This window comes from Pseudomonas sp. FG43, from assembly GCF_057809175.1.
Map to the genome: position 1 here is coordinate 1 of NZ_JBMDJL010000024.1, position 57,671 is coordinate 57,671.

At 57.7% G+C, this 57,671-nt stretch carries 46 protein-coding genes and 2 tRNA genes (1 of these 48 running past the window's edge); 23 read left to right on the forward strand and 25 right to left on the reverse strand.

Annotation, left to right across the window (positions count from 1 at the left end; genetic code table 11):
- Positions 1-214 precede the first annotated feature (214 nt).
- Positions 215-301: transfer RNA gene (locus tag ACODS3_RS22910), tRNA-Leu, on the reverse strand.
- Between the two features lie 225 nt (positions 302-526).
- Here ACODS3_RS22910 and rnr point away from each other — a divergent pair.
- The 12 genes from rnr to azu all read left to right on the forward strand — a co-directional run bounded on the left by rnr (position 527) and on the right by azu (position 18,014).
- On the forward strand, positions 527-3,145 hold the full coding sequence (rnr, locus tag ACODS3_RS22915; protein ID WP_489036406.1) for a ribonuclease R: 2,619 nt from the start codon (positions 527-529) through the stop codon (positions 3,143-3,145).
- Entirely contained in the window at positions 3,142-3,903 is a 762-nt protein-coding gene (rlmB, locus tag ACODS3_RS22920) for a 23S rRNA (guanosine(2251)-2'-O)-methyltransferase RlmB (protein ID WP_025258304.1), read from the forward strand. Before rnr ends, rlmB begins: the two co-directional genes overlap by 4 nt.
- A 215-nt stretch (positions 3,904-4,118) precedes the next feature.
- Positions 4,119-4,544 carry a 30S ribosomal protein S6 gene (gene rpsF / locus ACODS3_RS22925; protein ID WP_002551828.1) on the forward strand — a complete coding sequence of 142 codons (426 nt, stop codon included), beginning with the start codon at positions 4,119-4,121 and terminating at the stop codon, positions 4,542-4,544.
- 28 nt (positions 4,545-4,572) lie between these two features.
- Positions 4,573-4,803, forward strand: coding sequence for a 30S ribosomal protein S18 (gene rpsR, locus ACODS3_RS22930; RefSeq protein ID WP_002551829.1), 231 nt, complete (start codon positions 4,573-4,575; stop codon positions 4,801-4,803).
- Between the two features lie 37 nt (positions 4,804-4,840).
- Entirely contained in the window at positions 4,841-5,731 is an 891-nt protein-coding gene (locus tag ACODS3_RS22935; protein ID WP_201018186.1) for a YybS family protein, read from the forward strand.
- Positions 5,732-5,750: 19 nt separating this feature from the next.
- Positions 5,751-6,197, forward strand: a complete 447-nt coding sequence (rplI, locus tag ACODS3_RS22940; RefSeq protein ID WP_025258306.1) for a 50S ribosomal protein L9 — start codon at positions 5,751-5,753, stop codon at positions 6,195-6,197.
- A 125-nt stretch (positions 6,198-6,322) separates the two neighbouring features.
- Complete coding sequence (gene dnaB, locus ACODS3_RS22945; RefSeq protein ID WP_201001776.1) at positions 6,323-7,717, forward strand: replicative DNA helicase; 1,395 nt, start codon at positions 6,323-6,325, stop codon at positions 7,715-7,717.
- Positions 7,718-7,857: 140 nt separating this feature from the next.
- Positions 7,858-10,167: a YgiQ family radical SAM protein gene (locus tag ACODS3_RS22950; protein WP_489036431.1), complete on the forward strand. Its 2,310-nt coding sequence runs from the start codon at positions 7,858-7,860 to the stop codon at positions 10,165-10,167.
- A 248-nt stretch (positions 10,168-10,415) separates the two neighbouring features.
- Complete coding sequence (locus ACODS3_RS22955; RefSeq protein WP_489036433.1) at positions 10,416-13,688, forward strand: transglutaminase family protein; 3,273 nt, start codon at positions 10,416-10,418, stop codon at positions 13,686-13,688.
- Between the two features lie 101 nt (positions 13,689-13,789).
- Positions 13,790-16,288 carry a circularly permuted type 2 ATP-grasp protein gene (locus ACODS3_RS22960; RefSeq protein WP_489036435.1) on the forward strand — a complete coding sequence of 833 codons (2,499 nt, stop codon included), beginning with the start codon at positions 13,790-13,792 and terminating at the stop codon, positions 16,286-16,288.
- The gene (locus ACODS3_RS22965; protein WP_201001780.1) at positions 16,288-17,181 is read left to right on the forward strand and encodes a transglutaminase family protein; all 894 of its coding nucleotides are present in this window, start codon (positions 16,288-16,290) and stop codon (positions 17,179-17,181) included. Before ACODS3_RS22960 ends, ACODS3_RS22965 begins: the two co-directional genes overlap by 1 nt.
- Before the next feature lie 386 nt (positions 17,182-17,567).
- Positions 17,568-18,014 carry an azurin gene (gene azu / locus ACODS3_RS22970; RefSeq protein WP_201001781.1) on the forward strand — a complete coding sequence of 149 codons (447 nt, stop codon included), beginning with the start codon at positions 17,568-17,570 and terminating at the stop codon, positions 18,012-18,014.
- A 105-nt stretch (positions 18,015-18,119) separates the two neighbouring features.
- Here azu and nadE read toward each other — a convergent pair whose 3' ends face one another.
- Together nadE and pncB are read right to left on the reverse strand one after the other, a co-directional pair.
- Positions 18,120-18,947 (reverse strand): NAD(+) synthase, encoded by an 828-nt coding sequence (gene nadE, locus ACODS3_RS22975; protein ID WP_489036437.1) that lies wholly within the window; start codon positions 18,945-18,947, stop codon positions 18,120-18,122.
- A gap of 27 nt (positions 18,948-18,974) precedes the next feature.
- Positions 18,975-20,198 (reverse strand): nicotinate phosphoribosyltransferase, encoded by a 1,224-nt coding sequence (gene pncB / locus ACODS3_RS22980; RefSeq protein ID WP_201001783.1) that lies wholly within the window; start codon positions 20,196-20,198, stop codon positions 18,975-18,977.
- A gap of 685 nt (positions 20,199-20,883) precedes the next feature.
- On the opposite strand from pncB, the gene ACODS3_RS22985 reads away from it, so the two are divergent.
- From ACODS3_RS22985 to ACODS3_RS23010, 6 genes are all read left to right on the forward strand, one after another.
- Complete coding sequence (locus ACODS3_RS22985) at positions 20,884-22,020, forward strand: ABC transporter substrate-binding protein (RefSeq protein ID WP_201018159.1); 1,137 nt, start codon at positions 20,884-20,886, stop codon at positions 22,018-22,020.
- Between the two features lie 165 nt (positions 22,021-22,185).
- Entirely contained in the window at positions 22,186-23,100 is a 915-nt protein-coding gene (locus ACODS3_RS22990) for an ABC transporter permease subunit (RefSeq protein ID WP_025258316.1), read from the forward strand.
- 2 nt (positions 23,101-23,102) lie between these two features.
- A complete protein-coding gene (livM, locus tag ACODS3_RS22995; protein WP_201018158.1) occupies positions 23,103-24,404 on the forward strand; it encodes a high-affinity branched-chain amino acid ABC transporter permease LivM in 1,302 nt (433 codons plus the stop codon).
- Entirely contained in the window at positions 24,401-25,276 is an 876-nt protein-coding gene (locus ACODS3_RS23000) for an ABC transporter ATP-binding protein (RefSeq protein ID WP_201018157.1), read from the forward strand. The genes livM and ACODS3_RS23000 overlap by 4 nt, the downstream gene beginning before the upstream one ends.
- Positions 25,273-25,989 carry an ABC transporter ATP-binding protein gene (locus tag ACODS3_RS23005; protein ID WP_304575684.1) on the forward strand — a complete coding sequence of 239 codons (717 nt, stop codon included), beginning with the start codon at positions 25,273-25,275 and terminating at the stop codon, positions 25,987-25,989. The genes ACODS3_RS23000 and ACODS3_RS23005 overlap by 4 nt, the downstream gene beginning before the upstream one ends.
- 741 nt (positions 25,990-26,730) lie before the next feature.
- A complete protein-coding gene (locus ACODS3_RS23010) occupies positions 26,731-27,495 on the forward strand; it encodes an SDR family oxidoreductase (protein WP_201001789.1) in 765 nt (254 codons plus the stop codon).
- Between the two features lie 127 nt (positions 27,496-27,622).
- On the opposite strand, the gene ACODS3_RS23015 is transcribed toward ACODS3_RS23010, so the two are convergent.
- The 6 genes from ACODS3_RS23015 to ACODS3_RS23040 all read right to left on the reverse strand — a co-directional run bounded on the left by ACODS3_RS23015 (position 27,623) and on the right by ACODS3_RS23040 (position 34,447).
- Positions 27,623-28,753 carry an AGE family epimerase/isomerase gene (locus ACODS3_RS23015; protein ID WP_201018155.1) on the reverse strand — a complete coding sequence of 377 codons (1,131 nt, stop codon included), beginning with the start codon at positions 28,751-28,753 and terminating at the stop codon, positions 27,623-27,625.
- A 113-nt stretch (positions 28,754-28,866) separates the two neighbouring features.
- Positions 28,867-29,667, reverse strand: a complete 801-nt coding sequence (locus ACODS3_RS23020; RefSeq protein ID WP_489036442.1) for a carbon-nitrogen hydrolase family protein — start codon at positions 29,665-29,667, stop codon at positions 28,867-28,869.
- An 18-nt stretch (positions 29,668-29,685) separates the two neighbouring features.
- On the reverse strand, positions 29,686-31,365 hold the full coding sequence (locus ACODS3_RS23025) for a flavin monoamine oxidase family protein (protein ID WP_201018153.1): 1,680 nt from the start codon (positions 31,363-31,365) through the stop codon (positions 29,686-29,688).
- Between the two features lie 182 nt (positions 31,366-31,547).
- Positions 31,548-32,591 (reverse strand): cache domain-containing protein, encoded by a 1,044-nt coding sequence (locus tag ACODS3_RS23030; protein ID WP_489036444.1) that lies wholly within the window; start codon positions 32,589-32,591, stop codon positions 31,548-31,550.
- Positions 32,592-32,906: 315 nt separating this feature from the next.
- Positions 32,907-33,368, reverse strand: a complete 462-nt coding sequence (locus ACODS3_RS23035) for an Lrp/AsnC family transcriptional regulator (protein ID WP_095068322.1) — start codon at positions 33,366-33,368, stop codon at positions 32,907-32,909.
- A gap of 11 nt (positions 33,369-33,379) precedes the next feature.
- Positions 33,380-34,447, reverse strand: a complete 1,068-nt coding sequence (locus ACODS3_RS23040) for an FUSC family protein (RefSeq protein WP_201001794.1) — start codon at positions 34,445-34,447, stop codon at positions 33,380-33,382.
- Positions 34,448-34,629: 182 nt separating this feature from the next.
- On the opposite strand from ACODS3_RS23040, the gene ACODS3_RS23045 reads away from it, so the two are divergent.
- Positions 34,630-34,755 carry a hypothetical protein gene (locus ACODS3_RS23045; RefSeq protein WP_489036447.1) on the forward strand — a complete coding sequence of 42 codons (126 nt, stop codon included), beginning with the start codon at positions 34,630-34,632 and terminating at the stop codon, positions 34,753-34,755.
- Between the two features lie 264 nt (positions 34,756-35,019).
- Positions 35,020-35,910 carry a glycosyltransferase family 2 protein gene (locus tag ACODS3_RS23050; protein WP_489036449.1) on the forward strand — a complete coding sequence of 297 codons (891 nt, stop codon included), beginning with the start codon at positions 35,020-35,022 and terminating at the stop codon, positions 35,908-35,910.
- Here the strand turns inward: ACODS3_RS23050 and ACODS3_RS23055 are convergent.
- From ACODS3_RS23055 to rpsU, 6 genes are all read right to left on the reverse strand, one after another.
- Entirely contained in the window at positions 35,900-37,102 is a 1,203-nt protein-coding gene (locus ACODS3_RS23055) for an O-antigen ligase family protein (RefSeq protein ID WP_489036451.1), read from the reverse strand. The genes ACODS3_RS23050 and ACODS3_RS23055 overlap by 11 nt on opposite strands.
- A gap of 688 nt (positions 37,103-37,790) precedes the next feature.
- Positions 37,791-37,867 (reverse strand) — tRNA-Ile (locus ACODS3_RS23060).
- 15 nt (positions 37,868-37,882) lie between these two features.
- Positions 37,883-41,110, reverse strand: coding sequence for an EAL domain-containing protein (locus ACODS3_RS23065; protein WP_489036452.1), 3,228 nt, complete (start codon positions 41,108-41,110; stop codon positions 37,883-37,885).
- A 140-nt stretch (positions 41,111-41,250) separates the two neighbouring features.
- A complete protein-coding gene (gene rpoD, locus ACODS3_RS23070; RefSeq protein WP_304575689.1) occupies positions 41,251-43,101 on the reverse strand; it encodes an RNA polymerase sigma factor RpoD in 1,851 nt (616 codons plus the stop codon).
- A gap of 67 nt (positions 43,102-43,168) precedes the next feature.
- The gene (gene dnaG, locus ACODS3_RS23075) at positions 43,169-45,124 is read right to left on the reverse strand and encodes a DNA primase (protein WP_201001798.1); all 1,956 of its coding nucleotides are present in this window, start codon (positions 45,122-45,124) and stop codon (positions 43,169-43,171) included.
- 469 nt (positions 45,125-45,593) lie between these two features.
- Positions 45,594-45,809 carry a 30S ribosomal protein S21 gene (gene rpsU, locus ACODS3_RS23080; RefSeq protein WP_002551877.1) on the reverse strand — a complete coding sequence of 72 codons (216 nt, stop codon included), beginning with the start codon at positions 45,807-45,809 and terminating at the stop codon, positions 45,594-45,596.
- Positions 45,810-46,007: 198 nt separating this feature from the next.
- Here rpsU and tsaD point away from each other — a divergent pair, with 198 nt between their 5' ends.
- Entirely contained in the window at positions 46,008-47,033 is a 1,026-nt protein-coding gene (gene tsaD / locus ACODS3_RS23085; protein ID WP_201001799.1) for a tRNA (adenosine(37)-N6)-threonylcarbamoyltransferase complex transferase subunit TsaD, read from the forward strand.
- Between the two features lie 49 nt (positions 47,034-47,082).
- Here tsaD and plsY read toward each other — a convergent pair whose 3' ends face one another.
- A complete protein-coding gene (gene plsY, locus ACODS3_RS23090; RefSeq protein WP_489036455.1) occupies positions 47,083-47,652 on the reverse strand; it encodes a glycerol-3-phosphate 1-O-acyltransferase PlsY in 570 nt (189 codons plus the stop codon).
- A 74-nt stretch (positions 47,653-47,726) separates the two neighbouring features.
- On the opposite strand from plsY, the gene folB reads away from it, so the two are divergent.
- Complete coding sequence (gene folB, locus ACODS3_RS23095; RefSeq protein WP_201001801.1) at positions 47,727-48,080, forward strand: dihydroneopterin aldolase; 354 nt, start codon at positions 47,727-47,729, stop codon at positions 48,078-48,080.
- A complete protein-coding gene (gene folK / locus ACODS3_RS23100; RefSeq protein ID WP_304575691.1) occupies positions 48,071-48,586 on the forward strand; it encodes a 2-amino-4-hydroxy-6-hydroxymethyldihydropteridine diphosphokinase in 516 nt (171 codons plus the stop codon). Before folB ends, folK begins: the two co-directional genes overlap by 10 nt.
- A gap of 8 nt (positions 48,587-48,594) precedes the next feature.
- On the opposite strand, the gene ACODS3_RS23105 is transcribed toward folK, so the two are convergent.
- From ACODS3_RS23105 to pdxA, 9 genes are all read right to left on the reverse strand, one after another.
- Positions 48,595-49,833: a multifunctional CCA addition/repair protein gene (locus ACODS3_RS23105; RefSeq protein ID WP_201018145.1), complete on the reverse strand. Its 1,239-nt coding sequence runs from the start codon at positions 49,831-49,833 to the stop codon at positions 48,595-48,597.
- 86 nt (positions 49,834-49,919) lie between these two features.
- Positions 49,920-51,482, reverse strand: a complete 1,563-nt coding sequence (locus ACODS3_RS23110) for a SpoVR family protein (protein ID WP_201001804.1) — start codon at positions 51,480-51,482, stop codon at positions 49,920-49,922.
- Positions 51,479-52,750, reverse strand: a complete 1,272-nt coding sequence (locus ACODS3_RS23115) for a YeaH/YhbH family protein (RefSeq protein WP_198724432.1) — start codon at positions 52,748-52,750, stop codon at positions 51,479-51,481. The genes ACODS3_RS23110 and ACODS3_RS23115 overlap by 4 nt, the downstream gene beginning before the upstream one ends.
- 116 nt (positions 52,751-52,866) lie before the next feature.
- Positions 52,867-54,789 (reverse strand): PrkA family serine protein kinase, encoded by a 1,923-nt coding sequence (locus ACODS3_RS23120; protein WP_201001805.1) that lies wholly within the window; start codon positions 54,787-54,789, stop codon positions 52,867-52,869.
- 336 nt (positions 54,790-55,125) lie between these two features.
- Positions 55,126-55,446, reverse strand: coding sequence for a thiosulfate sulfurtransferase GlpE (glpE, locus tag ACODS3_RS23125; RefSeq protein ID WP_201018144.1), 321 nt, complete (start codon positions 55,444-55,446; stop codon positions 55,126-55,128).
- Between the two features lie 23 nt (positions 55,447-55,469).
- Positions 55,470-56,354, reverse strand: coding sequence for a symmetrical bis(5'-nucleosyl)-tetraphosphatase (locus tag ACODS3_RS23130; RefSeq protein WP_201001807.1), 885 nt, complete (start codon positions 56,352-56,354; stop codon positions 55,470-55,472).
- A complete protein-coding gene (gene apaG / locus ACODS3_RS23135; protein ID WP_201001808.1) occupies positions 56,354-56,734 on the reverse strand; it encodes a Co2+/Mg2+ efflux protein ApaG in 381 nt (126 codons plus the stop codon). The genes ACODS3_RS23130 and apaG overlap by 1 nt, the downstream gene beginning before the upstream one ends.
- A gap of 120 nt (positions 56,735-56,854) precedes the next feature.
- A complete protein-coding gene (gene rsmA / locus ACODS3_RS23140) occupies positions 56,855-57,661 on the reverse strand; it encodes a 16S rRNA (adenine(1518)-N(6)/adenine(1519)-N(6))-dimethyltransferase RsmA (RefSeq protein WP_201018143.1) in 807 nt (268 codons plus the stop codon).
- Positions 57,658-57,671, reverse strand: partial view of a 4-hydroxythreonine-4-phosphate dehydrogenase PdxA gene (pdxA, locus tag ACODS3_RS23145; RefSeq protein WP_489036460.1) — the end only. The gene runs 976 nt beyond the window's last position; the window shows 14 of its 990 coding nt (coding positions 977-990); its start codon lies beyond the right edge, outside the window — the gene reads right to left on this strand; it ends in the stop codon at positions 57,658-57,660. The genes rsmA and pdxA overlap by 4 nt, the downstream gene beginning before the upstream one ends.

Here is a 57,671-nt window from a genome sequence, read left to right on the forward strand (position 1 = left end):
GGTCACCAGCACCTGAAGCTGGCGTGTCTACCAATTTCACCATCTGGGCAGCATCAGCAGCGTTGCACGCCGTTGATGGGGCGCACTATACGGAGAGCGTTTCGATCTGTAAACCCCTGTTTTGGTTTTAATAATCAAAACCCTGAAATGCAAAAACCCGCTTTCGCGGGTTTTTGTGGGAGTCTGAAGATTGCTGTAATCTGCAGCTCTGAATTGGTGCCCAGAAGAAGACTCGAACTTCCACGACCTTGCGGTCACCAGCACCTGAAGCTGGCGTGTCTACCAATTTCACCATCTGGGCAGCATCTAGAGGCGTTTGCCTGTCGATGGCGCGCACTATACGGAGCGTCTTTTGAGCTGTAAACCCCTGTTGCCAAAAATAATTGGAAAATTTCGCAAGCGGTGTCCAGTACGGTTCTGCGCGCTATCCAGAGGTTTTTTTAGTGGGCAGCGTGAGTCTGAAATTTCCCGTTTCAATAGGTGTATGCCAAACTAACCCACATATAGACAAGGTGAAAACTCTCTAATGGCCGATTGGCAGTCCCTCGATCCCGAGGCCGCTCGTGAAGCGGAAAAATACGAAAACCCTATTCCCAGCCGTGAGCTGATTCTGCAGCACCTTGCCGAGCGCGGTTCGCCGGCCAGTCGCGAGCAACTGGTCGAAGAGTTCGGCCTGTCCACAGAGGATCAATTCGAGGCCTTGCGTCGTCGTCTGCGGGCAATGGAGCGTGACGCTCAATTGATCTACACCCGTCGTGGAACCTACGCACCGGTGGACAAGCTGGACCTGATCCTGGGTCGTATCACCGGGCACCGTGACGGTTTCGGTTTCCTGGTCCCTGACGATGGCTCCGACGATCTGTTCATGAGCCCGGCGCAAATGCGTCTGGTGTTCGACGGTGATCGTGCTCTGGCACGTGTTTCGGGGCTTGACCGCCGCGGTCGCCGTGAAGGCGTCATTGTCGAAGTCATCTCCCGTGCCCATGAAACCATCGTGGGTCGCTACTTCGAAGAAAGTGGCATCGGCTTCGTCATTCCGGACAACCCGAAGATCCAGCAGGAAGTGCTGGTGACGCCTGGGCGCAACAACAACGCGAAGATTGGCCAGTTCGTCGAGGTGAAAATCACCCACTGGCCGACGCCGCGCTTCCAGCCGCAGGGCGATGTGGTTGAAGTGGTGGGCAATTACATGGCGCCCGGCATGGAAATCGATGTCGCGCTGCGCACCTACGACATTCCTCATGTCTGGCCTGAGGCCGTGCTAAAGGAAGCGGCGAAGCTCAAGCCGGAAGTCGAAGAAAAGGACAAGGAAAACCGCGTCGATCTGCGTCACCTGCCATTCGTGACCATCGACGGCGAAGATGCTCGTGACTTCGACGATGCCGTTTACTGTGAAGCCAAGCCTGGCAAGCTGCGCCTGTTCTCGGGTGGCTGGAAGCTCTACGTGGCGATTGCCGACGTATCGAGCTACGTGAAGATCGGCTCGGCGCTGGATGCCGAATCCCAGGTGCGCGGCAACTCGGTGTATTTCCCCGAGCGCGTGGTGCCGATGTTGCCTGAGCAGCTTTCCAACGGCTTGTGCTCGCTGAACCCGCTTGTTGATCGTCTGGCCATGGTCTGCGAGATGACCATCTCCAAGACCGGCGAGATGACCGACTACGTGTTCTACGAGGCGGTGATCCACTCCCATGCGCGCCTGACCTACAACAAGGTCAGCACGATACTGGAGCAGCCGAAAACGAGCGATGCCAAGGCCCTGCGTGGCGAATACGCCGACGTGGTTCCGCATCTCAAGCAGCTTTACGCCTTGTACAAGGTGTTGCTGGGCGCGCGTCATGTGCGTGGTGCAATCGATTTCGAGACTCAGGAAACCCGGATCATTTTCGGCTCCGAGCGCAAGATCGCCGAAATTCGTCCGACCACTCGCAACGATGCCCACAAGCTGATCGAAGAGTGCATGCTGGCTGCGAACGTGGCCACGGCCGAGTTCCTGAAAAAACACGAAATACCTGCGCTCTATCGTGTTCACGATGGTCCGCCGCCAGAGCGTCTGGAAAAGCTGCGCGCTTTCCTGGGCGAGCTGGGCCTGTCGCTGCACAAGGGCAAGGAAGGGCCTACGCCGAAGGATTACCAGGCGTTGCTCGAAACCGTGCGTGATCGCCCGGATTACCACCTGATCCAGACCGTGATGCTGCGTTCGTTGAGTCAGGCGGTCTACAGCTCTGACAACAACGGTCACTTCGGTCTGAATTATGAAGCGTATACACACTTCACTTCGCCGATTCGTCGCTATCCCGACCTGCTCACGCACCGCGCTATCCGCAGCGTGATCCGCTCGAAACAGGATACGCCGCACGTCCGTCGTGCAGGTGCTGCCACGATTCCGAAGGCGCGCATCTATCCTTACGACGAAGCCACGCTGGAGCAGTTGGGCGAGCAGTGCTCGATGAGCGAGCGCCGTGCCGACGAGGCCACGCGCGACGTGGTCAACTGGCTCAAGTGCGAGTTCATGAAGGATCGCGTAGGCGAGTCGTTCCCGGGTGTGATTACCGCTGTGACCGGCTTTGGCCTGTTCGTCGAGTTGACCGATATCTACGTCGAAGGTCTGGTACACGTTACGGCCTTGCCGGACGATTACTACCATTTCGATCCTGTGCATCACCGCCTTGCGGGTGAGCGTAGCGGTCGCAGCTTCCGCTTGGGCGATACGGTCGAAGTGCGTGTCATGCGCGTCGATCTGGATGAGCGCAAGATCGACTTCGAGATGTCCGAGAAGACTGCCAGTGCGCCTGTCGGTCGCAAGCGTCGCGGTCAGGAAACGGCACCGGCACCTGCTGCCGAGAAGGACAAGTCCGTTTCGGCCAAGCCGTCCGGGCGTCGTGGTTCTTCGGCCAAGGAAGCGGTATCCGAAGCCTATCGTCCCAGTGATGCCGCAGCGAAAAACGCTGAAGTGCGCAAAAGTCGGGAAATGAAAAAGGCTCTTCTGGAGCAGGCAAAGACCGGTGGCAAGGCCTCGTCGGGTAAATCCGACAAGCCTGGAACTGCTGCGTCGAAACCCAGTAAACATCGTAAGGGCCCGTCCAAGTCGGGTTCTGCTCCAGCCGCGAAAAGTGGCGGGGCGCGTAAACCCAAGGCCAAGTCATGAGTCAGTTGGAAAAAATCTACGGCGTGCATGCCGTAGAAGCGTTGCTGCGTCACCATCCAAAGCGGGTCAAGCATATCTGGCTGGCTGAAGGCCGGAATGATCCGCGTGTGCAGGTTCTTGTCGAGCTGGCTGGTCAGAACCGCGTCACCATCGGGCAGGCCGAGCGTCGTGAAATGGACGCCTGGGTCGAGGGTGTGCATCAGGGTGTGGTTGCCGATGTCAGTCCGAGTCAGGTCTGGGGCGAGGCAATGCTCGATGAGCTTCTGGATCGTACCGAAGGTGCGCCGCTGATTCTGGTGCTGGACGGTGTTACCGATCCGCATAACCTCGGCGCGTGCCTGCGCACCGCCGATGCGGCTGGCGCGCTGGCGGTGATTGTGCCCAAGGACAAGTCGGCGACCCTGACGCCTGCGGTGCGTAAAGTGGCGTGCGGCGCGGCGGAAGTCATTCCGCTGGTTGCCGTGACCAACCTGGCTCGCAGCCTGGAAAAACTACAGCAGCGCGGCCTGTGGGTTGTCGGTACTGCTGGCGAAGCCGAGCAGGAGCTGTATCAGCAGGACCTCACCGGTCCGACCATCCTGATCATGGGTGCCGAAGGCAAGGGCATGCGCCGCCTGACCCGCGAACACTGCGATTATCTGGTGCGCCTGCCGATGGCCGGTAGCGTCAGCAGCCTGAACGTTTCAGTCGCGACCGGCGTCTGTCTGTTCGAAGCGATGCGTCAACGCAGCGTCAAAGCGGCCGCCGCACGGAAGTAGGCGTTAGCTGCAAGCTGTCGGAGTGCGGCTTGCAGCTTATGGCTTGCCGCTTGAAGCTGCTTCTTTCCCTTGCAGCTTCTTTCCCCCTTCTCTACAATTGCGCCCCTTGCTGTCACGGCAGGCGCTTTCGTGTCTGTCCCTGAGCAAGACTAACAGTGTCATTCACTCCTTGTCTGACCGCTTTGGCGGCAGGCTACAACCCGTAAGGAGCATTCATGCGTCATTACGAAATTATCTTTTTGGTCCACCCGGATCAAAGCGAGCAAGTCGGCGGCATGGTTGAGCGTTACACCAAGCTGATCGAAGAAGACGGCGGCAAAATCCACCGTCTGGAAGATTGGGGTCGTCGTCAACTGGCCTACGCAATCAACAATGTTCACAAGGCTCACTACGTGATGCTGAACGTTGAGTGCACTGGCAAGGCCCTGGCCGAGCTGGAAGACAACTTCCGTTACAACGATGCTGTGATCCGTAACCTGGTCATCCGTCGCGACGAAGCCGTAACTGGCCAGTCCGAGATGCTCAAGGCTGAAGAGAACCGCAGTGAGCGCCGTGAGCGTCGTGACCGTCCTGAGCACTCCGACAGCGCCGATGGCGATGACGGTGACAACAGCGACGTTAGCGATAACGCTGACGAGTAATCCACGGACCTTTTGAGGAGCCTATTACATGGCACGTTTCTTCCGTCGTCGTAAATTCTGCCGCTTCACCGCTGAAGACGTGAAAGAGATCGATTACAAAGATCTCAACACTCTGAAAGCTTACGTATCCGAGACCGGCAAAATCGTTCCAAGCCGTATCACCGGTACCAAAGCACGTTATCAGCGTCAGCTGGCCACCGCTATCAAGCGCGCCCGCTTCCTGGCCCTGCTGGCCTACACCGACAGCCACGGCCGCTGAGACCGGGCAGTCGACAAAGTAGTAAGGGATCGAATGTATGCGTGCCTTAGCTGAATTCATCATGCGGGGACGTGTGCAGGCCACGCTGGTTGTGGCCGGATCTGCGGCATTGCCGCTGTTGTTCTGGTTGAGTGCCGCTGCGGCTAGCCTTGTGCTGCTGCGGCGCGGTTCGGACGCCATTGGCGTCGTCGGTGTGGGAGTGCTGTCAGCATTGGTTTGCTGGTACTTCCAGAAAGATCCCACTGCCCTTCTGGTGCTGCTGGGGTCTTGTGGCCTGTCGCTGGTTTTGCGCGCAGGTCATTCCTGGAATCGCGTGCTGCTGGTCAGCGTGGCAGTCGGAGTGTTGTGTGCAGTGAGTCTCGGGACGTTATTCAGTCCCATGGTCGATAGTCTGGCGCGTGAGTTCGAGAGAGTTCTGCCCCAGGCTTTCGGTGAGGTCTACGAGAAGCTCTCGACAGACCAGCGAGCGTCCCTCGCTTCACTGACTACACCCCTCGTTATCGGTTCGATGGCGGTGATGTTTCAGATTTTCAGTGTGTTGTGCCTGATTCTTGGGCGCTATTGGCAAGCGTTGTTGTACAACCCGGGTGGTTTTGGTCGTGAGTTTCGTCAGATCAGAATCCCCAGGGGACTGGCGTTGTCGCTGTTGGTAGTCATGTTTGTAGGGCCGTCCTTCGGCACACAAATGCTGATTCTGTTGCCGTTATGCAGCGTACCGCTGGTCTTCGCCGGGCTGGCCCTGATTCACGGGCTGGTGGCGCAAAAAAGACTGGCCGGTTTCTGGCTGGTGGGGTTGTACGTCACGCTGATGCCATTCATGCAGCTGATAGGTCCGTTGCTCGTGGTTACGGCCATTGTCGACAGCCTGATTGATTTTCGCGGTCGTCTGGGGTCGAAGGACTCTGATAACGCGAACGGTGAAGGTTAAAAGTTAAGAGGATTTTCACATGCAACTGATCCTTCTGGAAAAAGTCGCGAACCTGGGCAACCTGGGCGACAAAGTAAACGTTAAGGCTGGCTACGGTCGTAACTACCTGCTGCCATACGGCAAAGCAACCGCTGCAACCGCTGCCAACCTGGCTGCGTTTGAAGAGCGTCGTGCAGAGCTGGAAAAACTGGCTGCCGAGAAGAAGGCTTCTGCCGAAACTCGCGCTGCCCAACTGGCTGAGCTGGAAGTGACTATCACTGCCACCGCTGGTGACGAAGGCAAGCTGTTCGGTTCGATCGGTACTCACGACATCGCTGATGCACTGACCGCCTCTGGCGTTGAAGTTGCAAAAAGCGAAGTTCGTCTGCCGAACGGCACTATCCGTAACGTCGGTGAATACGATGTTGCCGTGCACCTGCACAGCGACGTTGAAGCAACCGTTCGCGTTGTCGTGGTAGCAGCTTAAGCAGTACGCAATCGTCTGGCGGCTAGTCCGTTAGAGGGTTAACATCGGGCACGATCCTGTTTTACAGGTCGTGCCTTTTGTCTTTCTGCTAGCCCCTATTCTGTAAATCTCGAATTCAAGTGGCCATGAACGATATTTCCGCCCCCGAGCAATACGATCTGCAAACCGCTGCCCTCAAGGTGCCTCCGCATTCCATCGAGGCCGAACAGGCTGTACTCGGTGGCTTGATGCTGGACAACAACGCCTGGGAGCGTGTGCTCGATCAAGTTTCCGATGGCGATTTCTATCGGCATGACCACCGCCTGATCTTTCGCGCCATTGCCCGGCTGGCTGATCAGAACAGCCCGATTGACGTGGTCACCCTGTCTGAGCAACTGGACAAGGAAGGCCAGACATCCCAGGTCGGTGGTCTGGCATATCTCAGTGAGCTGGCGAAAAACACGCCATCGGTCGCCAACATCAAGGCTTATGCCCAGATCGTTCGTCAGCGGGCGACCTTGCGCCAGTTGATCGGCATCAGCAACGAGATTGCCGACAGTGCGTTCAACCCCGAAGGCCGTACCGCCGAGGAGATTCTCGACGAGGCCGAGCGGCAGATCTTCCAGATCGCCGAGGCGCGTCCGAAGACGGGTGGGCCGGTGGGGGTCAATGACCTGCTGACCAAGGCCATCGACCGTATCGACACGCTGTTCAACAGCGATAACGCGATTACCGGCCTGTCTACGGGCTATACCGATCTGGACGACAAGACCAGCGGCCTGCAACCGGCCGACCTGATCATCGTTGCGGGTCGTCCGTCCATGGGTAAGACCACCTTCGCCATGAACCTGGTGGAAAATGCGGTTTTGCGCAGCGACAAGGTCGTACTGGTCTACTCGCTGGAGATGCCAGGCGAATCGCTGATCATGCGTATGCTTTCCTCGCTGGGGCGTATCGATCAGACCAAGGTGCGTGCCGGCCAGCTGGACGACGATGACTGGCCGCGCCTGACGTCGGCTGTGAACCTGCTCAATGACCGCAAGCTGTTCATCGACGATACGGCAGGTATCAGCCCGTCCGAGATGCGTGCCCGTACTCGCCGTGTTGCACGCGAGCACGGCGAGATTGCGATGATCATGATCGACTACTTGCAGTTGATGCAGATTCCGGGCTCGGCCGGTGACAACCGGACCAACGAGATTTCCGAGATTTCCCGCTCGTTGAAAGCTCTGGCCAAGGAATTCAACTGCCCGGTCATCGCGCTCTCGCAGCTCAACCGCTCTCTGGAGCAGCGTCCCAACAAGCGCCCGATCAACTCCGACTTGCGTGAATCCGGAGCGATCGAGCAGGACGCCGACGTCATCATGTTCGTTTACCGTGACGAGGTTTACCACCCGGAAACCGAACACAAGGGTATCGCCGAGATCATTATCGGCAAGCAGCGTAACGGCCCTATCGGTACGTCCCGTCTGGCGTTCATCGGCAAGTACACCCGCTTCGAGAACCTGGCGCCGGGCAGTTACAACTTCGATGACGAGTAGGTGCGAATTCATTCGCGAATGAATTCACCCAAACCTGTACTTTGTGCATGATTAATCCGACCACTATCGTCGGATTTGATCATTTTTTGTGCTATATTCCGCGCCCGCGATTTTTCCAACGTGCAAACGTAGGTCCTGACATGCAAGCAGCCAAGCCGTTATTTGACTATCCCAAGTACTGGGCCGAATGTTTCGGACCAGCTCCTTTCCTGCCGATGAGCCGGGAAGAAATGGATCAGCTTGGCTGGGATTCCTGCGACGTCATCATCGTCACCGGCGATGCGTATGTGGATCACCCGTCTTTTGGCATGGCGATCATTGGCCGCCTGCTCGAATCGCAGGGTTTTCGCGTCGGGATCATCGCGCAGCCTGACTGGCAGTCCAAAGACGACTTCATGAAGCTCGGCGAGCCGAACCTGTTCTTCGGTGTCGCTGCTGGCAACATGGACTCGATGATCAACCGCTACACCGCGGATAAGAAGATCCGTTCCGACGATGCCTATACACCGGGCGGTATGGCCGGCAAGCGTCCTGACCGTGCGAGTCTGGTCTACAGCCAGCGCTGCAAGGAAGCCTACAAGCATGTTCCGATCGTGCTGGGCGGTATCGAGGCCTCGCTGCGCCGCATCGCGCATTACGATTACTGGCAGGACAAGGTCCGCAACTCGATCCTGATCGACGCCAGCGCCGACATCCTGCTCTACGGCAATGCCGAGCGTGCGATTGTCGAGGTCGCTCAGCGTCTGTCCTACGGCCACAAGATCGAAGACATCACCGATGTTCGCGGCACGGCTTTCATTCGCCGTGATACTCCGGCGGGCTGGTACGAAGTCGACTCCACGCGCATCGACCGTCCGGGCAAGATCGACAAGATCATCAACCCGTACGTGAACACTCAAGACACCCAGGCCTGCGCCATCGAACAGGAAAAAGGCCCGGTAGAAGATCCGAACGAAGCCAAGGTCGTGCAGATCCTGGCAAGCCCGCGCATGACCCGTGACAAGACGGTCATTCGCCTGCCTTCGGTCGAAAAAGTCCGCAACGACGCAGTGCTCTACGCCCACGCCAACCGCGTCCTGCACCTGGAAACCAACCCCGGCAACGCCCGTGCGCTGGTGCAGAAACATGGTGATGTGGATGTCTGGTTCAACCCGCCGCCCATTCCGATGACTACCGAAGAAATGGACTACGTGTTCGGCATGCCTTACGCGCGTGTTCCGCACCCGGCGTACGGCAAGGAGAAAATTCCGGCCTACGACATGATCCGTTTTTCGGTCAACATCATGCGGGGCTGTTTCGGTGGCTGTACTTTCTGCTCGATCACCGAGCACGAAGGGCGGATCATCCAGAACCGCTCCGAAGATTCGATCATTCGTGAAATCGAAGAAATTCGCGACAAGGTTCCAGGTTTTACCGGCGTTATTTCCGATATGGGCGGCCCGACCGCGAACATGTATCGCATTGCCTGCAAAAGCCCGGAAATCGAGTCGGCCTGCCGCAAGCCGTCCTGCGTCTTCCCCGGTATCTGTCCTAACCTGAACACCGACCATTCGGCGCTGATCCAGCTGTATCGCAGTGCCCGTGCCTTACCGGGTGTGAAGAAGATCCTCATCGCTTCCGGCCTGCGTTACGACCTCGCGGTCGAGTCGCCGGAGTACGTCAAGGAGCTGGTGACCCACCACGTAGGTGGTTACCTGAAGATCGCCCCGGAACACACCGAGGAAGGTCCGCTCAACCAGATGATGAAACCGGGCATCGGCAGCTATGAAAAATTCAAGCGCATGTTCGAGAAGTACTCAAAGGAAGCAGGCAAGGAGCAGTACCTGATCCCTTACTTCATCGCCGCCCACCCGGGCACCACCGATGAAGACATGATGAACCTGGCGTTGTGGCTCAAGAGCAATGGTTTCCGTGCCGATCAGGTGCAGGCGTTCTATCCGTCGCCAATGGCTTCGGCGACTGCCATGTATCACTCGGGCAAGAACCCGCTGCGCAAGGTCACGTACAAGAGCGATGGTGTGACCATCGTCAAGAGCGAGGCCCAGCGTCGTCTGCACAAGGCATTCCTGCGCTATCACGATCCCAAGGGCTGGCCGATGCTGCGCGAAGCCCTGGAACGCATGGGCCGTGCCGACCTGATCGGCCCTGGCAAGCATCAGTTGATCCCGCTGCATCAACCGGCGACCGACAGCTACCAGAGCGCCCGTCGCAAGAACTCGACGCCTGCTGGCAGTCACAAGGTCGGCAAGGCTGCCAAGACCAACCTGATCCAGACCCAGCACACTGGCCTGCCGCCACGTGGCAGTGATGGCAGCAAGCCTTGGGACAAGCGTGAGGAAGCCAAGGCTGCCGCGCTGGCCCGCAACAAGCAGGCCGCCAAGGAGCGTATGGAAGCGGCCAAGGGCGGGAAGGGCAAGAAGCCAGCCCGCAAGCCAGTGGTTCCCCGCTAACGGCTCATCCCTCTCCCTTGTAGGAGCGAATTCATTCGCGAAAGGCTTCGCGAATAAATTCGCTCCTACGCAGTTGTACCCCTACCGCCTCATTTCCGTGCGACCCTTGCACCGCTAATCTGAATTGGCGCGATTTTGGTGCTGTGCTTAGCTGATCCAGTCACTTCAATATCGCTGGCGCTGGCTTTGCCCCGCATGGCATAAGTCTTGCGCGGTTCAATTACCGTCCAGGCCGCAGGAGGCACGCCGTGTCGATTCATATTGCCTTGCACCATGTCACGCATTACCGCTACGAACGTGCGGTTGAACTGGGTCCCCAGATTGTTCGCCTGCGTCCGGCCGCTCATAGCCGAACCCGCGTGTTGTCGTACTCCCTGAAAGTATTGCCCGAAAACCATTTCATCAACTGGCAGCAGGACCCGCAGGGCAATTACCTGGCGCGTCTGGTATTCCCCGAGAAAACCAAAGAGCTGCGGGTTGAAGTCGATCTGGTTGCCGAGATGGCCGTGTTCAATCCTTTCGACTTTTTTCTTGAGCCCTACGCGGAAAAGATTCCGTTTTCTTATGCCAGCGAAGAACAGCGCGAACTGGCGCCGTATCTGGAAAAACTGCCGCTCACACCGCGATTTACGGCTTATCTGGAAAGCATCAGCCGTGAACCTGTGCCGGCCATCGACTTTCTGGTGGGGCTCAACCAGCGTCTGAGCCAGGACATCGATTACCTGATCCGTATGGAGCCTGGGGTTCAGACGCCTGAGTTCACTCTGGAAAACGCTTCCGGCTCCTGCCGCGATTCGGCTTGGTTGCTGGTGCAGTTGCTGCGCCACCTGGGCATGGCGGCGCGTTTTGTGTCGGGGTATCTGATTCAGCTCAAGGCCGATGTCGAGGCGCTGGACGGGCCGTCCGGTACGGATGTGGATTTCACTGACCTGCACGCCTGGTGTGAGGTCTATCTGCCGGGCGCTGGCTGGGTCGGGCTGGATGCGACGTCCGGGCTGTTTGCCGGGGAAGGCCATATTCCTCTGGCCTGTAGCCCGGAGCCGTCTTCTGCTGCGCCGATCAGTGGGCTTGTCGAGCCTTGTGAAACCGATTTCAGCCATGAAATGTCCGTGGAACGGATCTGGGAGGCGCCTCGCGTCACCAAGCCCTATACCGAAGAGCAGTGGCAGGAGATTCAGGCCCTAGGCCATCAGATCGACGCTGATCTGGTCCGCGATGACGTGCGCCTGACCATGGGCGGTGAGCCCACGTTCGTTTCCATCGATGATCGTGATGGCAGTGAGTGGAACACCGCCGCCCTCGGGCCGAACAAGCGGGCGCTGTCGGCCGAATTGTTTCAGCGCATGCGCGGGCATTACTCCCCCAAGGGCATCGTTCATTTCGGGCAGGGCAAGTGGTACCCCGGCGAGCAACTGCCGCGCTGGTCGCTCAACAGTTTCTGGCGCAAGGACGGCAAGCCGGTCTGGAACAACGATGCGTTGATTGCCGATGAAACCCGGGATTACGGCGCGACCGGTGAGCTGGCTGGACGTTTTTTGAGCAGCGTTGCCGAGCGCCTGAAACTGCCGACCCGCTTCGTCTTCCCGGCTTACGAAGACAATCTCTATTACCTCTGGCGCGAAGGCGCTTTGCCTGTGAACGTCACGGCTGAGGATTCCCGGCTGAGCGACGAGCTTGAGCGGGCACGACTGCGCAAGGTGTTCGAGCAAGGTCTGGATAAAGTCATAGGCCAGGTGCTGCCCCTGGCGCGCACGGCTGCGGGTGATCGCTGGCAGAGCGGGCGCTGGTATCTGCGCGGTACCCACTGCCGTCTGGTGCCGGGTGATTCTGCGCTCGGCTATCGACTGCCTCTGGCTTCGCAGCCATGGGTCAAGGCGGCGGAATATCCGTTCATTCATCCGACCGATCACAACCAGGATTTCCCCGAGCTGCCTGAGCGCGAAGAACTGCACTCCGACGACCCGGTCGACACCGATCGGCCGCAACCGGTCATTGATCAGTCCGCCGACTGGCTGACTCGTACGGCCTTGTGTGCCGAGGCGCGTGGTGGGCGCTTGTATCTGTTCATGCCGCCACTGCAGAAGCTGGAGGAATATCTTGAGTTGGTTGCGGTGATCGAGGCCACTGCCGAAGAACTGCAATGCCCGGTCCTGCTGGAGGGCTATGAGCCGCCGAGCGACCCGCGCCTGAGCAACTTCCGGATTACGCCTGATCCGGGCGTGATTGAAGTCAACGTGCAGCCTTCTTCTTCCTGGGATCAACTGGTGGAGCGCACCGAGTTCTTATACGAGCAGGCGCGCCTGACGCGCCTGACCACCGAGAAGTTCATGATCGATGGTCGCCATACCGGCACGGGCGGTGGTAACCACTTCGTTCTCGGTGGTGCGACTCCGGCGGACTCGCCATTCCTGCGTCGCCCCGATCTGCTGCGCAGCCTGATCAGCTATTGGCACAACCATCCGTCGCTGTCGTATCTGTTTTCCGGCCTGTTCGTCGGCCCGACGTCTCAGGCGCCGCGGATTGACGAGGCGCGCAACGATTCGCTCTATGAAATGGAAGTCGCCTTCGCACAAATGCCCAAGCCGGGCGAGGAGGTTGCTCCGTGGTTGATCGACCGCCTGTTGCGCAACCTGCTGATCGATGTGACCGGCAACACCCATCGCGCTGAATTCTGTATCGACAAGCTGTATTCGCCGGATGGTGCGACAGGGCGTCTCGGGTTGCTGGAACTGCGAGCCTTTGAAATGCCACCCCATGCGCGTATGAGCCTTGCCCAGCAATTGCTGTTGCGTGCGCTGGTTGCCCGTTTCTGGCGCGAGCCCTATGCACCCGCGAAGCTGGCGCGTTGGGGGACAGAGCTGCACGACCGTTTCATGCTGCCGTATTTCATCGAGCAGGACTTCGCGGACGTCATTGCCGAGCTCAATGACGCCGGTTATCCAGTGCGGGCCGAATGGTTTGCCGCGCATCTGGAATTCCGTTTCCCGAAAGTGGGCGATTACGCGGTCAACGGCATTGAGCTGGAGCTGCGTCAGGCGCTGGAGCCCTGGCATGTGCTGGGCGAAGAAGGTTCGGGCGGCGGTGCCGTGCGTTATGTGGACTCTTCTCTGGAGCGCCTGCAGGTGCGGATCAATGGTTTGCCGCCTCAGCGCTACATGCTGACCTGCAACGGCATTGCCGTGCCTTTGCAGCCCACCGGTCGTGTGGGGGAGTTCGTCGCAGGCGTGCGTTATCGAGCCTGGCAGCCTGCCAATTGCCTGCAACCGACCATCGGCGTTCATGCGCCTCTGGTCTTCGACCTGGTGGACACCTGGATGCAGCGCTCGCTGGGCGGCTGCGAGTATCATGTCGCCCATCCGGGCGGCCGCAACTATGAAACATTGCCGGTCAACGCCAACGAAGCGGAAAGCCGGCGCCTCTCACGGTTCTTCCGTGTGGGGCATACCGCAGGCAAATTGGAGATTCCATCGCTCAACATTAGCGATGAATTGCCGATGACGCTGGATATGCGCCTGCATTAATAAAAACGGCTCAGTCAGTTGGATGCACACGGACGTGTCCACATCGGTGTGACATCTGACTGCGCTAACCTGAAGCCCTTATGCTGTTTGCCGAGCCTTCCATGCCTGACCTGCTTGACCGTTACCCGCTTTCCGAGGGGACCTATCACGAGATGCTCGATGCCAGTGGGGCCGTTCGGCCGCACTGGCAACGCCTGTACGAATACATGCAGCGCAGCACCTCTGCACAGATGATCCAGCGTCAGGCCTTGTTGACCCGGCAGATCCAGGAAAACGGCGTGACCTATAACGTCTATGCCGACCCCAAAGGAGCTGACCGCCCGTGGGAGCTGGATCTGCTGCCGCACATCATCCCGGCGGACGAATGGCAGCATGTCTCTGCCGGTATCGCCCAGCGCGCTCGCCTGCTCAATGCCGTACTCGCGGACCTGTATGGTCCGCAGACCTTGATTGCCAATGGCTTGCTGCCTGCCGAACTGGTGTTCGGGCATAACAACTTTTTGTGGCCATGCCAGGGCGTCAAACCGCCTGAAGATATTTTCCTGCACATGTACGCCGTCGATCTGGCGCGTACGCCGGACGGGCGCTGGTGGGTGACTGCTGACCGGACCCAGGCGCCTTCGGGGGCCGGTTATGCTCTGGAGAACCGGCAGATCGTCGCTCGGGCGCTGCCGGAGGCTTACCGGGACCTGCAAGTCAGGCACTTGTCGGGGTTCTTTGGTGCCTTGCAACAGACTCTGGCCCGTCAGGCACCCACCAGCAACGAAGCGCCGCTGGTGGTGCTCCTGACGCCAGGTCGCTTCAATGAAAGCTATTTCGAGCATTTGTATCTGGCTCGCCAACTGGGTTATCCACTGGTCGAGGGCAGCGACCTGACCGTGCGTGATGCCACGGTCTATCTGAAGACCCTCAGCGGCCTGCGCCGGGTTCACGCGATCATGCGTCGCCTGGACGATGACTTCTGCGATCCGCTGGAGTTGCGCACAGATTCCGCGCTCGGTGTGCCTGGTCTGCTGGAAGCGGTACGCCAGGGCAATGTGCTGGTGGCCAATGCGTTGGGCAGCGGGGTTCTGGAATCACCGGGCTTGCTGGGCTTCTTGCCTAAAATCAGTCAGTACCTGTTTGGCGAGGACCTGATCCTGCCATCGGTGGCTACATGGTGGTGCGGTGAGCCTCCGGTGCTGGCTCAGGCGCTGGAGAAACTTCCGGAACTGTTGATCAAGCCTGCGTTCCCCTCGCAACGATTCGCTCCGGTCTTCGGTCGCGATCTGAACGAAGAGCAGCGTCAGGCACTGGCTGCACGCATGCAGGCCCGGCCTTACGCTTATGTCGCACAGGAACTGGCGCAACTGTCCCATGCGCCGGTCCTGCAATCCGATGGTCAGGGCCTGCAACCGCGTGCCATTGGCATGCGGGTGTATGCGGTGGCGGGGATGGATGGTTATCGCGTGCTGCCGGGTGGTTTGACCCGCGTTGCCGCCGAGGCCGATGCGGATGTGATTGCCATGCAGCGCGGTGGCGCGAGCAAGGACACCTGGGTGTTGGGCGAGCACTATTCTCATCTGGGAGAGCCGTGGAAGGGGCAGCGACCGCTGGGTGTCTATGACCTGATTCGTCGCGACCCGTATCTGCCGTCGCGAGTTGTGGAAAACCTGTTCTGGTTCGGTCGTTATTGCGAGCGCTGCGATGACAGCGCCCGTTTATTGCGGATCATGCTGACACGCTATATCGACGGCGATGATCCATTGGCCTTGCAGGCCTCCGTCGAGCTTGCCGAAAGCCTGAACCTGTTGCCTGAAGCCGAGGAGGACGAAGAGTTGCCTGAGCGGCTGCTCACGGCCTTGCTGGGGGATGACTGGGTGTTCAGCCTGCGCTCCAACCTGCAACGCATGCAGTGGGCCGCGTCCCAGGTGCGGGGCAAGCTTTCCCGTGAAAACTGGCAGGCGCTGGTGGAGTTGCAGCGCGAAGCCGCGAGCCTGGAAACCAAGGAGCCGGATTTCGGTGAGCTTCTGGATTTCCTCAATCGTCTGGTGATGTCTCTGGCTGCCTTGTCCGGGTTTGCGCTGGATGACATGACCCGTGACGAAGGCTGGAGCTTCCTGATGATCGGGCGACGCATCGAGCGTCTGAAGTTTCTCAGTTCCAGCCTGGCCGCTTTCCTGCGTGCGGCGGCGGTTTCCGATCACTCGGGGCTGGACTGGTTGCTGGAGCTGGGTAACAGCAGCATTACCTACCGTTCACGTTACATGGCCGTGCCGCATCTGATTCCTGTGCTGGACCTGTTGCTGCTCGACGAGCAGAACCCTCATGCCGTGCTGTTCCAGCTGAAACAGGTGGAGCGTTCGTTACGGCGCTTGAATGACGATTTCGGTGCGCCGTGCGACAGAAGCCTCGCAGTCCTGATTCAGCGTCTGTCCAACTTCGATCTTGGCAGCCTGGAAAATCCATTGTTTGGTGAAAGCAGCCTCAAGGCTGTGCTGGAAGGGCTGGCTGATCTGCTGCAAAACATTGGCGATACCAGCGGGCAGGTTTCCGACCGCCTTGCTCTGCGCCACTTCGCCCATGTCGATGATGTCAGCCAACGTACGGTATCCGTTTGATGAGTGCCCATTACCAGATTCTCCACGACACCCATTACAAGTACGACAGCCCGGTTTCCCTGGCGCAGCAGCTGGCGCATCTGTGGCCGCGCAGCAGCCCTTGGCAGCGTTGCACCGAGCAGCATCTGGAGATTCTGCCGACGCCCACGACGCGCCGCGATGAGCTGGATGTCTTCGGCAATCCATTGACCCGTCTGGCTTTCGAGCGCCCCCATGACGAATTGCAGGTCAATGCCCGGTTGCGGGTGGAAGTGCTGGAGCGGCCACAACTGGACTTCAATCTTTCACCTGAGTGGGAAGTGACGCGCAGTGCTCTGACCTACAGCGCACAATCGATGACTGCCGATATTCTTGACGCCTGTCGGTATCGTTTCGAGTCGCCCTATGTGCATCTCAAGCGTTCGTTTGCCGAGTTCTCGCAGGAGTGCTTTGCGCCGGGGCGCCCGTTGCTGTTGTGCGTGCAGGCCTTGATGGAGAAGATCTTCGAGGAGTTCACCTTCGATGGCGAAGCCACGCAAGTGGCGACACCGCTGGTGGAGGTGCTGGAAAGGCGTCGCGGGGTTTGTCAGGACTTTGCCCATCTGATGCTGGCGTGCCTGCGTTCTCGCGGTCTGGCGGCACGTTATGTCAGCGGTTACCTGCTGACCCAGCCGCCGCCCGGCCAGCCACGGCTTATCGGGGCTGACGCTTCCCATGCCTGGGTTTCAGTGTTTTGCCCGGCATCGGGCTGGGTCGATTTCGATCCGACCAACAACATTCAACCGGCGCTGGAGCACATCAGCCTGGCATGGGGGCGTGATTTCTCCGATGTCTCTCCTTTGCGCGGCGTGATTCTGGGCGGCGGCAGTCATGATCCCGAAGTACGGGTGACGGTGATGCCCCTCGGCGAATAGCTCATTCGAGCGTGATCATTAATTCCTCAAGCCCATGAATCGTTCATTAAGCGGCGCACTCGATTATCGGGCAGTGCGCCGCGCCTGATCGCAGGCATCGTGTGGGCAACTGGCGCTGGCGCCGCAGGCATAAGCAGCAAGCAAACTGCGAAACAGACTATTGAGCTGCATGATGAACACTCCGTGGGTAACAATGTGCCGATGGTAGAGTGGCCTGCGCTGACTGGCTGTTTGATTGTTTCGATGATGGCGATAGTCGGCATCATTCTGCACCGTTGATCGATAAGCCTTCCTTGAGAGTCACGTTGACGCAGGTCATTGGAACCTGGCCCTGAATGGGGCAGTCTCTCATCACATTAATGAAGCACCCTGCCTTGGAGATTCATATGATCCGCAAGCTTGTAGCTATCTCTCTGTTGACGTTGGCCAGTGGTCAGTTGTTGGCTGCCGAATGCTCCACCACCGTCGATTCGACCGATCAGATGATGTTCAACACCAAAGCCATCGAGATCGACAAGAGCTGCAAGACGTTCACCGTCAACCTCACTCACTCCGGCAGTCTGCCGAAGAACGTGATGGGCCATAACTGGGTATTGAGCAAAACGGCTGATTCGCAGGCTATCGCCACTGATGGCCTGAGCGTTGGTATCGACAAGGGATACCTGAAGGAAGGCGACCCTCGTGTGATCGCTCACACCAAGTTGATTGGTGCCGGGGAAACCGATTCTGTGACCTTTGATGTGTCGAAGCTGGATCCGGCTGGCCAGTACCAGTTCTTCTGCACCTTCCCGGGCCACATCAGCATGATGAAAGGCACGGTTACGCTGAAGTAAGTTGATGCTTTCGCGAATGAATTCCCCGTAGGAGCGAATTCATTCGCGAAGTGCAGGTGCCCATATCGTCAGTTCCACCGCCTTCCCGGATAAATCCGGTCCTACTTAAGGCGCGTAAGGCAATTCACGCTTGTGCTGGGTCTTGGCATAGGTGTCGCAAATGATCCTGAACGCTTCTTCGCGTACCGGCTGGCCATGCAGGAAGGCGTCGATTTCTGCATAGGTCACGCCATGGGACGCTTCGTCCGGTTTACCGGGAACCAGGTCTTCCAGATCCGCTGTCGGTACTTTCTCGACCAATGATTCCGGCGCGCCGAAATGGCGGGCGATGGCGCGCACCTGATTCTTTACCAGGCCGCTGAGAGGAGCCAGGTCGCAGGCACCGTCACCGAACTTGGTGAAGAAGCCCATGACTGCTTCTGCCGCATGATCGGTCCCCACTACCAGCCCTTGATAAGCACCGGCGATGGTGTATTGCGCCACCATGCGGATGCGCGCCTTGGTGTTGCCGAGCACGAAGTCCACAGTGCTGGCCGCCTTGCCGTCGAAGGCTTTTACTTCAGCGGCCAGAGCCTTGACGCTTTCGCCGATATTCACGGTATGACGTTCGTCTGGCTCGATGAAGTCCACCGACGCCTGGGCTTCGTGTTCGTCGTGTTGCACCACATACGGCAGGCGTACGGCGACGAAGCGATAGCCGTCGTCGCCTGTGCTGCTGCGCAGTTCCTTTACAGCGCGCTGACACAGCAGGCCTGCGGTCAGTGAGTCGACGCCGCCGCTGATCCCCAGTACCAGCGTCTTGAGCCGTGCATTGAGCAGGCACTCCTTGATGAAGTCCACGCGACGGGCCACTTCGGCCTGCAGAGCGTTGTGGTCGGCGAAGGGCGGTTGGACATTGAGCTGTTCAGCAATCTGCAGTTGTACGGCGTGCATGAGTCACTCCTTGTAAGTGGGGACAATTCAAACGGGTTTTTCAGGGGCAGTCAAAGCGGGCACCTTGAACACGTGTCGCAGGTACGAGACGAAGTTCGGGTCCTTGCATTGCGCCTTGCCTGGCTCATCGGAAATCTTTGCCACGGGTTGCCCGGCGCATGCGGTCATTTTCAGCACCATGTTCATCGGCGCTATGCCTGGAATATCGGCTGTCAGGTTAGTGCCGATGCCAAAGCTGACATTGATGCGGCCACGCAAGGCCCGAAAGATTTCCAGCGCCTTGGGCAGGCTCAGGCCGTCGGAGAAGACCAGGGTCTTGCTCGTTGGATCAATGCCCAGCCTCTGATAGTGCGTGATGCATTTTTCAGCCCACTTCACCGGATCTCCCGAGTCATGGCGCAAGCCATCGAACAGCTTGGCGAAATACAGATCGAAGTCGCTCAGGAAGGCATCGGTGGTGATGCAGTCGGTCAGGGCGATACCCAGTAGCCCGCGATACTCTCGAACCCAGCAGTCCAGCGCTGCGATCTGGCTGTCGATCAGGCGCGGGCCGAGTTGCTGGTGCGCCATGATCCATTCGTGAGCCATGGTGCCCAGCGGCTTCAGATCAAGCTCGCGGGCCAGATGCACATTACTGGTACCGACAAACTGGCCGGGGAAGTCACGCTTGAGCACTTGCAGGATCGCTTCCTGTACGCCGTAGGAAAAGCGACGGCGGGTGCCGAAGTCGGCGACTTTCAGCTCTGCCAGCTCGTCCGGGCTGGCGTTGCTGGTCAGCCACTCGAACTTGTCGTAGAGACGTTCCCGAGCCTGGCTGAGCATGATGTCCGGGTAACGATGGCGGTTACGAACTTCGCTGACGATGGCCAGCAAGGGGACTTCAAACAGGATTACATGCAGCCACGGACCGTTCAGGCGAATGCACAGCTCATCGTTTTCGATGCTGGTTTTCACATAGCGGGTATTGAAGCGGAACAGCCCCAGGAACCTGAGAAAGTCCGGTTTCAGAAAGGTGATGCGCTCCAGGAATGCCAGGTGCTCGTTGCTCAGCGACAACTCGCAAAGCAACTCGATCTGATGCCTGATCTCGGCCAGATAGGGCCGCAGGTCTTCGCCGTTACGGCAGCGGAACTCCCATTCCACATCGGTGTTGGGATAGTTATGCAGAACCGCCTGCATCATGGTGAGCTTGTAAAAATCGGTATCGAGCAGATTTTGCACGATGCGATTCGAGAAGGCGCTCCCACTCATTGATTCGGGTCTCCAGAGCAGCCGATAACGTTTGGCTCGCGAACTTCGTGTTCTGAGTGCTCGCGGCCTGCCGGGTTCGCATTGTCACCCTTAACTTGCCGGATGATCCAACGGTTCCCGCATTCAATGCAGAAAATCCTTGGGGCGGCGTGTTTCAGGCATCAGGAATAAATGGAATGACGTTTGGCCGAATGGTCGTTTGATCGCTGGTCCCAAGCCGGTTATTAGTAGATGCCCGTTCATCTGTTACGTCCGTTTGAACCTGCACCAGTAACAGACCCGTGGATGCGCATCGCCAGACCGGCATTGCACAGGCCGGGCCTTGCGGGCTGAGTTTGCTCATCATCGACAGCGTTTTCCTGTGCTTCCACTAACCTCAAATGGTGCGTCTCGTAGCGCATGCGCACCGGGGGTGTGCACTTCGGTGACGTGCCCGGTTACAGCCGGGTTGCACGTTGGGGAGTGTGTCGGTTGCTGTTTCTGATTTTTAAGGTTGCGCCTGTTTTGTGTCTGGTTGCACCTTTCGCGCGGTAGACGGTTGCACGGCCTTTTTGCAAGGGCTGGCGACTGGTGGTGCGCCTCCCTGAGCATCACGTGTTCCCGAATGAAAAGTGATGGCACGCCCCTTGCTCTAAGCAACTCTTGTAGTTGCAGTGCTAATTAAAAAATCTCAGGAGCACCACTCATGTCGCATACGTTTTACAGGAAAGGTTTTCTGGCAATCGCAGTGGCAACTGCATTGGGCGTGTCTTCGTTTGCTCAAGCCGACGTGAAGATTGGCGTCGCAGGCCCCATGACTGGCGCCAACGCATCGTTTGGCGAGCAGTATATGAAGGGCGCTCAGGCGGCAGCGGATGCAATCAACGCGGCAGGTGGGGTCAATGGCGAGAAAATTGTTCTGGTTCGTGGCGATGATGCCTGCGAGCCGAAGCAGGCTGTGGCTGTCGCCAACCGTCTGGTCGATCAGGACAAGGTTGTCGGCGTCGTGGGGCACTTCTGTTCTTCTTCCACCATTCCGGCTTCTGAGGTTTACAGTGAGGCAGGTGTGATTGCCATCACCCCGGGCTCCACCAACCCGACGGTTACCGAGCGCGGTCTGGGAGAAATGTTCCGCATGTGCGGTCGTGACGATCAGCAAGGCGTGGTCGCCGGCGATTACATCGTCGATGTGCTCAAAGGCAAGAAGATCGCTGTTATCCACGACAAGGACACCTACGGTCAGGGGTTGGCCGATGCGACCCGTGCCCAGTTGGCCAAACGCGGCGTGAAAGAGGTCCTCTACGAAGGCCTGACCCGTGGCGAGAAAGACTTCAGTGCTCTGGTTACCAAGATCCGTTCGGTGGGTGCCGATGTCGTCTACTTCGGTGGTCTGCACCCGGAAGCCGGCCCGCTGGTTCGTCAACTGCGCGAGCAGGGCCTCAAGGACGTCAAGTTCATGTCCGATGATGGCGTCGTGACTGATGAACTGGTGACGACCGCAGGCGGCCCACAGTACGTGGATGGCGTGTACATGACCTTCGGTGCCGACCCGCGCCTGCTGCCGGAAAGCAAGGCGGTGGTCGATGAGTTCCGCAAGTCCGGCTACGAGCCTGAAGGCTACACCCTGTATGCCTACGCTTCCGTACAGGCGCTGGCTGCCGGCTTCAACGGTGCCAAATCCAACAAGGGCGATGCTGCGGCTGTATGGCTGAAAGCCAACCCGGTCAAGACTGTCATGGGCGAGAAAACCTGGGATGCCAAAGGCGACCTGAAAGTCTCCGACTATGTGGTTTATCAGTGGGATGCCACTGGCAAATACAAACAGCTCGAAAAACAGAAGTGAAATAGACGCATCGTCAGGCCTGCCTCTTGAGGCGGCCTGGCATGGTAACGGGCTCACACCTCAGCGGGCCTGGACTCTTCTGTAGCCGTACGGCCTGCTCGTTATGCCTGATGAGGGTATGGCGAGCAGGACCCTGAGCGGCCTTCAAGTTTGTGAGCGTGCGTGATGGACGGTATTTTCCTGCAGCAAATGGTCAACGGACTGACTCTCGGGTCTGTCTACGGCCTCATTGCCATCGGCTACACGATGGTCTACGGCATTATCGGCATGATCAACTTCGCCCATGGCGACGTTTACATGATCTCCGCCTACCTGGCCGCAATCGGCCTGGCGGTTCTGTCTTTCTTCGGTCTGGAGTCGTTTCCATTCCTGATTCTCGGGACGCTGATCTTCACTGTCGTGGTGACAGGTGTCTACGGCTTCGTCATTGAGCGGGTGGCTTACAAGCCGCTGCGCAACTCGACCCGGCTGGCACCGCTGATCAGCGCCATCGGCATTTCCCTGATCCTGCAGAACTACGCGCAGATCAGTCAGGGCGCACGGCAGCAGGGCGTTCCAACGCTTCTCGAAGGTGCCTGGCGCTTTGAAGTCGGTACCGGCTTCGTGCAGATCACCTACACCAAGATCTTCATCCTCATCGCCGCTTTTGCCGGCATGGCGTTGCTGACGTACATCATCAAGTACACCAAGCTCGGTCGCATGTGCCGCGCCACGCAACAGGATCGCAAGATGGCGTCGATTCTGGGGATCAACACTGACCGGGTCATTTCCTACGTGTTCATCATCGGTGCTGCAATGGCTGCGCTGGCGGGTGTGCTGATCACGATGAACTACGGCACATTCGATTTCTATGCAGGCTTTGTCATCGGTATCAAGGCGTTCACTGCTGCGGTACTGGGCGGGATCGGTTCGCTGCCGGGCGCGATGCTGGGTGGTTTGATCCTGGGGGTTGCCGAGTCGCAGTTCTCCGGCTTGATCAATTCCGATTACAAAGACGTGTTCAGTTTCGGCCTGTTGGTACTGATCCTGATTTTCCGTCCCCAAGGCCTGCTGGGTCGCCCACTCGTGGCGAAGGTATAAGTATGTCTGCTCCTATCGCTAAACCTATCGATATCAAGAAAAGCCTGATCGACGCCGTGGTTGCCGGCTTGCTGGCGCTGATCGTCTTTGGCCCGATTGTCGGCATTGTGCTCGACGGCTACAGCTTCAACCTGCAACCGACCCGTGTCGCCCTGCTGGTGGCGGTGGTCATGGCGGGGCGTTTCCTCATGAGCCTGTTCCTGCAAACGCCCAAGGGCATCCGCATTGGCCAGAGTTTCGAGAGTTCCGCTTCGGGTGTGCATGTGCTCAAGCCCGATCACAAATCGAGCCTCTACTGGATCATTCCGCTGTTGATCGTGATTGCCATCGTGTTCCCGATCTTTGCCAACAAGTACCTGCTGACCGTGGTTATCCTCGGGCTGATCTACGTTCTGCTCGGGCTGGGCCTGAATATCGTGGTCGGTCTGGCCGGGTTGCTCGACCTGGGTTATGTTGCGTTCTATGCCATCGGTGCCTACGGTCTGGCGCTGGGTTATCAGTATCTGGGCCTGGGCTTCTGGTCGGCGCTGCCTCTGGCGGCGATTGCTGCCGCGCTGGCCGGGTGCATTCTGGGTTTTCCGGTATTGCGCATGCACGGTGACTATCTGGCCATCGTGACCCTTGGGTTCGGTGAAATCATTCGTCTGGTGCTCAACAACTGGCTGTCCTTCACCGGCGGCCCGAATGGTGTTCCCGTGCCTTCGCCAACTTTCTTTGGCCTGGAGTTCGGGCGTCGCGCCAAAGAGGGCGGCATTCCGATTCACGAATATTTCGGCTTCGATTACAACCCGGATCTGAAATTCCTGTTCATCTACACCGTGCTGTTCATCGTGGTGCTGGCCGTGCTGTTCATCAAGCATCGCCTGACTCGCATGCCCATCGGCCGTGCCTGGGAAGCGCTTCGTGAAGACGAGATCGCCTGTCGTTCGATGGGGCTCAATCATGTGCTCGTCAAGCTGTCGGCGTTCACCATCGGGGCTTCGACGGCCGGTCTGGCTGGTGTGTTTTTCGCCAGCTATCAGGGCTTCGTCAACCCGACTTCCTTTACCTTCTTCGAGTCGGCACTGATCCTGGCTATTGTGGTTCTGGGTGGCATGGGCTCGACGGTGGGGGTCGTGATCGCGGCTTTCGTGCTGACGGTTGCGCCCGAACTGCTGCGCAGTTTCTCCGAGTACCGGGTACTGCTGTTCGGAATCCTGATGGTATTGATGATGATCTGGCGGCCACGCGGCCTGATTCGTATCAGCCGCACTGGCGTGGTCCCGCGCAAAGGCTCACTGGTTAAAGAAGGAGTGGCGTCATGAGCAATGAAGTCATTCTCTCGGTCGAGCATCTGATGATGCATTTTGGCGGCATCAAGGCGTTGAGCGATGTCAGCCTGCAAGTTCGTCGCAACTCGATCTTTGCTCTGATCGGCCCAAACGGCGCGGGCAAGACCACGGTCTTCAACTGCCTGACCGGTTTCTACAAGGCCACGGGTGGACGTATCGAGCTGCATACCCGTGGCAAGACCACCAATGTGATCAAGCTGCTGGGTGAGTCGTTTGCCGCAACAGACTTCGTATCCCCCAAAAGCTTTTTCAGCCGCGTGTACTACAAGATGTTCGGCGGCACCCACCTGGTCAACCGGGCCGGACTGGCGCGCACCTTCCAGAACATTCGGCTGTTCAAGGAAATGTCGGTGGTGGAAAACCTGCTGGTGGCTCAGCACATGTGGGTCAATCGCAGCCTGATCAGCGGCATTCTCAATACCAGGGGTTATCGCAAGGCTGAGGAGGATGCACTCAATACGGCGTTCTACTGGCTGGAAGTGGTGGACCTGGTGGACTGCGCCAACCGCCTTGCGGGTGAATTGTCCTACGGTCAGCAACGCCGTCTGGAGATCGCCCGGGCCATGTGTACACGGCCTCAGGTGATCTGCCTCGATGAGCCGGCCGCAGGTCTCAACCCGCAGGAAACCGAAGCCCTGAGCGGCATGATCCGCCTGTTGAGGGACGAACACGACATGACCATCGTGCTGATCGAGCACGACATGGGCATGGTCATGAACATTTCCGACGATATTGTGGTGCTCGACCACGGCAACGTGATTGCCGCAGGCGGGCCGGAGCAGATCCGCAACGATCCGAAAGTGATCGCCGCGTATCTGGGCGCTGATGAAGAGGAATTGGTATGAGCAAACCGATCCTCGAAATGAAAGAGATCGATGTGTTTTACGGGCCGATCCAGGCCCTCAAGAAGGTCTCGCTGCATATCAATGAAGGTGAAACGGTGAGCCTGATCGGCTCCAACGGCGCGGGCAAATCCACGCTGCTGATGTCGATCTTCGGCCAGCCGCGAGCTGCCAGCGGGCAGATCATCTACCAGGGCATCGACATCACGCAGAAGTCGTCGCACTACATTGCTTCCAACGGCATCGCGCAATCGCCGGAAGGGCGCAGGGTGTTCCCCGACATGTCAGTCGAGGAAAACCTGCTGATGGGCACTATCCCTATCGGTGACAAGCATTCGGCTGAAGACATGCAGCGCATGTTCGATCTGTTTCCCAGGCTCAAGGAGCGCCGTAACCAGCGCGCCATGACCATGTCCGGTGGCGAACAACAGATGCTGGCCATCGCTCGTGCCCTGATGAGTCGTCCGAAACTGCTGCTGCTCGATGAGCCGAGCCTTGGTCTCGCGCCGATCATCGTCAAGCAGATCTTCTCGACCCTGCGCGAGCTGGCGGCCACCGGCATGACGATCTTCCTGGTCGAGCAGAATGCCAACCATGCACTCAAGCTGTCTGACCGGGCGTACGTGATGGTCAACGGTGAGATCCGTCTGTCGGGCTCTGGCCAGGAATTGCTGGTAAATGAAGAGGTCAGGAACGCTTATCTGGGTGGGCACTGATTCAGTCAGAAAAACAGCGTTTATCCACGCGCCCCGGGTGTTTTTCACTCGGGGCGCTGTTTTTTCCCGATTGTGGAAAACAATTTTGACATGCCCTTGAAACGCGACATAAAGCCGCTGCAAACGGTTGTTTTGTCACGGTTTTGACTTGTTCAGGTTTACTGTGGAACTGGCTGTTAATAACTTGGGAGTATTTGGCTGGAGGCCTTTAGATATAAGGGCTATAGCGTGGTGGTTGTTTTTTGATCAGCTGTTTTTGGATGTTCTTTACAGGCTTTTGTCAACGTCCAGATACCTGTTTGTTCATACAGTTGGTTTGTGCGCGCAGCCTGTGGATAAGTCTGTGGGCAAGCGTTGGAAATAGTCGGGTAGGCGGCATCTTCATTGGGCTGGCGGGCAGCACAGGGTTTTACCTGCTATTACAGGGCCTGGGTGTTGGTTACAAAGTCAAGGGGAAAACTTCTCTCGATGGGCTACAGCCCTTTAAATGCAAGCCATGCGGGGTTTTACACTTGCCCCCAGAGATTGTGGGCCTGACTGTGGATAAGGTGGGCAAAACCGCGTGTAGCCCTTGTAGAACGTGGCTTCGCTGGTGTTGTTCGTTTTTTGTACAGTTATGGTTTTCTGTGAGCAGCTTTGTCCACATGCTTGATCCAGATGGCTCCGGGCGGGCATCCTGCCGGTCTTGCTGTGAACTTATTAACAGGCTGCGCTTTTATTGCGCCATGTCAGGAGAACGAAATGACTTCCACCGTATTCATCACGGGCGCTACTTCCGGGTTTGGCGAAGCCTGTGCCCGTCGCTTTGCAGAGGCCGGTTGGTCGCTGGTGCTGACCGGTCGCCGCCAGGAGCGTCTGGACGCCTTGAGCGCCGAACTGTCGAAGAAAACCAGGGTTCACACGCTGACGCTCGATGTACGTGACCGCGCCGCCATGGAAAGCGCCATCGCCGATCTGCCGGAAGAGTTCTCGACCATTCGTGGACTTATCAACAACGCTGGCCTGGCGCTGGGGATCGACCCGGCACCCAAGTGTGATCTGGATGACTGGGACACCATGATCGACACCAATGTCAAAGGTCTGGTCTACACGACGCGCCTGCTGCTGCCGCGTCTGATCGGCCACGGTCGTGGTGCCAGTATCGTCAACCTGGGCTCTGTGGCGGGCAACTACCCGTATCCGGGCGGTAACGTCTATGGCGGCACCAAGGCATTCGTGGGCCAGTTCTCGCTGAACCTGCGCAACGACCTGATCGGCACTGGCGTGCGTGTGACCAACCTGGAGCCGGGCCTGTGTGAAAGCGAATTCTCGCTGGTGCGTTTCGGTGGTGATCAGGCCAAGTACGATGCGACCTATGCCGGTGCCGAGCCTATCCAGCCGCAGGATATTGCGGAGACGATCTTCTGGATCATGAACACCCCGGCACACGTCAACATCAACAGCCTTGAGCTGATGCCCGTCAGCCAGACCTGGGCCGGCTTCGCGATCGACCGCAACCGCGGCTGAGCGAAACCTCTTCGCGAATGAATTCGCTCCTACCCACGGCTGCGTAGGAGCGGATTTATCCGCGAGACGTCATTGAAGTCGATACATGCTTTTCGGATGTACGGCCCTCTCGCGAATGAATTCGTTCCTACAAGTGTTCAGCCAGGCCGATGTAGCAGGTTGCCAGATGGTAGGGGGTCGTTGACGGCATATCGCTGCGGCTGACCTCGCCATCGGTGTCCAGGCATTCATGCCAGCCACCGGCATGCAGGAATCGCTGTTGCAGCGCTATCAGTTGGTCATTCAGGCGGCTCAGGCCGTCAGGACGCAACGCCAGCGCCCGCAGGTATTCGGCCTGTGCCCAGATTCTCTGGGTGCCATCACGTACAACACCGTCACATGTCAGCATCGCGGTCACAGCACCGGTTTGCTGATCGACACCCTGAGTCTCTGCAAGAGTGAACGCCCGGTTCAACGAGGCATACAACGGAGTGCTGCGCAGTTCGGCAGAGGTGTGCAGCAAGAAAAACCACTCGAACTGGTGCCCCGGTTCATACCAGTTATCCACAGCCCCCAGCGGTTTCTCCAGCATCACACTTGTCGCCGGGTCGATGAAACGGCGCTGCATGTGAGTGACCAGCCCATTCAAGGCCGATTGGGTCCTGGGATCCGGGCGTACCGACAGCGTTGCCAGAAACGCCTCCGCCAGATGCATCAACGGGTTCTGCAAAGGGCCGCTACCCAGCGTGGACCAGTCTTCGTCCAGGCTCGCTTCGTAAAGACCTGCGCCATCGTCGAAACGCTCGGCGACGACATTGAGCGCGGCATTGAGTGCCGACTCGGCCAGAGGCTCTTTTACCCTGGCCCAGTAATGGGCGAAGGCAAAAATGATAAAGGCGTGGGTGTAGAGATCCTTGCGGCGGTCCAGCGGTTGGCCTTGTGGATCGATGCTGTAAAACCAGCCGCCGTGTTCGGCGTCATGAAAGTGTTGCTGCATTGAGCGAAACAGCGCGCCGGCGCGAGTCGCGGCGTCCGGAAACTCCGGATGACCGATCAGGCTGGAAAACAGGAACAACTGCCGGGCGCAGGCCATGGCTCTGTAGCGCTGTGGCGGCAGAGGATGGTGCTGTGCATCGAGCGCTTCATAAGGCAACGCCAGTTGCGCGTTCCAGCCAGGACCTTGCCAGAGCGGCACGACGACTTTGAAGAAGTGTTCCTGAAGGCGGGTGAGGCTGGAGGTCAACTCAGACCTCGAGGCAGAACTGGAAGCATGGGGCATCGGCTGGCGTCACGGCAGTGTCGAGATGCGCCACATGTTAGCAGGAGGCGCTCGGGATTTTGCGCTCAGGCCGCTACAGGAGCGAATTTATTCGCGAACAACGCCATGAAAACTCAGGTCTTGGTCAGATCTCGGTACAACTCCGGCCGCCGATCCGTGAAATAGGTAGTGATCGCCCGCGAGCCTTCCATCAATGGCCTGTCCAGCTCTACAACCATCAGCGTCTCATTTTGCGCCGCCAAGGCCGGGCGGCTGCCATCCGGTGCGCAAAGGCTGCTTTGCCCGCAGTAATGAATATCGCCCTCGCTGCCACAGTAATTGGCATACACCACATAACATTGGTTCTCGAACGCTCGTGCGCGCACGGTAATGTCACAGACGAAATCGTAAGGAACCATGTTCGCCGTGGGCACCACAATCAGTTCGGCACCGGCCAGTGCCAGACGCCGGGTGTTTTCGGGGAATTCCACGTCGTAGCAGATCAGCAGCCCCAGACGCCAGCCATCGAGCTCTACCACCGGGAAGTCATCACTGCCCGCCGTAAACATCGACTTGTCCAGCTCGCCGTACAGATGGGTCTTGCGGTAGTTGGTCAGGCTTTGTCCGTGGCTGTCGATCAGTTGCGCCGCATTGTAAATGCGCCCGTCACTGTCCAGTTCGGGATAGCCATATACAATCGCGATGCCGTGCTCTTGAGCAATAGCCGCAACCCGAGAGGCTGCACGGCCATTGACCGGCTGTGCCAGCTTGCGAGCGGCTTCTGCGCCGATGTTGTAGCCGGTCAGGAACATCTCCGGACAGACCAGCAGGTCGGCTTTTTGCTCTGCCGCGGCCTTGGCCTGCTGCTCCAGTCGCAGCAGGTTGGCACCGATATCCAGTGGCAGAGGAGGGCATTGATACTGCGCGATGCGCATGGCTGTTTTCCTTCTGAATCAGTCGGCAAGCGCGATGGGGCCGATCTCGTGGAACACATCGCCGGGGCCTGGGTTTTGCGGGAGCGTCTTGCCGCCAAAGTGAGTCATGATGCCCCATACGGCATTCAATGACGTCTGCACCGCGCCCTCGACCCATGCCGGTGTCCAGGAGATATCGTCGCCGGCCAGAAACATGCCGCGATGTTCGGCGGGCATGTCCTGTTGCATGAAGTGCGAGTACATCCGCTGGTTATAGCGGTAATGACCCGGTAGCGCACCTTTGAAAGCACCGAGGAAATGCGGGTCGGCTTCCCATGAAATGGTGATCGGGTCACCGATGATGCGCGCTGCGATATCCACTTTCGGATAGATCTTCTTCAGGGCATCCAGAGCCAGTTTTACGCGCTTGTCGATAGGCTGCGGCAGCATCTTCAGGGCATCGCTCATCCACGAGTAGGACAGGCAGATCACGCCCGGCTTGTCGTCGCCGTTATCGAACAGATAGGTGCCTCGGGTCAGCCTGTCGGTGAGGGTCATACTCATGAGGTCGCGACCGGTTTGCGGGTCTTTGTCTTTCCAGAACGGGCGATCCACCATGACGAAGGTTTTCGAGGATTGCATGTAGCGGGTGCGATCCAGAGCCATCCACATCTTTTGTGAGAACAGCGACTCTTCACACTCGATCTGTGTCGTCAGCAACCAGCTCTGGCATGTGGTCAGCACCGCCGAGTAGTGCCGCGTATCGCCCCAGTTGTCGGTGACGGCCAGGTTTCCGTCCTCGGTCCGCGCAATGCGTTTGACCCCGGTCCGCGGCGCGCCATGATGCAGCGACGACAGGCTGGTGCCTTGCGGCCAGTGGGCGCAACGATCCGGTACGTGACGCCAGATACCCAGCGGGACCTGCTCAACGCCACCGACAATCAGGTGTTGGTGATCGTCGCAGTTGGTCATCACCACGCGAAAGATTTCCAGCATCGAGTTGGGGAAATCCGAGTCCCAGCCGCCCGTGCCGAAACCGACCTGACCGAATACTTCGCGGTGATAGAACGACAGTTTGGCGAAGGCTTTGGAGGTGGCGACGAAATCGTAGAAGGTTCGGTCGTCCCAGAGCGGAACCAGCTTGTTCCACAGCTCCTTGAGGCGCGGTACGTCGCGGTCGCGGATGGCCTGCTGGATATCGGAGAACTGCGAGCCGCACTCCAGCGCATCTGCCCAGGCGTCGGCCACCTCCTGAAATATCGTAGGTAAATCCGACAGCTTTTGTGCGTAGTAGGTTGTGCCTTCCAGATCGATGACGGTGCTGCCGGAAGCTGCGGTCAGTGGGTTGGGAAAGGGTCTGGACTCAAGGCCCAGTTTGTCGACGTAGTGATAGAACGCGGTGGATGAGACGGGAAAGCGCATCCCGCCCAATTCCGCGATGATCCCTTCGGCACCCTCAAAAGCCTGGGAGCGCAAGCGACCGCCCATTTTCGAGGCTTCGTAAACGACGGGTTTGAGGCCCAGCTTCATCAGCTCATAGGCCGCCACAAGCCCCGCGATCCCGGCGCCAATGATCGCCACTTCCTTGCCATGGTTTTCTGCCGGAATGCTGCCCAGGCCTGCCGGATGCTCGATCCAGTCATCAAAGGCAAAAGGAAAGTCAGGGCCAAAAATGGTGATCGGCTTTTTGCCGTCTTGAGGATGACGATTGTTTTTCATGACAGACCTTGATTCGGCTACAGCGAAAACAACAGTCTAGATAAGCGTGAGTACGTTAATAAGACGCAAAGTGTCGTCGTTATGATGTGTTTTTATTCAATATGACGAATATGTAGGTCATTTTGTAGTGGTGGCTGACCCCGCGAGCGAGTCAGAAGGTCCGGCTCGCGGGTTGGGCTGCGTCAGGCTTCTATGGCAGGGAGTTGTTGCTCGATGACGCCAAGCCATCCCATACCGGGCCAGGTTTCAAAGCCGGGCGTCAGTGCATAGCCTTGAATGGCTTGAGCCTGCTGGGTGCTGTAACCGCTGTTCTGCCCGGCCTTGGTTTGTAACTGGACAGGCTCGCCGAGCAGGCTTTCTGCATCGGAGCTGGCGATTATCCGGTGGTTGGCGTCGACCATCATTACCCGGCTGCGCGCGCGTTCTTCGTCACTCAGTCGAACGCCATCAATGACCGATCGGGCCTGACTTTGCCAGTCGAAGAGAATACCGATGACACCGATCACTGGGCTTTGCGAACCAGCATTGCTGCGCACCGCTGCACTGAACGCGCATGTCTGCGAGTTGTTCAGTAAAGGTTCTACAGCCACTTGCCCTGCGTAGTACTGATCGCTTGAGGTGTGACGCAAGGCGTTCTTGAACCACGGCTCTTCGGCGACATTGGCTCCCATGACTTTTTCGTACGTGCCAGAGCGGCCAGAGGCAACCACTCGACCGTTTTTATCAGCCACCCATATGTCCAGATAGACGGTGTAACTGTCCAGAATGATTCCCAGGCGTTTGCTGGCATGCGCGCAGGTTTGCGGTGTCTGGGTGGTAAGCATATCGACCAGCGAGGCATCCGTTGCCCACCAGCGAACGTCACAGGTCCGTTCGTACAAGTTACGGTCGATGATTTCGATCATGTTCAGTGACAGGTCGGCCAGGCGCTGGCCGCGCATATCGAAACACATGCCTTGGCCCAGTTCGATCAATTGATTGACCGAGGCTTGCAAATCATGAGTCAGGGCTGCAGCGATCTTTGAAACACGCTCGGAGATGTTCTTGACCTCTTCGGCCACTACTGAAAAACCTTTGCCTGCGCTACCGGCATGGGCGGCTTCGATCAGTGCATTGATTGCCAGCAAGCGTGTCTGTCGGGTGATGACTTGAATATCACTGACGCCCCGATTGGCTAACGCTTCTACTTCTTTGGACAGGATGACAGTCCGCTCTGGCTCAATCATTTTCGTTCTACTTGAAAAAATGTGGAGTGGCGGCAGAGTTCTCGAACGTCGAGAAAGTAAAACGGAAAAAAGGGCTTTTTAGCCCTGAATTTATTGTCCCTGAATTTTTATGTGCTCATCGGAATGGATGGCGTCCCTGATTTTCGCAACTTAGCTGAAAAGTTCAGTGATGTCATCCTGCCTGCGTGTTGTTTTGATTATTATTTAACCATGTCGTAAATAGATAAATGCAGGTCGTTAGTGGATGCCTGAACTCAATAAAAACGGGTTTTTAAATTACGTGTAAGCGCAATTATTCCGCTCGCAAAAACATGATCAAACAGCGTGTCCGCGATCAATCTTGCTGCTGAGAATAATTGAGGTCGTGGTCTTTTCCACGCCATCGATGCTGCCGATCAGGTCCAGCAACTGGTCCAGTTGCTCCGGTGAGTCGGTGCGCAGCCAGGCGACGTAATCGAACTCGCCACTGACGGCGCATAACTGCTGAACCTGTGCCAGGGTACTGAGCCGGCGCAGCACCTCTTTGCCCGAACGTGGCTGGACGGTAATGCCGACATACGCCTGCAAGCCGCCATCCACGACACGCTGACTCAGGCGCACGCCATAACCTGTGATCACCTTGGTGCTTTCCAGGCGGGCAAGTCGTGAAGTGACGGTGGTACGGGCAATCCCCAGTTGCCGCGCCAGCATGGCCACGCTTTCCCGTGCATTGAGTTGCAGGGCCGCAATCAACTGGCGGTCGATATCGTCGAGGGCGAGAGGGCGGCTATCGGACAAAATGCTCTCCTTCAAAATTTCCAGCGCTTGGCGGTCTTGGACAGGCGCTCCTGCAGGCGATCCAGATTGTGCGCCAACTGTTGAGTCATCAAGTGGTAGCCGGTCAGTTCGGCAGGTATTGCCGATTCGGTGGCCGCCGTTTCGGATTGCCGTGCCAGACGCTCGGTAGCACCGGTTTGCAGGGCTCGAGCCATGCCGATCAGTTGCCTGCGAATCTGGCGGTAGTCGGCGTCCATGGACGTTTTCAACGCAGCACCTGCGGCTTGGTCGAGATTGGCAGGACGAATGTTGGAAAGGATCTCCAGCGTGCTCAGGCACATCCGGAAATGACCCTGTATGGCATCCAGTTCGACCATGGAAATCTTCACTTCCTTGGACACCGATGGCAGCAGTGAGCGCAGTTGCAGCATCGTGGCGTTGAGCCTTGCAGTCAGTTTCAAGTGCTCGTCGGCGCTGATCGGCTCGCCTTGATGGATGCGCCCGTAAACCTTCGCGCAATCGCGCAGGCCGCTGGCCAGGTTGTACCGCCAGGAAAAGACCGCATACAGCGGCAAGGCAAAGGAGAAGGCCAGCGCCAGTGCGATACCGATCATGATATCCAGCGTCCGCCACAGACCATCACTGATCGGGTTGACCCCGTGGCCCGCCACGATAAACAGGGTAATCGCCGACAGCAGCGCGGTATAACCGCCCTTGCCGATCGCGTGATAAGCGAAGAAACCGCACATCACGGACATCATGACGTAGGTCAGCAACGGAATTTCCAGATACCCCTGCTGCACCACCACAAACAGCCCAAGGCCCGCGCCAATCAGCGTCCCGTATGCGCGCTCGACGGACTTCTTGCCGATGTTGCCATGGTGCTGCAAACCGCCGATCACGATCAGCATCGTTACCGACGCCCATTCACCATGGGGCATGTTCAAGCCGGAAGTCAGCAGGATCGATACCAGCAGCCCGACCACGATACGTGCGGCATGAATCAGCCGCGCATGCCGATAGCGGCGATATGGGTCAAGCACAGGACGCAGAACAGGGCGAAGCCAGGAAGGGATAAAAACAGAGCGCGAATTCGTCATGCGTTAAATGGCCGCGAGGGTGGGGAAGGTGTCCATGCTTTGATGATGGCGATGTCCAGTAAGCCACAAGTGGAGGGGGAATTGTTTATTGCTTTCCTCCTTTGAGTCATTGTCATTGGCGCTACAGACTCACGCGAAAAACGAATGCCAGCCCCGCTTGATGCACTGACACGCTGCTGCGGTTGGCCCTGCTGGTCAGGCAGGCACGCCTGCAAGAGGACATCCGCCAGGTCGACATCGCCGACCTTCTCGGCGCCATGAGTCACAAGCATGTGCGTCTGGCCCAGAGCAAGCCGGAGAATTTCTGATGCGGCATGTGTATATCTACATGGAATGCCCGGTACGCGGTAAGACGTTTACGCCGGGCAAGCTGGCTGTCGAGAAGGGGGGAAGTGGTGGTCTGGATTTCAGCAAGGGCAGTCCTTACAGGCTGAGATACCTACGAAAACATGGGTGATTCAAGTAATATTGCGCAAAATTTATTCACCAGGGCCTACGAGCCTTGAGCCCGGCATTCACAGTTTTCAACTGAAAATACTGAATACCGTACAGATTCGATCCAGGGGATTTTTATGTGCGCTCAACGTCACGATGTCACCGATACACCATTGGTGACAGTGATCATCGCTTCCTACAATCACGCACGTTACATCGAAGACAGTATCAATAGTGTCATCAATCAAACCTACCCGAATATCGAGCTTCTGGTCGTCGACGATGGCTCTAAAGACGAAAGCCCGGAAGTCCTGAAGCGGCTCCAGGAGGCGCATGGCTTTGATCTGCGCTTTCAGGCCAACCAGGGCCTGGCCCGCACCCTCAATGAAGCGATCGAGCGTGCGCGAGGCGAGTTGATCGTTCCCTTTGGCTCCGATGACATCATGTTTCCCCACCGTATCGCCACGCAAGTGGAGTACATGAAAGACAAGCCTGAAGTGGGAATCTGCGCGGCCAACATAGAAACGATCGACCAGAATGGCCAGGTGATGGGTGAGCGTGAGCAGCGCAACAGAAACCTTCCATTCCGCCGTCTGGATTTCGACGATCTATTTCTCAATCGCAAGCCAGGGCCTGCGTCTGCCACATTGATGTTTAGACGAGAAGCTCTGGATAAGGTCGGCGGCTTTAACGCCAATATTCGGCTTGAGGATATCTATATCGAGCTGGCAATTGCTCGCGCCGGTTACTTCATCGACATTCTCGGTGAAGTGCTGGCGCAATACCGTGACCACCCTAGCAACACCTTCAAGAACGGTCGGTTCATGGTGGATAACGTGCTCAAAACGTACGAGGTGTTTCGTGATCATCCTCAGTACGAGAAGGTGTGCATGAACTTCCGCAACTCCATGGTGCTCAAGTACGCCAACCGCGACAAGGCGTTGACTCGGGAAATCCTGGCAGATATCCCGGTCAGGTTCTGGAACAGGAAAACCCTGCGCGGCATGTGGCGGCTGGTTATTTCTTGATCGTTTGGCTGCGCGTCCGGTAAATCAATGACTGGGCGTAGACCAGGGCCAGGGGCATCCAGATCAGGAACCAGTGTTCCTTGGGACGTGACATGAAGGCATTGCCTTCAGTCAGCCCTGAAGCAAAGCCGAACACAAGCCAGGTCGCCGCGATGGTGACGGCTGGATACTGGCGGTGTGTCCAGCAGAAATGGATCGCCAGGCCATACATCGTCATCCACAGTACCAGCCCTATGATGCCGCCCGAATAGAGCACGCCGAGCTCTATATTGTGTGGATCGGCAAGATTGAAGGGCAGGCCTGGAATCACTACTGTCATCGTTGTGCCGAAACCATAGCCCAGCCACGGGTGTTCGCTGATCTGGCGCAGTGATTCCATCCATATCGCGGGCCGGTAGGACAAACCGCGCTGCGTGATTGCGTCGGGATGAATCAGCAGAACAGCAATCAGGGCAATAACGGCTATCCCGATGGCAAACAAGCTGCGTCGCCGGTCACCAACGAGTAACAGCCACCCCAGGGCGGCCGCCAACCCAATCAATGGCGTCCGTGACCCGGTTGCCATGATTGCTGCTCCCAGAAATGCCAGACAGATAATCGGCACCGGGTTCCATGCCTTGCGTGCCTGGAACCATGAGGCTAGCCAGAACGCAGCGAATGCGCCCAAGACATGAGAGGTAAGCAACGGATTTTCGAGCACGCCGTAACCATTCAGGCGGCTTTCACCGGCAGGTATATCGAAAAGTACGAAATAGGCCAGTGACAGGCAAGCCACCACTGCGGCAATGATGGCTGACAGGCGTGTGGACTGCTCCAGCCGTGCGGGGTAATTCAAGGCAATGATGCCTGTAGAAAACAACAACAACGCGATGTAGAGAGGGCGTTTGAGCAGGCCTGGCAGATCATCCTCCGTCACGGCCCAGGCAATGCTGATCAGGATGTATGCACTGAAGACACCGAATGCAATGAATAATGGATTGCAGGTCAGGGGCTTCAGCAAACGAGGCCGCATGACCAATACGAGAAAGGTAGGGAAGGCCAGAAATATATAAAAAAGCTTGTGGTAGAGCGCTCTATCCCAGATCCAGAATATCCCTGTCAGGGTAACGAGCCAGCCTAGCGGTAACAGGTACTTGTTGATCAGATTACCCAAGCGTTGATTTTTGCTCTCTGCTGATACATCAGCTGACATTTTTCGTGCCCATCTAAATAAACCCTGTAATTGTACGGGATGCGCCTGTGATTTATCAGAGGCATCTTGCGGGCTGTTTTTGTTTGGTATTCCTGAAAACGGAGGGCCGTAGTCTTGCTTCAAAAAAATCAGGCATCTACCCGATGTGTCCGGCCAATCTCGGTATGAGCCCCTCAGCGGCATATTCCCCGCTTCGAGCGCTACCGTCTGTATAGCAGCAATTCCTGTACGAGCCAGCCATCCTCAACGTGACCGGCGCCGGTAGCTTACACGTCAGTGGGAAAAAAGGGCGTGTAGCTTTTATTCGGGAGCGTTGCAAAACTCATCATCAGCACGGAAAACCCACCATTCAGGGCGGCTGCTTCCATGAGGTGATTCGAGCGTCTGCGGGAGCTGGAGGTTCCCGGAGGGCTCGGTGAAATCCTCTTACGGTGATTGTGCTGGCGCTGACGTGAGCCTCTCTTGTTTTGATTTCTCCCAAAAGTCAGGCATACGTTACATTCAAGGTCACTTGTCACGTAAACCGAGCATGGATTACGCCTGAACGGCTTGAGGTAGTCGATTTGAACTCTTTGGCAAAGTGTGGTGGACACTTTGTGGACTCAGCCAGCATCGAGCAAGGCGAATCAGCCTGAAATTCCCGGGATTTAAAACGACAAAAGCCGCGCAATGCGCGGCTTTTGAAAAATGGTGGGCCCACACGGACTCGAACCGTGGACCAAAGGATTATGAGTCCTCTGCTCTAACCAACTGAGCTATGGGCCCTCAGTAGGCCGCGGATTATAACGGCGGTTTCGCGGCTGTGCTATCCGAAAAATCCGAAAGATTCATAAGAAGAAATCTGGAGCAGAATTCCTCGGGAGGTAAGGGGAGGCTGACGATGTAGCCCTGAATCTGTTCGCAGCCGTGTTCGGTGAGGAATTTCTGTTGTTCGGGGTTCTCGACGCCCTCGGCGATGATGGTCAGTTGCATGCTGCGGCCCAGGGCGATGATGGCGCGAACGATGGCTGCGTCGTGGGTGTCTTCGGGGAGGCCGCGGACGAAGGACTGATCGATTTTCAGGATGTCCAGTGGCAGTCGTTTGAGATAACTCAAGGACGAGTAGCCGGTGCCGAAGTCGTCTATGGCCAGTTGAACGCCAAGCTTTTTCAGTTTGTGCAGCACCGAGAGGGCTTCTTCTGTCTGGCTCATGATGAAGTTTTCAGTGATTTCCAGTTGCAGGCAGCCGGGCTCCAGGTCGTTGTCCAGAAGCAGTTGCTCGATGCGTTTGAGCAGGTTGGGCTGGCGCAGTTGAGCGCCGGCCAGGTTTACCGAGAGTGGTCCGAAGGGTTCGTAGGTCTTGCGCCATTTGCGCATCTGGATGCAGGCGTGTTCCAGGACCCAGTCGCCTATCTGGAGGATCATGCCGTTTTCTTCCGCCAGCGGGATGAAGTGTTCAGGCGGCACTTCACCGAAGGTCGGGTGACTCCAGCGAATCAGGGCTTCGGCACCCACCAGTTTGTTGGTCAGCAGGCTGGTTTTTGGCTGATAGGACAGGCTCAGTTCGTTGCGTTCGATGGCTCTGCGCAGTTCCTGTTCCAGGGCGATCCGTTCGCTGGCCTGAGAGGTCAGGTCGCGGGTGTAGCTTTCGATCCGGTTGCGCCCCTTGGCCTTGGAGCGGTACATCGCTGCATCAGCGTTCTTGACCAGTGTGGCGACGTCGGTGCCATCAGTCGGGAAGAGGCTGCTGCCGATGCTCGCACTCATGAAAAACTCATGTTCGCCTGCCTGGAACGGTGCGGTAAAGCAGGCCAGGAGCTTGTTGCCGATGGTTTGTGCATCGCCGGGTTGCAGCAGGCCGGGTAGCAGGACGATGAATTCATCGCCGCCGAGGCGTGCCACGGTGTCTATGTCGCGCAGCGTCTCCTTGAGGCGCTGTGCGATGCCTTTGAGAAGCAGGTCGCCCACGGGATGCCCGAGGCTGTCGTTGATGTGCTTGAAGCGATCCAGATCGAGAAACAGCACGGCGCCAAGGCTGCCCGACTCTTCGCTGTGTAGCAGGGCGGATTGCAGGCGGCTTTCAAACAGGGTGCGGTTGGGCAGGCCGGTCAATGGATCGTGATGGGCCTGATAGTCCAGACGGGCCTGGGCGTGTTTGAGGCTGGAGATGTCGGCAAACACGGCGACGAAGTGGGTGATGAACCGATCCTTGTTGCGCACGGCACTGATCGTCAGCCAACTGGGGTAAAGCTCGCCATTCTTGCGACGGTTGCAGATTTCGCCTTGCCAGTGCCCTTCGGCGCCCAGTTGGTGCCACATGGAGGCGTAGAAAGCGCTGTCATGCTGCCCGGAGGCGAGCAGGCGTGGTGTCTGGCCCAAGGCTTCCTGTTCGCCGTATCCTGTTATTTCGCTGAATGCACGGTTGACGGCGTTGATGCGCTGGCGGGTATCGGTGATCAGCACGCCTTCGGCGGTGCTCTCGAAGACGGTCGCGGCCAGGTGTAGTTTTTCCTGCATCTGTTGGCGCTCGGTAATATCACGGGCCAGGGTCATGATGCATTCTTCCCCGGCGATGAGCAGCGGATGCGAGGACATTTCGCAAAGCCGGACCTGGCCATCCAGGCGACGGATCTGGCCACGGAAATCCCGTACGACGCCATGCTGCTGTAGCTGCTTGACCAATTGCTGGCGCTCGCTCGGATCGACCCAGATCTGTAGATCAAGGCCTGAGCGTTCCAGGCACTGGTCTTCGCTGTAGCCGGTCAAGCGGCAGAAGCCCTCATTGACTTCCATCAGCATGCCGTCGCTGGTCCGGGCGATAACCAGGCCGTCTGGCGATGAGTGGAAGGCTTTGGCGAATTTCTCTTCGGACAGTTGCAGTTGCTGCTGGGCCTGCTTGAGAGGCGTGATATCGCTCACGGTGAGCAAGACGGCTGGTGTAGCGCTCATCTCGAAAGGGTCGGCTGACATCAGGCAGGAAAATGTACGGCCATCCTTGCGGCGCAGGGGCATTTCCAGATTGCGGATACGGCCTTGTTGCAGGCGCTCCAGCAGGCCCGGCCCAACGCCGGGAATGGCCCACAGGTTGATTTGTGTGGCGGTTTTGCCGATGGTTTCTTCGCTGGTCATGCCGGTCTGGGCCACGAAGGCTTTGTTGACCTCAAGAATGATGCCGTCGCAAAGGCGGGCGATGATCAGAATGTCCGGGCATTGGGCAAAGACCGAGGAGAACTTTCCTTCTGACAGGCGCAGGGCTTCTTCGGTTTGTTTGCTGGCGCTGATGTCGATCATCAGGCCGCGGATGATGGGTTCTGGGCCGCGCTTGATCAGGCTGACGATGTCGCGGATCCAGAGTATCCGGCCTTCGGCGTTACGGACTCTGTAGTCGAGGCTGTGATCGTTGCCGCTCAGTGCCTGTTGCTTGCAGAAGGTCTCGGCTGCGTCGATGTCTTCCGGATGCACAATGCTGCGCCAGAAGCCGGGTTGCAGCCATTTTGCCAGCGGGTAGCCCAACAGGCTTTCGGCCTGCGGCGAGACATAGTTGTAGGTCATTTTTTCCGGGTTGGCTTCCCAGGCAACCGCTGAGAGGCTTTCAACCAGCCCGCGATAATGGTATTCGCTGCCTCTGAGTTTCTGTTCCAGTTCGACTCCGCGAGAAATCTCCAGGTTGAGTTTCCGGTTATTGCGGATAACGACTGCCAGAACCGCCGAAAGAAGTAATAGGCCCGGAAGGCCATAAAGCAGAAAGTTTTCCCAATGCACCGGCTCGCTGCTTTCCCATCTATCGATGTCGGGCTGTTGCAGGCTCGTCAGCGTGCTGTCCGAGGCGAGCAGCAAGGCTTTTGAGTCTTGCTGGGCGAGCCAGAGTCTTGGGCTTTCTGTGTCTTGAAACGGGTATTCATGAGTGCCGTTACGAAGTTCTTCGCTGGCGGTCAGAGCGTCTTGTCTAGTGTCCGGCAAGCCCGGAGTGTTGGCATGTGCTATGGAGCCGATCAGACAAAAGAGTGTGATGGCCGACAGTCGTAACATGGCAGCCTCATAGCGGCGGATAGTAATGAGACGAGTGTAGACGGCGTTGGGAAAGGGGTGAAAAAACTACTAATCGGAAAGTGTTATTCCAGAAAAGCAAAACCCCCGGCGGGCCGGGGGTTTTTGACTTGCTTGTGCTATTACTCGTCAAGGAACGAGCGCAGGTGCTCGCTTCTTGTCGGGTGACGCAGCTTGCGCAGTGCCTTGGCTTCGATCTGACGAATCCGCTCGCGGGTTACGTCAAACTGCTTACCAACCTCTTCCAGCGTGTGGTCGGTATTCATGTCGATGCCGAAACGCATGCGCAGAACCTTGGCTTCACGAGCGGTCAGGCCCGACAGCACTTCGCGTGTCGCTTCTTTCAAGCTTTCTACCGTGGCGACATCGATTGGCGACTGCATGGTCGAGTCTTCGATGAAGTCACCCAGATGCGAATCTTCGTCGTCGCCGATCGGGGTTTCCATGGAGATCGGCTCTTTGGCGATCTTCAGTACCTTGCGGATCTTGTCCTCAGGCATTTCCATGCGTTCGCCCAGCTCTTCCGGAGTCGGTTCGCGACCCATTTCCTGCAGCATCTGGCGGGAAATACGGTTGAGCTTGTTGATCGTCTCGATCATGTGTACCGGAATGCGGATGGTGCGTGCCTGGTCGGCAATCGAGCGAGTGATCGCCTGACGGATCCACCAGGTTGCATAGGTCGAGAACTTGTAGCCGCGACGGTATTCAAACTTGTCCACCGCTTTCATCAGGCCGATGTTGCCTTCCTGGATCAGATCGAGGAATTGCAGGCCGCGGTTGGTGTACTTCTTGGCGATGGAGATCACCAGACGCAAGTTCGCTTCGACCATCTCTTTCTTCGCGCGGCGGGCCTTGGCCTCACCGATCGACATGCGACGGTTGATGTCCTTGATCTCGGCAATCTTCAGGCCGGTTTCTTCTTCGAGCGCGGTCAGCTTCTGCTGGCAGCGCTGGATGTCCGGCTGCAGACGAGCAATGGCTTCGGCATATTTGCTTTTGCCTTTGGCCAGTGCGTCGGTCCAGCTTTCGTCAACTTCGTTGCCTGGGAACTGGCGAAGGAAGTCTGCACGTGGCATGCGGGCATCACGAACACACAGTTGCATGATCGCGCGCTCTTGGGCGCGGAGGCGATCAAGGGCGCTGCGAACGCGCTCTACCAGGCCTTCAAACTGTTTTGGAACCAGTTTGATCGGCATGAACAGTTCGGCCAGGGCAACCAGCTCGGCGATGGCATTCTTGTCTTCACGACCGAATTTCTTCAACGCCTTGCGGGTGATTTCCATCTGCTCGGAAACGGCACCGAAGCGCTGTTGAGCCACGACGGGGTCTGGACCGCTTTCGGCTTCTTCTTCGTCGTCCGAAGATTCGCCCGATTCTTCTTCGTCATCGTCGCTGTCGTCAGCCTTGGCTGCTTTCGCGTCGAGTGGCGGAGGTACTTCGGCAGGCGGCGCAATGCCGTCGTCCGGGTCGATATAACCGCTCAGAACATCAGACAGGCGGCCGCCTTCGCTCGTGACACGTTCGTATTCGGAGAGAATATGGTCAACCGTGCCAGGGAAGTGCGCGATTGCGCTCATCACTTCACGGATGCCTTCTTCAATACGCTTGGCGATTTCGATCTCGCCTTCACGGGTCAGAAGTTCAACGGTACCCATTTCGCGCATGTACATACGCACGGGATCGGTAGTACGACCGATGTCGGTTTCAACCGCTGCCAATGCTGCGGCCGCTTCTTCTGCGGCTGCTTCATCGGTATCGGCATCGGCCAGCATCAAGGCGTCTGCGTCCGGAGCACTCTCGTGTACCGGGATCCCCATGTCGTTGATCATGCGGATGATGTCTTCCACCTGCTCAGGATCTGAAATATCCTCAGGCAAATGGTCGTTGACCTCTGCGTAAGTCAGATACTTCTGCTCACGACCCAGGGTGATCAACTCTTTGATACGAGATTGCTGTTGCGCTTTTCCGGACATAACACCCTATCCACTGAAGGTCTTGGCGGGCAAAAAACAAGCCGAGGATTATACCCGAGCTATGACCTCACGCGCCAGTTGAGGTCGGGTTTTGTGCAGAAACATTGCGACTAAGCAGCTGGAGCAGTAGAGTTTTCTCTTCTGCCGTCAGGCCGACTTGGCGATCCTTGATGATCAATTGATCAATGTTCCGCTCACGTTGGTTTGCCGATAGCCTAGTTATAGTGTCGAAAAACTGTTGTTCAAGGTTGTCGGCCTCGATCAACCATTCCTTTTCTGCCAGTGCGCGCAGCAATCGGCCTTGTTCCGTGCCGTGCCAACGCGCTATCAATTGTAACGACCGAAGATTCGGATTCTTTTGTCGGGCCTCGATCAGGGCGACCAGTAGCTGTGCCTGTGCGTGGTCTTCTGCGGCGAAGTGGCTCGCATTTTCGACCTTTTCGGCCAGTTCCGGGTGGTGCAGCAGGGTTCTCAGTGCTGCCTGCAACGGCGGTTCGACTGCCGTTGGTACGCGCGGGGCGCGAGGCTCGAACTCCTGACGCTTGCCTTTTTTGTCCCAGGGCTTCTTGTCCCATTTTTTCTGATTCTGACCGCCGGTTTTCTTGGGCGTCCATTGCGGCTGCTCTTCGTAGCCGCCGTGCTGCTGGTAATCCGCGAAATCCGGCATTGCGTCGTAATCGACGTACGGATCGTAGCTGGGAGGCACATCTGCGGGCGCACTTTGTACCAACTGACTGACGGCTTCGTTATTGAGGCCGGTGATTTCGCTCAGGCGCTGGCGCATGAGCGTGCGCAGATTCGCGCCGGGAACCTTGTCGATCAGCGGTGCCGCAAGGGTGGCCATGTGGGCTTTGCCTTCGAGCGAGCGCGGGTCGGATTCCTTGGTCAGTTGCTCGAAGAAGTAGTCGGCCAGCGGTTGAGCATGCTGATTGATGCGCGCCTTGAAGGCGTCAGTACCTTCGGAGCGCACCAGGGTGTCCGGGTCTTCGCCTTCGGGCAGAAACAGGAAGCGTGCGCGCCGTCCGTCCTGAAGGCTCGACAGGGTGGCCTCCAGTGCGCGCCATGCGGCATTTCGGCCGGCCTGGTCGCCGTCAAAACAGAACAGCACGTTGGGCACGACCCTGAACAGTCGCTTCAGGTGCTCTTCGCTGGTCGCGGTGCCCAGGGTGGCGACGGCATTGCGCAGGCCTTGCTGGGCCAGGGCAATGACATCCATGTAGCCTTCGACAACGATGATTTCGTCGAGATTGCGGTTGTACTTGCGCGCTTCGAACAGGCCGTACAGTTCCTGTCCCTTGTGAAACACCGGGGTTTCAGGGGAGTTCAGGTATTTGGGCTTGTCGTCGCCCAGTACCCGGCCACCAAAGGCGATGACGCGGCCTCGTGAGTCGCGGATCGGGAACATGACCCGGTCACGAAAGCGGTCGTAGCGTTTGCCGGTTTCCGCGTTCTCGATCAGCAGGCCGGCATCGATCATGACCTTTTGCTGAAGTGTGTCGCTGCTCAGGTGCTTGTAGAGATTGTCCCAGCCCGGCGGGGCGAACCCCATGCCGAAGTCTCGTGCGATCTCGCCCGACAGGCCGCGGCCCTTGAGGTAGTCCACGGCGGCCTTGCGCATCGGGTGGCTTTTCAGGGCCTGGCGATAAAACTCGGCGGCGGCTGTCAGCAGCGGATACAGCGGAGAGTCGGTCGGCTGGCGTGGCTTCTGGCCTTTGACGCTCTGCTCGCGCGGCACTTCCATGCCTGCCGCTTTGGCTAGTTCCTCGACAGCCTGGGGAAAGTCCAGGTTGTCGTGGTCCATGATGAAGCCCAGTGCGTTGCCGCCGGCACCGCAACCGAAGCAGTAATAGAACTGTTTGTCAGGGCTGACACTGAAAGAGGGGGTTTTCTCTTTGTGGAACGGGCAGCAGGCGCTGAAGTTTTTCCCGGTTTTCTTCAATTGCACGCGCGAGCTGACAACATCGACGATGTCGGTGCGGTTCAGAAGGTCGTCAATGAAGCTTTGGGGGATTAGCCCTGCCATGGCGTTCTCGTCATCAGGCTTGTTACGAAAGTATCGTGGCGAATCTGTAAGCGTGCGCCAACCTGTCGGCCGCCTTTGTCAGCAATGGTAGCGACATACGGATGGGTATCGGCATCCGATAATCGGGCCTGCAGCTTTGAAAGGAAATAAGTGCGCAGCGATTTCATGTGAATTCGACTTCAGCCTGTAGCTTTGGTGTTCACTGAGTGATCGCAAGAGACGCTGCCTTGGCTGAGCTTCTTGCGAAGTCATCAAGGCATGCTCGTCATGCTCATTGATCAAGCCTGCCCGAAGGGCAGATCAATCAATGTTGCCTGAAGCAGGCTGGACGTGCTTTGACGGATTTGTCTGGGTCGCATGTGCGGCTTCGACGGCCTCTGTCAATGAAGCGTGAGGCTAGTGCTCCAACTGCCGACAGCCCGGCGTTGATGGCCGGGCAAGGCAGAAGCTTGCGACGTACGGCTGTAAATTAATACAGACGAACGGCGCGGCGCTGTTCGCGCTGGACTTTCTTGGCGTGACGCTTGACAGCAGCAGCTGCCTTACGCTTACGCTCGGAAGTCGGCTTCTCGTAAAATTCGCGGCTACGAACTTCAGCCAGAACACCGGCTTTTTCGCAGGAGCGCTTGAAACGACGCAGAGCTACGTCGAAGGGTTCGTTCTCTTTAACTTTGACGGCTGGCATCCAGAGCTACCTTCATTCATTACCGGGGTCAACGCCTCGTGCAAACACTGCACAAAAGTACGTCGGTTTTTAAGGGTTGCGGATGTTAACCCCTCATTGAGAGGAATGCAAAGCCTCTGATCGAAAACCGCTGGTCGGAGCCTTGAGCGACGACTATCATGCGCGCCTTCAAATCTGCCCCCTACAAGGCGCAAACCCATGTTAGTACTGGGATTAGAAACTTCTTGTGATGAAACCGGCGTCGCACTTTACGACAGCGAGCGCGGTTTACTGGCTGACGCATTGTTCAGTCAGATCGACCTGCATCGCGCCTATGGTGGCGTGGTGCCGGAGCTGGCGTCACGCGATCATGTAAAGCGCATGTTGCCGCTGATTCGCCAGACTCTGGCCGAAGCGGACTGTGTCGCGACCGATATCGATGCCATTGCCTACACGGCCGGGCCGGGTCTGGTCGGTGCCTTGCTGGTGGGCGCTTCCTGTGCCCAGGCTCTGGCATTTGCCTGGGATATTCCGGCTCTTGGCGTCCATCACATGGAAGGCCATCTGCTGGCTCCGATGCTTGAAGAGCAACCCCCACAGTTTCCGTTCGTCGCCTTGCTGGTGTCCGGTGGGCATACGCAACTGGTTAGGGTCGACGGCATTGGTCGTTACGAGCTGCTGGGCGAAACCCTGGATGACGCTGCAGGCGAAGCTTTCGACAAGACGGCCAAGATGATGGGCCTGCAATATCCCGGTGGTCCTGAAATCTCGCGGCTGGCGACTCGCGGTGTCGCGGGGCGCTTTGTATTCCCGCGCCCGATGACCGACCGCCCGGGCCTGGTATTCAGCTTCAGCGGCCTGAAAACCTCTGCGCTCAATACCTGGCAGCAGTGCCAGAGCGCTGGAGACGACAGCGAGCAAACCCGTTGCGACATCTCTCTGGCCTTCCAGCAGGCGGTAGTGGAGACTTTGACCATCAAGTGCAAGCGTGCGCTCAAGCAGACCGGCCTCAAGAGCCTGGTCATCGCGGGTGGCGTCAGTGCCAACAAGGCGTTGCGACTGTCGCTTGAGAGCATGCTGAGTGATCTGCGCGGTAATGTTTACTACGCTCGTCCCGAGTTCTGCACCGATAATGGTGCGATGATCGCGTTCGCGGGCTGTCAGCGTCTGCTGGCAGGTCAGAAGGAAGACTTGAGCATCACCGTGCAGGCGCGTTGGCCGATGGAGCAGTTGCCGGGTATCTGATTGTTTTTCAGCGGTGTGGCGTGAAGTTGAGCTGTTTTCATGCCGCGCCTCAGAAATGCCGTTCGCGCCCGGCGAGCAGGTCGCGTAGATTGCCTCGGTGACGCCAGACGATCAGCAAGGTCAGGACACTCATGGGCAACAGTGCCCGGGGTTCCTGCCAGGCCAGCAGTGGCAGGGTCAATGGTGTGGCGATCAACGCAGCAAGCGAGCTGGTACGTGTCAGGTAGAACGTCAGCAGCCAGGTCGTAATGGCCAGGGCGGCGGCAGGAGGGTAGAGCCCCAGCAGCATTCCGGCTGCGGTTGCAACGCCTTTGCCGCCCTTGAAACGGAAGTACAACGGGAACAAATGGCCCAATACGGCGCAAACGCCGATCCAGGCTTGTTCTCCGGGGCCAAGGCCGCCAAGGCTGGCGAGGAGTACCGGTATCAGACCTTTGCAGAGGTCACCGATCAAGGTCAGGACGGCCAGCTTTTTGCCGGCCAGACGCAGCATGTTGGTTGCGCCTGCATTGCCTGAGCCGCTGGCGCGCGGGTCCGGGCTGCCATTGAGGCGGCTGAGCAGGATGGCGAAGGACAGTGAGCCGAGCAGGTAGGCGAAAATAGCCAGTAACCAAAACATGCTAACCATTCCGGGCGAGGATGCCCTGATTCTAACGGCGCATCGCGCCCTTGTCGTGCAGTGGAGAGTAGTGCTTGGACAGAGTTTTCATCGACGGTCTTGAGGTCGATACGGTGATCGGCGCTTATGACTGGGAGCGTGGCATTCGCCAGTGCTTGCGGCTGGACCTGAGTTTTGCCTGGGATAACCGGCCTGCCGCCGCGGGTGACGACCTGAGCAAGGCGCTGGACTATGCGAGTGTTTCAACCCGTATTCAGGCCTTTGCCGAGCAGGCGCAGTTCCAGTTGGTGGAGACTTTTGCCGAGCGTCTGGCCGAAGTGTTGATGAGCGAGTTTCATATTCCCTGGCTGCGTCTGAGGCTGACCAAGCCGGGCGCTGTCGCTGCTGCTGCGGGTGTGGGCGTGGAGATTGAGCGCGGATGTCCCTGACTCGGGTTTTTCTGGGGCTCGGCAGTAATATCGAGCGCGAAAGGCACCTGCATGCCGGGCTGGATGCACTGGATTCATTCCTGAGCGAGCTGACCTGCTCGCCGGTATTCGAGAGCCAGCCGGTGGGGATCAAGAGCGGTCCGTTCTTCAATCTGGTGGTTTCGGCGCTGACTGATCTGCCATTGCTGGAGCTGGACCGCCGTTTGAAGATGATCGAAGCCGATAACGGCCGTTACGCGCCTGATCGCAAGGGTCTGCCGCTGGATATCGACGTGCTCCTGTATGGCGAGCAGGTCGGTAATTTCGACGGATTGATCCTGCCGCGTGCAGAAATTCTCAAGAATGCCTTTGTGCTGTGGCCCTTGTCGCTGATCGCGGCGGATCGCCTGCATCCAGGTGTTGGCGTGCCTTTCGGCACGCTCTGGGCTGATGCGCAGATCGATCAACAGCTCTGGCCTGTAGCGTTCGAGTGGCGCGGCAAGCAATTAACGCCGGATGCCGTGTAGGCGCGAATTCATTCGCGAAGCGCAGCGCACTCAGCCTTGTACACCTTGAGCGCATCCAGCCGTTCGCTTTTCAGCGCATTTCCCAAATCCTGCCCTTTCAAGCCCTTTTCAACCAGGGGCTGGACCGCAACGGTCCGGGCTGCATGGGCCGCGCCGCGCAGATAGTCAGCCTGTGGATAACTGCGCTCCTCGAAACCGTCGCGCCCACGGGCGTCCATCTCGCAGGCGGCGATGAACTCTTCGAATCGCTGCGGGCGGCGATAGACGTCGAAGCTTTGCAGCAGCTCCAGCAACGTCGAAGGCTTGAGTTCCAGCGCACGATGTCCATGGGTGTGATATTGGCCTGTCAGCAGCGCCAGTTCCTGACATTCCTTCGGTACCCGGAAGCGCTCGTTGACGGCTTTTATCAGGCGCAGGCCCGTATGCTCGTGTGCGATGTGCCGTGGCCATTCGGATTCGGGCGTCAGTCCTTTGCCCAGGTCATGCAGCAGGCAGGCCCAGCGCACGCTCAGCGGATGTTTATGGATGGCGGATTGCTCTAGTACGCTGAGTACATGCTTGCCCGTGTCGATTTCCGGGTGATGGGCGGCAGGCTGCGGCACGCCGAACAATGCCTCGACTTCAGGAAGCAACTCCTTGAGGGCGTCGCAATCATGTAGCACCTGAATGAAAACCTGAGGCTGATCTTCCATCAGTGCCCTGGAGATCTCCTTCCAGCTGCGCTCGGGTGTCAGGGCCTTGAGTTCGCCGGATTCGCTGAGCTGACGCATCAGTTCCAGCGTCTCTGGCGCGATGCTGAAGCCCAGTGAGGCATAACGTGCGGCAAAGCGGGCTACCCGCAATACCCTGAGGGGATCTTCGGCGAAAGCAGGGGAAACATGACGCAATACCCGTGCTTCAAGATCGCGCTGACCACCATAGGGGTCGGTCAGATTACCGTCCTTGTCTTCGGCAATGGCGTTGATGGTCAGGTCGCGGCGGATCAGGTCTTGTTCAAGGGTAACTTCGGGGCTGGCATGAAAGACAAAGCCGCCGTAGCCGACGCCGCTTTTGCGCTCGGTACGGGCCAGAGCGTATTCCTCACCCGTGAGCGGGTGAAGAAAGACCGGAAAGTCAGTGCCAACCGGGCGATAGCCTTTGATCAGCATTTCTTCGGCGCTGGCGCCTACGACTACCCAGTCACTGTCGGTAACGGGTTGACCCAGAAGGCGGTCGCGTACAGCGCCACCCACTTTATAAATCTGCATAAAAAACCTCCGTAAGCGCGACAGGATAAACCTGAGTCGCCCTCGCGGAGGTTAAAACTTAAAAACATTCTTCCTGGCTCTGCTCCTCAGAGGTGAACAACTGCCAGGTCGAGCCTCGGATAGTCGCCCTCGGCATGTTCGCCGCGTGGCGGGACATGGTGAGTTTTCATCACCTGATCGCCTTGCAGGGTTTCCAGGTGGATATCGAAGCCCCACAGACGGTGCAGGTGTTTGAGCACTTCGTCCGTGGAGTCGCCCAGTGGTTTGCGGTTGTGTTGTTGATGGCGCAGTGTCAGCGAACGGTCGCCACGGCGGTCGATGCTGTAGATCTGCACGTTGGGTTCGCGATTGCCCAGGTTGTATTGGGCTGCCAGGGTTTCCCGAATGGTCCGATAGCCGGCTTCATCGTGAATCGCGGGCACCAGCAGGTCATCTTTCTGATCGTCATCCATGATGCTGAACAGTTTGAGGTCACGAATGACCTTGGGTGACAGGTACTGGAGAATGAAGCTCTCGTCCTTGAAGCTGGACATGGCGAACTTGATTGCCGTCAGCCAGTCTGTGCCTGCAATCTCCGGGAACCAGTGGCGATCCTCATCGGTCGGGTGTTCGCACATGCGCCGAATGTCCTGATACATGGCAAAGCCCAGGGTGTACGGGTTGATGCCGCTGTAATAGGGGCTGTCGAAGCCAGGCTGGTAGACCACGCTGGTGTGCGACTGCAGGAACTCCAGCATGAAACCGTCGGTGACCAGGCCTTCGTCGTACAGATCGTTCATCAGCGTGTAGTGCCAGAACGTCGCCCAGCCTTCGTTCATCACCTGGGTCTGGCGCTGCGGATAGAAGTACTGGGCAATCTTGCGCACGATGCGCACCACTTCGCGCTGCCATGGCTCCAGCAGCGGTGCATGTTTTTCGATGAAGTACAGGATGTTTTCCTGGGGTTCGGCAGGGAAGCGGGCATTGTCTTCCTTGTTGCCCTTGTCGGCGCTTTTCGGAATGGTGCGCCACAGGTCGTTGATCTGCCGTTGCAGGTGTTCTTCACGATCCTTTTGTCGGCGTCGTTCTTCCTCTGCTGAAATCGGATAGGGCCGCTTGTAGCGGTCAACACCATAGTTCATCAGGGCATGGCAGGAGTCGAGCAGGTCCTCCACTGCATCGATGCCATGGCGCTCTTCGCATTGCATGATGTACTGCTTGGCGAAGACCAGATAATCGATGATCGAACTGGCATCGGTCCAGGTCCGGAACAGGTAATTGCCCTTGAAGAAGCTGTTATGCCCGTAGCAGGCGTGGGCGACGACCAGAGCCTGCATGCAGATGGTGTTTTCTTCCATCAGATAGGCAATGCACGGATCCGAGTTGATCACGATCTCGTAGGCCAGCCCCATCTGCCCGCGAGTGTAGGATTTCTCGGTACTCAGGAAGTGTTTGCCGTATGACCAGTGATGATAGCCCAGCGGCATGCCCACCGAGGCATAGGCATCCATCATCTGCTCGGCCGTGATGACCTCGATCTGGTTCGGATAGGTATCCAGAGCGTAGCGATCAGCGATACGGCTGATTTCGCGGTCGTAGGCCTGGATCAGTTCAAATGTCCACTCGGACCCTGTGGAGAGGGGTTGGCGCTTCTGCTCTCTAGCGGTCATGTCACTAACCTGCGCTGGAAGAGTTCACGGAATACCGGATAGATATCACCGGCAGAGACCAGCTGCTGCTGGGCAAACGTATCGGCAAACTCTTCACCGATGCGTTCGTATTCAAACCATAAGGCCTGATGCTCGCGTGGGGTGATCTCCACGTAGGTGTAGTACTGCACGAAAGGCATGATCTGCTTGGTCAGGATTTCGCGGCAGATCGGTGAGTCATCGTTCCAGTTATCGCCATCGGAAGCCTGGGCTGCATAGATGTTCCATTCGTTGCTCGGGTAGCGTTCGGCCATGATTTCCTGCATCAGCTTCAGAGCGCTGGAAACGATGGTGCCGCCGGTTTCCCGTGAATAGAAGAACTCTTCTTCGTCAACTTCGCGGGCGCTGGTGTGGTGGCGGATGAACACGACTTCGATCTTGTCGTAGTTACGCTTGAGAAACAGGTACAGCAGGATGAAAAAGCGCTTGGCGACATCCTTGGTCGCCTGGGTCATGGAGCCAGAGACGTCCATCAGGCAGAACATCACCGCTTTCGAGCTTGGGTTGGGTTGCTTGACCAGCAGGTTGTACTTGAGGTCGAAGGTGTCCAGGTAGGGCACGCGACGAATCCGCGCTTTCAAACGGTCTATTTCTACTTCCAGTTCCTGGATGTCGCCGAAGTTGTCTGGTTCTTCGCGCTTGAGACGCTCCAGCTCGTTCACCGTTTCCTTGAGCTTGGCGCGGCTGCTGCCGGACAGCGCGATGCGGCGTGCATGGGCCGAGCGCAGGGTACGAATGATATTGATGCGCGAGGGGTTGCCCTCGTTACTGATCCCGGCGCGTACAGTCTTGAACGTGTCGGTGCCGGTCAGGTTTCGCTTGACCAGGTTGGGCAGCTCGAGGTCCTCGAACATGAATTCGAGAAACTCTTCCTGGGTGATCTGGAAGACGAACTCGTCCATGCCTTCGCCGGAGTTGCTTGCCTTGCCAGGCCCCTTGCCACCGCCACCACCTTGCGGGCGGGCGATATGCTCGCCGCTGGAGAATTCCTTGTTGCCGGGATGGACAACCGTCTGTTTGCCACCGCGACCATGATGAAGCACCGGCTCGTCGATATCGCGACCGGGAATGCTTATTTGCTCGCCATGCTCCATATCGGTAATGGAGCGACGACTGACCGCTTCTTCCACTGCTTTTTTGATGTGGTCACGATAACGCCGCAGAAACCGCTGGCGATTTACCGTGCTCTTGTTCTTGCCATTGAGGCGTCGGTCGATCACATAGCTCATAGGCCCTCCGGGCAGCCGCAAGTAGAAAGCAGCTTCAAGCTACAAGCTGGTTGCGGTCGTATCTGTGAACCCGACCGTCCCAGCTTGTTGCCTGAGGCTTGTAGCTTACCGCTGCATCACTGTGACTTGCGCACGCGCAGATACCACTCGGAGAGTAGACGCACCTGTTTGTCGGTATAGCCCCGCTCGACCATTCGGGTGACGAAGTCGTTGTGTTTTTGTTGATCCTCTTTGCTGGCCTTGGCGTTGAAACTGATGACTGGCAGCAGGTCCTCGGTGTTGGAGAACATTTTCTTCTCGATCACCACACGCAGTTTTTCGTAACTGAGCCAGGTTGGATTCTTGCCGTTGTTGTTGGCGCGGGCACGCAGCACGAAGTTGACGATCTCGTTGCGGAAATCTTTCGGGTTGCTGATGCCGGCAGGTTTTTCGATCTTTTCCAGCTCTTCGTTCAGGGCGACACGGTTGAGAATTTCACCGGTTTCCGGATCACGATATTCCTGGTCCTGAATCCAGAAGTCTGCATACAGCACGTAGCGGTCGAAGATGTTCTGACCGTATTCGCTGTAGGACTCAAGGTACGCGGTCTGGATTTCCTTGCCGATGAACTCGATGTAGCGCGGTGCCAGATACTCCTTGATGAAACGCAGATAGCGCTCACGGGTTTCAGCCGGGAATTGCTCCTGTTCGATCTGCTGCTCCAGCACGTACAACAGGTGTACCGGGTTGGCGGCGATTTCGTGTGGATCGAAGTTGAAGACCTTGGACAGGATCTTGAATGCGAAGCGGGTTGAAAGGCCGTTCATGCCTTCGTCGACGCCCGCACTGTCGCGGTACTCCTGGATCGACTTGGCCTTGGGGTCTGTATCTTTGAGATTCTCGCCGTCATACACACGCATCTTGGAGTAGATGTTGGAGTTTTCCGGCTCTTTGAGGCGCGACAGAGTCGTGAACTGCGCCAGCATTTTCAGTGTGTCGGGCGCGCAATGCGCCTTGGCCAGCGAGCTGTTGAACAGCAGCTTGTCGTAGATCTTGATCTCGTCGCTGACACGCAGGCAGTACGGCACTTTCACGATGTAGATACGGTCGATGAAGGCTTCGTTGTTCTTGTTGTTACGGAAGCTGTGCCATTCCGATTCGTTGGAGTGAGCCAGCAGGATGCCCGTAAACGGAATCGCCCCCAGGCCTTCGGTACTGTTGTAGTTGCCTTCCTGAGTCGCAGTCAGCAACGGGTGCAGGACCTTGATAGGTGCCTTGAACATCTCGACGAATTCCATCAGGCCCTGGTTGGCCCGGCACAGAGCGCCTGAATAGCTGTAGGCGTCTGCGTCGTTTTGCGGGAATTCCTCAAGCTTGCGGATATCGACCTTACCCACCAGAGCGGAAATGTCCTGGTTGTTCTCGTCACCCGGCTCGGTTTTCGCCACGCCGATCTGGTTGAGAACCGATGGATAAAGTTTCACCACCTTGAACTGGCTGATGTCGCCCCCGAACTCAGCCAGACGTTTGGTCGCCCATGGCGACATGATGGTGTTGAGGTAGCGCCGAGGGATGCCGAAGTCCTCTTCGAGAATGGCACCGTCTTCGGTTGCATTGAACAACCCCAGTGGCGACTCGAAGACCGGCGAACCCTTGATTGCGTAGAAGGGGACTTTTTCGATCAGTTGTTTGAGCTTTTCAGCCAGAGACGACTTGCCGCCACCCACCGGACCCAGCAGATAGAGGATTTGTTTCTTTTCCTCAAGGCCTTGGGCTGCGTGGCGGAAATACGACACGATCTGGTCGATGCATTCTTCCATTCCATGGAAGTCCGCAAAGGCCGGATAACGCCGGATCACCTTGTTGGAAAAGATCCGCGACAACCGTGAGTTGGTGGAGGTATCCACCAGTTCGGGCTCGCCAATGGCCAGCAGAAGACGTTCTGCGGCAGAGGCGTAGGCGCTGCGATCCTGTTTGCAGAGCTCCAGATACTCCTGTAACGAGAGCTCTTCCTGACGTGTGGTTTCAAAGCGTTGTTGGAAGTGGCTAAAAATACTCATGACGTCACCTCGCTCGATACGTTGAGCCGGCGGCGGATCGTCAGTCGATGCTGGCAGCAGCTGAGTATCCAGATGCCGTTTACCCCCCAGAACACCATAAAAGTAACTACCGATGACCCACGCGCCGGTGTACCGGCTCTCCCCTGATTACGGATGGCCTGAGGCTAAGGATAGTTCGGATTCAGAAAGATAAAGAAGGGATGAACAAGAAGTCGGGCTGACCGTTCGTCAGTTTGGGCGCGAACCCGCGCAGGACGCGGGATCAGCCGGATAAAAATATTTTTTCAGAGTCGTGCTGGCCGTTTATACATATCTGCACCAGCATCCGTTCTGTCGTTAACCTTGCGCTGTTTCGCCCGGGAACGTGGTGCGCCACAACTCGAAACCACCGTCCAGGCTGTACACGTCGGAGAAGCCCTGGCCTACGAGATAGGCTGCAGCACTCTGGCTGGAGTTTCCGTGGTAACAGACCACCACCAGCGGCTTGTCCAGATCGGCCTTGGCGATGAAGTCAGCGATCGAGTGATTGTCCAGATGCTGCGAATCGGGAATGTGGTTGCTGGCGAAAGCCTGAGGGTCGCGAACGTCCACCAGTACGGCGCCCTGTTCGCGCAGGGCGTGGGCCTGTTCAGGGGGAATGCGTTTGAATTCGGTCATGATTGGGCTCCTGAGCTGATCTTTTAACGCCGGGCCTCGCTGGCCTCTGGCTGGGAAATGAGGGATGTTGCCGGGCGTGGGGCGGCATTGCCGACAGCATCGCAATCGCAGCGATGACGTTCAAGGGTGTCGACGTTCATAAGGGTCATGGCGCCGCCCCACACGCACCCGCTGTCCAGCGCATAAATGCCGGGCTCGTCGCACTTGCCTTCAAGGGCTGCCCAGTGGCCGAAGATGATCTTCAGGTCCCGGGTCTTGCGATTCTCGTGCTGGAACCATGGTTTGTAGCCTGGCAGGGCGGTCTCGATGCCTTCCTTGCTCTTGAGGTCGAGCTTGCCTTCGCGGGTACAGAAGCGCATGCGGGTGAAATAGTTGGTGATGACGCGCAGCCTTGTCACGCCTTGCAGGTCATTGTCCCACTTGACGGGTTCATTGCCGTACATGCCATCCAGAAAGGGCTCGTACAGATTGTCGTCCTGTAAGGCCTGTTCGACTTCGCTGGCGCACTTGAGGGCTTTTTTCAGCGACCACTGCGGGGCTATGCCTGCGTGGGCCATGGCGATATTGCGCTGGGCGTCGTAGTGCATCAGTTTTTGCCGACGCACCCAATCCAGTAGTTCATTGCTGTCCGGCGCTTCAAGAATCTCGCGCAGGGTGTCGGATTTCTTGAGGCGTTCTATCTTGCGTGAGGCGGCCAGCAGGTGCAGGTCATGATTGCCCAGTACACAGACGATGGACTCGCGGATGCTGTAGAGAAAACGCAGCGTTTCCAGCGATTGCGGGCCACGGTTGACCAGGTCGCCCACTAGCCATAGCTGATCCCTGGCCGGATCGAACCGGACATCGTCGAGCAGGCATTTCAACGGTTCAAGGCAACCTTGCAGGTCGCCAACGGCATATACCGCCATCAGTGAAGGGCACCTGGTACGGCAAGGCGGAAGGGCGCAATCACTGCATCGAAGCGTTTGCCGTCTTCGGCGAGCATCTGATACGAGCCTTGCATGTTGCCGACTTTCGTCGTCATCACTGTGCCGCTGCTGTAAGTGTGGCTCTGGCCAGCCTGGATCAATGGCTGTTGGCCTACGACGCCTTCACCACGCACTTCTTCGACATGGCCGTCACCGTCAGTGATGACCCAGTGCCGTGAAAGCAGCCTGGCAGGCAGTTCGCCGTTATTGTGGACGGTGATGGTGTAAGCGAAGGCGAAGCGATTCTGCTCGGGTTGCGATTGTTCTGCGAGGAAGCGCGTGACGACGCTGACGTCGACCTGATAACGGGAATCGGGCATGCGGTAGACCTTGAAAGCTATAGCAGCGGAAAAAACTGGAGCATTCGATAGATAGGTCAGTCTAGGACAAGTAAACGGAAAATGACTAACGGCACATAGCCATTTACTTGCCCCTTCAGATTATTCCACCCCTGCCTTTTCACTGAGTTTGTCCGCCAGACGGACAAATGCAGCAAGATCCAGTTGCTCGGGACGCAGGCTGCCATCGACACCGGCAGCCGCAATGTCATCTGCGCTCAGCAGTAGTTTGAGTGTGTTGCGCAGGGTCTTGCGGCGCTGGTTGAAGGCTTCGCGCACAAGGCGCTCCAGCAGGCGGTGATCCTTGGCCGGGTGTGGCAGTGTTTCATGGGGCACAAGGCGGACAATGGCAGAGTCCACTTTCGGTGGCGGGTTGAATGCTCCCGGCCCGACGTTGAACAGGTGTTCCACACGGCAGTGGTACTGAACCATGATCGACAGGCGGCCCCAGTCTCCGCCGCCCGGTCCGGCGGCGAGCCGCTCGACCACTTCCTTTTGCAGCATGAAGTGCATGTCGCGAATCAGGCCGGCGTTTTGCAGCAGATGAAAAATCAGCGGCGTGGAAATGTTGTAGGGCAGGTTGCCCACGACACGCAGGCTGTTGGGCGCAGCGCCCAGGCTGTTGAAGTCGAACTTCAGGGCATCGCCTTGATGCAGGTTGAAGTTCGGCTTGCCTGCGAACTGGCTGTTGAGGATCGGGATCAGGTCCTTGTCCAGTTCAACCACATCGAGGTGCGCGCCGCTGTTGAGCAGCCCTTCTGTCAGGGCACCCTGGCCCGGGCCGATTTCCAGCAGGCGGTCTTCAGGCTTGGCCCGGATGGCGCGCAGGATCTTGTCGATAACGCCCGCGTCATGCAGGAAGTTCTGCCCGAAGCGCTTGCGCGCCCGGTGTTGGTATTGCTCGGTCATGAATGAGTCT

Excerpts from the sequence above, each read along its gene's own strand:
- ACODS3_RS22985 (WP_201018159.1), top strand. The coding sequence starts at position 20,884 with ATGTCGCATACGTTTTACAGGAAAGGTTTTCTGGCAATCGCAGTGGCA.
- tsaD (WP_201001799.1), top strand. The coding sequence starts at position 46,008 with ATGTTAGTACTGGGATTAGAAACTTCTTGTGATGAAACCGGCGTCGCA.
- livM (WP_201018158.1), top strand. The coding sequence starts at position 23,103 with ATGTCTGCTCCTATCGCTAAACCTATCGATATCAAGAAAAGCCTGATC.
- ACODS3_RS23030 (WP_489036444.1), bottom strand. The coding sequence starts at position 32,591 with ATGATTGAGCCAGAGCGGACTGTCATCCTGTCCAAAGAAGTAGAAGCG.
- rplI (WP_025258306.1), top strand. The coding sequence starts at position 5,751 with ATGCAACTGATCCTTCTGGAAAAAGTCGCGAACCTGGGCAACCTGGGC.
- azu (WP_201001781.1), top strand. The coding sequence starts at position 17,568 with ATGATCCGCAAGCTTGTAGCTATCTCTCTGTTGACGTTGGCCAGTGGT.
- ACODS3_RS23025 (WP_201018153.1), bottom strand. The coding sequence starts at position 31,365 with ATGAAAAACAATCGTCATCCTCAAGACGGCAAAAAGCCGATCACCATT.
- ACODS3_RS23010 (WP_201001789.1), top strand. The coding sequence starts at position 26,731 with ATGACTTCCACCGTATTCATCACGGGCGCTACTTCCGGGTTTGGCGAA.
- ACODS3_RS23105 (WP_201018145.1), bottom strand. The coding sequence starts at position 49,833 with ATGCAGATTTATAAAGTGGGTGGCGCTGTACGCGACCGCCTTCTGGGT.
- ACODS3_RS23050 (WP_489036449.1), top strand. The coding sequence starts at position 35,020 with ATGTGCGCTCAACGTCACGATGTCACCGATACACCATTGGTGACAGTG.
- folK (WP_304575691.1), top strand. The coding sequence starts at position 48,071 with ATGTCCCTGACTCGGGTTTTTCTGGGGCTCGGCAGTAATATCGAGCGC.
- rpsF (WP_002551828.1), top strand. The coding sequence starts at position 4,119 with ATGCGTCATTACGAAATTATCTTTTTGGTCCACCCGGATCAAAGCGAG.
- ACODS3_RS23055 (WP_489036451.1), bottom strand. The coding sequence starts at position 37,102 with ATGTCAGCTGATGTATCAGCAGAGAGCAAAAATCAACGCTTGGGTAAT.
- rnr (WP_489036406.1), top strand. The coding sequence starts at position 527 with ATGGCCGATTGGCAGTCCCTCGATCCCGAGGCCGCTCGTGAAGCGGAA.
- ACODS3_RS22965 (WP_201001780.1), top strand. The coding sequence starts at position 16,288 with ATGAGTGCCCATTACCAGATTCTCCACGACACCCATTACAAGTACGAC.
- ACODS3_RS23000 (WP_201018157.1), top strand. The coding sequence starts at position 24,401 with ATGAGCAATGAAGTCATTCTCTCGGTCGAGCATCTGATGATGCATTTT.
- apaG (WP_201001808.1), bottom strand. The coding sequence starts at position 56,734 with ATGCCCGATTCCCGTTATCAGGTCGACGTCAGCGTCGTCACGCGCTTC.
- ACODS3_RS23110 (WP_201001804.1), bottom strand. The coding sequence starts at position 51,482 with ATGACCGCTAGAGAGCAGAAGCGCCAACCCCTCTCCACAGGGTCCGAG.
- ACODS3_RS22960 (WP_489036435.1), top strand. The coding sequence starts at position 13,790 with ATGCCTGACCTGCTTGACCGTTACCCGCTTTCCGAGGGGACCTATCAC.
- ACODS3_RS23020 (WP_489036442.1), bottom strand. The coding sequence starts at position 29,667 with ATGCGCATCGCGCAGTATCAATGCCCTCCTCTGCCACTGGATATCGGT.
- ACODS3_RS23040 (WP_201001794.1), bottom strand. The coding sequence starts at position 34,447 with ATGACGAATTCGCGCTCTGTTTTTATCCCTTCCTGGCTTCGCCCTGTT.
- ACODS3_RS22990 (WP_025258316.1), top strand. The coding sequence starts at position 22,186 with ATGGACGGTATTTTCCTGCAGCAAATGGTCAACGGACTGACTCTCGGG.
- rsmA (WP_201018143.1), bottom strand. The coding sequence starts at position 57,661 with ATGACCGAGCAATACCAACACCGGGCGCGCAAGCGCTTCGGGCAGAAC.
- rpsR (WP_002551829.1), top strand. The coding sequence starts at position 4,573 with ATGGCACGTTTCTTCCGTCGTCGTAAATTCTGCCGCTTCACCGCTGAA.
- dnaB (WP_201001776.1), top strand. The coding sequence starts at position 6,323 with ATGAACGATATTTCCGCCCCCGAGCAATACGATCTGCAAACCGCTGCC.
- dnaG (WP_201001798.1), bottom strand. The coding sequence starts at position 45,124 with ATGGCAGGGCTAATCCCCCAAAGCTTCATTGACGACCTTCTGAACCGC.
- ACODS3_RS23115 (WP_198724432.1), bottom strand. The coding sequence starts at position 52,750 with ATGAGCTATGTGATCGACCGACGCCTCAATGGCAAGAACAAGAGCACG.
- ACODS3_RS22950 (WP_489036431.1), top strand. The coding sequence starts at position 7,858 with ATGCAAGCAGCCAAGCCGTTATTTGACTATCCCAAGTACTGGGCCGAA.
- ACODS3_RS23005 (WP_304575684.1), top strand. The coding sequence starts at position 25,273 with ATGAGCAAACCGATCCTCGAAATGAAAGAGATCGATGTGTTTTACGGG.
- plsY (WP_489036455.1), bottom strand. The coding sequence starts at position 47,652 with ATGTTTTGGTTACTGGCTATTTTCGCCTACCTGCTCGGCTCACTGTCC.
- ACODS3_RS22935 (WP_201018186.1), top strand. The coding sequence starts at position 4,841 with ATGCGTGCCTTAGCTGAATTCATCATGCGGGGACGTGTGCAGGCCACG.
- ACODS3_RS23130 (WP_201001807.1), bottom strand. The coding sequence starts at position 56,354 with ATGGCGGTATATGCCGTTGGCGACCTGCAAGGTTGCCTTGAACCGTTG.
- rlmB (WP_025258304.1), top strand. The coding sequence starts at position 3,142 with ATGAGTCAGTTGGAAAAAATCTACGGCGTGCATGCCGTAGAAGCGTTG.
- ACODS3_RS23015 (WP_201018155.1), bottom strand. The coding sequence starts at position 28,753 with ATGCCCCATGCTTCCAGTTCTGCCTCGAGGTCTGAGTTGACCTCCAGC.
- rpsU (WP_002551877.1), bottom strand. The coding sequence starts at position 45,809 with ATGCCAGCCGTCAAAGTTAAAGAGAACGAACCCTTCGACGTAGCTCTG.
- ACODS3_RS23120 (WP_201001805.1), bottom strand. The coding sequence starts at position 54,789 with ATGAGTATTTTTAGCCACTTCCAACAACGCTTTGAAACCACACGTCAG.
- ACODS3_RS23065 (WP_489036452.1), bottom strand. The coding sequence starts at position 41,110 with ATGTTACGACTGTCGGCCATCACACTCTTTTGTCTGATCGGCTCCATA.
- nadE (WP_489036437.1), bottom strand. The coding sequence starts at position 18,947 with ATGCACGCCGTACAACTGCAGATTGCTGAACAGCTCAATGTCCAACCG.
- pncB (WP_201001783.1), bottom strand. The coding sequence starts at position 20,198 with ATGAGTGGGAGCGCCTTCTCGAATCGCATCGTGCAAAATCTGCTCGAT.
- rpoD (WP_304575689.1), bottom strand. The coding sequence starts at position 43,101 with ATGTCCGGAAAAGCGCAACAGCAATCTCGTATCAAAGAGTTGATCACC.
- glpE (WP_201018144.1), bottom strand. The coding sequence starts at position 55,446 with ATGACCGAATTCAAACGCATTCCCCCTGAACAGGCCCACGCCCTGCGC.